The 48637-nt window shown below is 73.1% G+C and carries 41 protein-coding genes (1 of these 41 running past the window's edge); 14 read left to right on the top strand and 27 right to left on the bottom strand.

The annotated features are described in order from the left end of the window. Window positions 1-1680, top strand: the 3' portion of a protein-coding gene (locus tag ACWFR1_RS17385; protein WP_453551888.1) for a bifunctional metallophosphatase/5'-nucleotidase. Its footprint begins 117 nt before the window's first position; 1680 of the gene's 1797 nt are visible here — the last part of the coding sequence; its start codon lies off the left edge, out of view; it ends in the stop codon at window positions 1678-1680. 3 nt (window positions 1681-1683) lie between these two features. Here the strand turns inward: ACWFR1_RS17385 and ACWFR1_RS17390 are convergent, their stop codons facing one another. From ACWFR1_RS17390 to ACWFR1_RS17415, 6 genes are all read right to left on the bottom strand, one after another. Beyond that, entirely contained in the window at window positions 1684-3111 is a 1428-nt protein-coding gene (locus ACWFR1_RS17390; protein WP_453551890.1) for a lysine N(6)-hydroxylase/L-ornithine N(5)-oxygenase family protein, read from the bottom strand. Then, complete coding sequence (locus tag ACWFR1_RS17395; protein WP_453551892.1) at window positions 3108-4505, bottom strand: pyridoxal phosphate-dependent decarboxylase family protein; 1398 nt, start codon at window positions 4503-4505, stop codon at window positions 3108-3110. Before ACWFR1_RS17395 ends, ACWFR1_RS17390 begins: the two co-directional genes overlap by 4 nt. 439 nt (window positions 4506-4944) lie before the next feature. Then, entirely contained in the window at window positions 4945-7431 is a 2487-nt protein-coding gene (gene pepN, locus ACWFR1_RS17400; RefSeq protein WP_453551895.1) for an aminopeptidase N, read from the bottom strand. An 81-nt stretch (window positions 7432-7512) separates the two neighbouring features. Further along, the gene (locus tag ACWFR1_RS17405) at window positions 7513-8499 is read right to left on the bottom strand and encodes an asparaginase (protein ID WP_453551898.1); all 987 of its coding nucleotides are present in this window, start codon (window positions 8497-8499) and stop codon (window positions 7513-7515) included. Then, on the bottom strand, window positions 8499-8840 hold the full coding sequence (locus tag ACWFR1_RS17410) for a chorismate mutase (RefSeq protein WP_453551901.1): 342 nt from the start codon (window positions 8838-8840) through the stop codon (window positions 8499-8501). Before ACWFR1_RS17410 ends, ACWFR1_RS17405 begins: the two co-directional genes overlap by 1 nt. A gap of 11 nt (window positions 8841-8851) precedes the next feature. Next, window positions 8852-9739, bottom strand: a complete 888-nt coding sequence (locus ACWFR1_RS17415; RefSeq protein ID WP_453551903.1) for an AraC family transcriptional regulator — start codon at window positions 9737-9739, stop codon at window positions 8852-8854. A gap of 82 nt (window positions 9740-9821) precedes the next feature. Between ACWFR1_RS17415 and ACWFR1_RS17420 the strand changes: the two genes are divergently transcribed. Further along, window positions 9822-11582 carry a glycoside hydrolase family 35 protein gene (locus ACWFR1_RS17420; protein ID WP_453551906.1) on the top strand — a complete coding sequence of 587 codons (1761 nt, stop codon included), beginning with the start codon at window positions 9822-9824 and terminating at the stop codon, window positions 11580-11582. Between the two features lie 79 nt (window positions 11583-11661). Here ACWFR1_RS17420 and ACWFR1_RS17425 read toward each other — a convergent pair whose 3' ends face one another. After that, the gene (locus tag ACWFR1_RS17425) at window positions 11662-12447 is read right to left on the bottom strand and encodes a S1 family peptidase (RefSeq protein WP_453551908.1); all 786 of its coding nucleotides are present in this window, start codon (window positions 12445-12447) and stop codon (window positions 11662-11664) included. A 161-nt stretch (window positions 12448-12608) separates the two neighbouring features. Here ACWFR1_RS17425 and ACWFR1_RS17430 point away from each other — a divergent pair, with 161 nt between their 5' ends. From ACWFR1_RS17430 to ACWFR1_RS17440, 3 genes are all read left to right on the top strand, one after another. Then, the gene (locus tag ACWFR1_RS17430; RefSeq protein WP_453551910.1) at window positions 12609-13493 is read left to right on the top strand and encodes a hypothetical protein; all 885 of its coding nucleotides are present in this window, start codon (window positions 12609-12611) and stop codon (window positions 13491-13493) included. A 192-nt stretch (window positions 13494-13685) separates the two neighbouring features. Next, window positions 13686-15155, top strand: coding sequence for an ankyrin repeat domain-containing protein (locus ACWFR1_RS17435; RefSeq protein ID WP_453551913.1), 1470 nt, complete (start codon window positions 13686-13688; stop codon window positions 15153-15155). Window positions 15156-15280: 125 nt separating this feature from the next. Next, window positions 15281-16186: a tyrosine-protein phosphatase gene (locus tag ACWFR1_RS17440; protein ID WP_453551916.1), complete on the top strand. Its 906-nt coding sequence runs from the start codon at window positions 15281-15283 to the stop codon at window positions 16184-16186. Here the strand turns inward: ACWFR1_RS17440 and ACWFR1_RS17445 are convergent. From ACWFR1_RS17445 to ACWFR1_RS17470, 6 genes are all read right to left on the bottom strand, one after another. After that, the gene (locus tag ACWFR1_RS17445) at window positions 16111-17853 is read right to left on the bottom strand and encodes a DEAD/DEAH box helicase (RefSeq protein ID WP_453551918.1); all 1743 of its coding nucleotides are present in this window, start codon (window positions 17851-17853) and stop codon (window positions 16111-16113) included. The two genes, ACWFR1_RS17440 and ACWFR1_RS17445, sit on opposite strands and share 76 nt — an antisense overlap. 289 nt (window positions 17854-18142) lie before the next feature. Next, on the bottom strand, window positions 18143-18763 hold the full coding sequence (locus tag ACWFR1_RS17450; protein WP_453551920.1) for a TetR/AcrR family transcriptional regulator: 621 nt from the start codon (window positions 18761-18763) through the stop codon (window positions 18143-18145). Window positions 18764-18806: 43 nt separating this feature from the next. Continuing rightward, complete coding sequence (locus ACWFR1_RS17455; RefSeq protein ID WP_453551923.1) at window positions 18807-19397, bottom strand: pyridoxamine 5'-phosphate oxidase family protein; 591 nt, start codon at window positions 19395-19397, stop codon at window positions 18807-18809. A 91-nt stretch (window positions 19398-19488) separates the two neighbouring features. Next, window positions 19489-19869 carry a VOC family protein gene (locus ACWFR1_RS17460; RefSeq protein ID WP_453551926.1) on the bottom strand — a complete coding sequence of 127 codons (381 nt, stop codon included), beginning with the start codon at window positions 19867-19869 and terminating at the stop codon, window positions 19489-19491. Window positions 19870-19998: 129 nt separating this feature from the next. Beyond that, a complete protein-coding gene (locus ACWFR1_RS17465) occupies window positions 19999-20718 on the bottom strand; it encodes a vWA domain-containing protein (RefSeq protein WP_453551929.1) in 720 nt (239 codons plus the stop codon). After that, a complete protein-coding gene (locus ACWFR1_RS17470; RefSeq protein WP_453551932.1) occupies window positions 20709-21320 on the bottom strand; it encodes a PadR family transcriptional regulator in 612 nt (203 codons plus the stop codon). Before ACWFR1_RS17470 ends, ACWFR1_RS17465 begins: the two co-directional genes overlap by 10 nt. A gap of 118 nt (window positions 21321-21438) precedes the next feature. Here ACWFR1_RS17470 and ACWFR1_RS17475 point away from each other — a divergent pair, with 118 nt between their 5' ends. Beyond that, a complete protein-coding gene (locus tag ACWFR1_RS17475) occupies window positions 21439-22560 on the top strand; it encodes an LLM class flavin-dependent oxidoreductase (protein WP_453551935.1) in 1122 nt (373 codons plus the stop codon). A gap of 120 nt (window positions 22561-22680) precedes the next feature. Here ACWFR1_RS17475 and ACWFR1_RS17480 read toward each other — a convergent pair whose 3' ends face one another. The 3 genes from ACWFR1_RS17480 to ACWFR1_RS17490 all read right to left on the bottom strand — a co-directional run bounded on the left by ACWFR1_RS17480 (window position 22681) and on the right by ACWFR1_RS17490 (window position 29927). Further along, window positions 22681-24141, bottom strand: coding sequence for a glutamate synthase subunit beta (locus ACWFR1_RS17480; RefSeq protein ID WP_453551938.1), 1461 nt, complete (start codon window positions 24139-24141; stop codon window positions 22681-22683). Continuing rightward, window positions 24134-28699: a glutamate synthase large subunit gene (gene gltB / locus ACWFR1_RS17485; protein WP_453551941.1), complete on the bottom strand. Its 4566-nt coding sequence runs from the start codon at window positions 28697-28699 to the stop codon at window positions 24134-24136. Before gltB ends, ACWFR1_RS17480 begins: the two co-directional genes overlap by 8 nt. 499 nt (window positions 28700-29198) lie before the next feature. Continuing rightward, complete coding sequence (locus tag ACWFR1_RS17490) at window positions 29199-29927, bottom strand: VIT1/CCC1 transporter family protein (protein ID WP_453551942.1); 729 nt, start codon at window positions 29925-29927, stop codon at window positions 29199-29201. Window positions 29928-30205: 278 nt separating this feature from the next. Here ACWFR1_RS17490 and ACWFR1_RS17495 point away from each other — a divergent pair, with 278 nt between their 5' ends. From ACWFR1_RS17495 to ACWFR1_RS17525, 7 genes are all read left to right on the top strand, one after another. Continuing rightward, complete coding sequence (locus ACWFR1_RS17495) at window positions 30206-31201, top strand: ADP-ribosylglycohydrolase family protein (protein WP_453551945.1); 996 nt, start codon at window positions 30206-30208, stop codon at window positions 31199-31201. A 392-nt stretch (window positions 31202-31593) separates the two neighbouring features. After that, a complete protein-coding gene (locus ACWFR1_RS17500) occupies window positions 31594-32898 on the top strand; it encodes an ADP-ribosylglycohydrolase family protein (protein ID WP_453551991.1) in 1305 nt (434 codons plus the stop codon). Then, window positions 32864-34030: an ADP-ribosylglycohydrolase family protein gene (locus tag ACWFR1_RS17505; protein ID WP_453551948.1), complete on the top strand. Its 1167-nt coding sequence runs from the start codon at window positions 32864-32866 to the stop codon at window positions 34028-34030. The genes ACWFR1_RS17500 and ACWFR1_RS17505 overlap by 35 nt, the downstream gene beginning before the upstream one ends. After that, a complete protein-coding gene (locus ACWFR1_RS17510) occupies window positions 34027-35433 on the top strand; it encodes an ADP-ribosylglycohydrolase family protein (RefSeq protein WP_453551950.1) in 1407 nt (468 codons plus the stop codon). Before ACWFR1_RS17505 ends, ACWFR1_RS17510 begins: the two co-directional genes overlap by 4 nt. Then, the gene (gene rbsK / locus ACWFR1_RS17515) at window positions 35430-36350 is read left to right on the top strand and encodes a ribokinase (protein ID WP_453551953.1); all 921 of its coding nucleotides are present in this window, start codon (window positions 35430-35432) and stop codon (window positions 36348-36350) included. The genes ACWFR1_RS17510 and rbsK overlap by 4 nt, the downstream gene beginning before the upstream one ends. Further along, a complete protein-coding gene (locus ACWFR1_RS17520; RefSeq protein ID WP_453551956.1) occupies window positions 36347-37579 on the top strand; it encodes a CaiB/BaiF CoA transferase family protein in 1233 nt (410 codons plus the stop codon). The genes rbsK and ACWFR1_RS17520 overlap by 4 nt, the downstream gene beginning before the upstream one ends. 5 nt (window positions 37580-37584) lie before the next feature. Beyond that, on the top strand, window positions 37585-38400 hold the full coding sequence (locus tag ACWFR1_RS17525) for an HpcH/HpaI aldolase/citrate lyase family protein (protein WP_453551959.1): 816 nt from the start codon (window positions 37585-37587) through the stop codon (window positions 38398-38400). A gap of 71 nt (window positions 38401-38471) precedes the next feature. On the opposite strand, the gene lgt is transcribed toward ACWFR1_RS17525, so the two are convergent. From lgt to hisI, 11 genes are all read right to left on the bottom strand, one after another. Further along, window positions 38472-39476, bottom strand: coding sequence for a prolipoprotein diacylglyceryl transferase (gene lgt, locus ACWFR1_RS17530; RefSeq protein ID WP_453551962.1), 1005 nt, complete (start codon window positions 39474-39476; stop codon window positions 38472-38474). A 64-nt stretch (window positions 39477-39540) separates the two neighbouring features. Then, a complete protein-coding gene (locus tag ACWFR1_RS17535; protein ID WP_453551965.1) occupies window positions 39541-40395 on the bottom strand; it encodes a DsbA family protein in 855 nt (284 codons plus the stop codon). A 64-nt stretch (window positions 40396-40459) separates the two neighbouring features. Continuing rightward, complete coding sequence (gene trpA, locus ACWFR1_RS17540) at window positions 40460-41281, bottom strand: tryptophan synthase subunit alpha (protein WP_453551968.1); 822 nt, start codon at window positions 41279-41281, stop codon at window positions 40460-40462. Then, complete coding sequence (gene trpB, locus ACWFR1_RS17545; RefSeq protein WP_453551971.1) at window positions 41278-42516, bottom strand: tryptophan synthase subunit beta; 1239 nt, start codon at window positions 42514-42516, stop codon at window positions 41278-41280. Before trpB ends, trpA begins: the two co-directional genes overlap by 4 nt. Window positions 42517-42929: 413 nt before the next feature. Then, entirely contained in the window at window positions 42930-43199 is a 270-nt protein-coding gene (gene trpM, locus ACWFR1_RS17550) for a tryptophan biosynthesis modulator TrpM (RefSeq protein ID WP_453551974.1), read from the bottom strand. A 7-nt stretch (window positions 43200-43206) separates the two neighbouring features. Then, window positions 43207-44016, bottom strand: coding sequence for an indole-3-glycerol phosphate synthase TrpC (trpC, locus tag ACWFR1_RS17555; protein ID WP_317594268.1), 810 nt, complete (start codon window positions 44014-44016; stop codon window positions 43207-43209). 154 nt (window positions 44017-44170) lie between these two features. Continuing rightward, window positions 44171-44803 carry a DUF2752 domain-containing protein gene (locus ACWFR1_RS17560; RefSeq protein ID WP_453551977.1) on the bottom strand — a complete coding sequence of 211 codons (633 nt, stop codon included), beginning with the start codon at window positions 44801-44803 and terminating at the stop codon, window positions 44171-44173. A 77-nt stretch (window positions 44804-44880) separates the two neighbouring features. Continuing rightward, window positions 44881-45135 (bottom strand): HGxxPAAW family protein, encoded by a 255-nt coding sequence (locus ACWFR1_RS17565; protein WP_453551980.1) that lies wholly within the window; start codon window positions 45133-45135, stop codon window positions 44881-44883. Window positions 45136-45286: 151 nt separating this feature from the next. Continuing rightward, complete coding sequence (locus tag ACWFR1_RS17570; RefSeq protein WP_453551983.1) at window positions 45287-45946, bottom strand: TIGR02234 family membrane protein; 660 nt, start codon at window positions 45944-45946, stop codon at window positions 45287-45289. A 14-nt stretch (window positions 45947-45960) separates the two neighbouring features. Beyond that, on the bottom strand, window positions 45961-47451 hold the full coding sequence (locus ACWFR1_RS17575) for an anthranilate synthase component I (protein ID WP_453551986.1): 1491 nt from the start codon (window positions 47449-47451) through the stop codon (window positions 45961-45963). 11 nt (window positions 47452-47462) lie between these two features. Then, window positions 47463-47813: a phosphoribosyl-AMP cyclohydrolase gene (gene hisI / locus ACWFR1_RS17580; RefSeq protein WP_024757910.1), complete on the bottom strand. Its 351-nt coding sequence runs from the start codon at window positions 47811-47813 to the stop codon at window positions 47463-47465. An 84-nt stretch (window positions 47814-47897) separates the two neighbouring features. On the opposite strand from hisI, the gene ACWFR1_RS17585 reads away from it, so the two are divergent. Next, window positions 47898-48533 (top strand): TIGR03085 family metal-binding protein, encoded by a 636-nt coding sequence (locus tag ACWFR1_RS17585; protein WP_453551989.1) that lies wholly within the window; start codon window positions 47898-47900, stop codon window positions 48531-48533. Window positions 48534-48637 lie beyond the last annotated feature (104 nt).

The following is a 48637-nucleotide window of genomic DNA, read 5'->3' on the forward strand; positions in this document are numbered from 1 at the left end:
AAGCGGTACTCGTTCACCGTGATGGGGACGACCGACCTGCACGGCAACGTCTTCAACTGGGACTACTTCACGGACAAGGAGTTCGACGACAAGGCGCACAACGACATCGGCCTCGCCAAGATCTCCACCCTCGTCGACCAGGTCCGCGCCGCCAAGGGCCGCCGCAACACCCTCCTCATCGACGCGGGCGACACCATCCAGGGCACGCAGCTGTCGTACTACTACGCCAAGGTCGACCCCATCACGAAGGCCGGCGGCCCGGTCCACCCGATGGCCCAGGCCATGAACGCCATCGGCTACGACGCCGCCGCGCTCGGCAACCACGAGTTCAACTACGGCATCCCGGTGCTGCGGAAGTTCGAGGAGCAGTGCGACTTCCCGCTGCTCGGCGCCAACGCGCTCGACGCGAAGACCCTGCGCCCGGCCTTCGCCCCGTACAGCATGCACCGGCTGCGCACCCCGCACGGCAAGGACGTGAAGGTCGCGATACTCGGCCTGACCAACCCGGGCATCGCCATCTGGGACAAGGCGAACGTCAGCGGCCGGATGGTCTTCCCGGGGCTTGAGGAGCAGGCCGCGAAGTGGGTGCCGAAGCTGCGCTCGATGGGCGCGGACGTGGTCGTCGTCTCGGCGCACTCCGGCTCCAGCGGCACCTCCTCGTACGGTGACCAGCTCCCCCACATCGAGAACGCGGCCGGGCTCGTCGCCGAGCAGGTGCCGGGCATCGACGCGATCCTCGTGGGTCACGCGCACACCGAGATCCCGGAGTACCGGGTGAAGAACAAGGAGACCGGCAAGGACGTCGTCCTGTCCGAGCCGCTCAAGTGGGGCCAGCGCCTCACCCTCTTCGACTTCGACCTGGTGTGGGAGCAGGGCCGCTGGGTCGTCGAGAAGGTCGGCGCGCAGGTCCTCAACTCCAACACGGTGGCGGAGGACCCGGAGATCACCGGGCTGCTCGCGGACGAGCACGAGAAGGTCGTCGCGTACGTCAACCAGGTCATCGGCACCTCCACGGCGGCCATGACCACGGCCGACGCGCCGTGGAAGGACGAGCCGATCATCGACCTGATCAACGTGGTCCAGGCCGAGACGGTGAAGGCGGCCCTCGCGGGCGGCGAGCACGCGGCGCTGCCGGTGCTCTCGCAGGCCTCCTGCTTCTCGCGCACGGCCCGGATCCCGGCCGGCCAGGTCACCATCAAGGACGCCGCCGGCCTGTACCCCTTCGAGAACACCCTGGAGGCCCGGCTGATGACGGGCGCCCAGCTGAAGGAGTACCTGGAGTACTCGGCGAAGTACTACGTCCAGACCGCGGCGGGGGCGCCGGTGGACACCGCGCTGCTGACCAACGCGGGCGGGACGCCGGACTACAACTACGACGCCGTGTCGGGTCTGACGTACGAGATCGACATCGCGAAGCCGGCCGGCTCGCGGATCGTGAACCTGTCCTTCGAGGGCAAGCCGCTCGACCCGGCGGCGCGGTTCGTGCTCGCGGTCAACAACTACCGGGCGAGCGGCGGCGGCGCGTTCCCGCACATCGCGAACGCCCAGCAGCTGTGGGCCAACTCTGACGAGATCCGCAACACCATCATCCAGTGGGTGACGGCGAAGGGCACGGTCGACCCGGGTCTGTTCGCTTCGGTGGACTGGAAGCTGACCCGGGACGGCGTGCCGGTGTTCTAGCCGCTAGACGTTCTGTGTGAGAGGCGTCAGCTTCCGGTCCTGGGCCGGGATGCTCGGCGCCTCTCGCGTCTCCAGGCCGAAGCTGGTGAAGGCCGTGCGGCGCGGCAGCGGGTAGGGCTCCTTGCCGGTGATCGCGTTGAGGATGGTCGCGCTGCGCCAGGCGGCGAGGCCGAGGTCGGGGGCGCCGACGCCGTGGGTGTGCTTCTCGGCGTTCTGGACGTAGACGGAGCCGGTGACGGAGGGGTCGAGGACGAGGCGGTAGCGCTCGTCGATGCGGGCGCGGCCGGCGGCGTCGTGGCGGAGGTACGGGTCGAGGCCGGCGAGCATGCGGTCGACGGGGCGTTCGCGGTAACCGGTGGCGAGGACGACGGCGTCGGTGGTGAGCCGGGAACGGGTGCCCTGCTGGAGGTGTTCCAGGTGCAGTTCGACCTGGGTGGTGGCGACGCGTCCGGCGGTGCGGACGCGGACGCCGGGGGTGAGGACGGCCTCGGGCCAGCCGCCGTGGAGGGTGCGGCGGTAGAGCTCGTCGTGGATGGCGGTGATGGTGTCGGCGTCGATGCCCTTGTGGAGCTGCCACTGCCGGGGGACGAGTTCGCCGCGTACGGGCTCGGGGAGGGCGTGGAAGTAGCGGGTGTAGTCGGGGGTGAAGTGCTCCAGGCCGAGCTTGGAGTACTCCATGGGGGCGAAGGCCTCGGTGCGGGCGAGCCAGTGGATCCTCTCGGCGCCGGCGGGGCGGTGGCGGAGGAGGTCGAGGAAGACCTCGGCGCCGGACTGGCCGGAGCCGATGACGGTGACGTGGCCGGCGGCGACGAGCGTCTCGCGGTGGGCGAGGTAGTCGGCGGAGTGGAACACGGGGACGCCGGGGGCGTCGGCGAGCGGGCGGAGGGGCTCGGGGACGTACGGCTCGGTGCCGACGCCGAGGACGACGTTCCGGGTGTAGGCCCGGCCGAGGGCCTCGGCCTCGCCTTCCGGGTCGATCTGCGTGAAGTCGACCTCGAAGAGGTGGCGCTCGGGGTTCCAGCGGACGGAGTCGACCTGGTGGCCGAAGTGGAGGCCGGGGAGCCGCTCGCTGGCCCAGCGGCAGTACGCGTCGTACTCGGCGCGCTGGATGTGGAACTTCTCGGCGAAGTAGAAGGGGAAGAGGCGCTCGCGGCTCTTCAGGTAGTTGAGGAAGGTCCAGGGGCTCGCGGGGTCCGCGAGAGTCACCAGGTCGGCGAGGAAGGGGACCTGGAGGGTGGCGCCCTCGATGAGGAGGCCGGGGTGCCAGTGGAAGGCGGGGCGCTGCTCGTAGAAGGTGGCGGCGAGGCCGCCGGGGACGCCGTGCGCGAGGGCCGCGAGCGAGAGGTTGAACGGGCCGATGCCGACACCCACCAGGTCGTGGGGCCGGTCGAGTTCGTCGTCCTTGGGGGTGCTGCCGGTGCTGCCGGTCATCGGTGCGTGCTGCCTTCCACGAGGGTGATGAGCTGTGCCAGGTCGCCGGGGGTGGCGTGGGGGTTGAGCAGGGTGGCCTTGAGCCAGAGGCGGCCGTCCGCCTCGGCGCGGCCGAGGACCGCGCGGCCCTCGGCGAGGAGGGTGCGGCGGATCGCGGCGACGGTCTCGTCGGTGGCCTCCGCCGGCCGGAAGAGGACGGTGGTGAGGGTGGGCCGGGCACGCAGGTCGAGGCCGGGGGTCTTCTCCACGAGGTCGGCGAGGTCCTGGGCGAGGGTCATGCACGCGTCGACGAGGGCACCGAGGCCGGAGCGGCCGAGGGCGCGGAGGGTGACGGCGGTCTTGAGGACGTCGGGGCGGCGGGTGGTGCGCAGGGAGCGGCCGAGGAGGTCGGGGAGGCCGGCCTCGGTGTCGTCGTCGGCGTTGAGGTAGTCGGCGGTGTGGCCAAGTACGGCGAGGTCGGCGGCGTCGCGGACGGCGAGGAGTCCGGCGGCGGCGGGCTGCCAGCCGAGTTTGTGCAGGTCGACGGTGACGGTACGGGCCCAGTCGAGGCCGTCGAGGAGTCGGCGGTGGGTGGGGCTGAGGAGGACGGGGCCTCCGTAGGCGGCGTCGACGTGGAGCTCGGCGCCGTGGGCCGCGCAGACGTCGGCGAGCTGCGGCAGCGGGTCGATCAGGCCCTCGTCGGTGGTGCCGGCGGTGGCGACGACGAGGACGGGGGCGGCGGTGGGGGTGGCGGTCAGTGCCTCGGCCAGGGCGGCCGGTTCGAGGATGCCGTGCGGGGTGGGGACGGTGACCGGGGCCGGGAGGCCGAGGAGCCAGGCGGCGCGGTGGAAGGAGTGGTGGGCGTTGGCGCCGACGACGGTCCTGACCGGGCCGCCGTGCCCGGCGTGGCGCTCCCTCGCGAGCAGGAGGGCGAGCTGGTTGGACTCGGTGCCGCCGGTGGTGACGAGGGCGTCGGGGGCGCTCGCCGCCGCCGGGTAGACCTCGGCGGCGAGGGCCGCCGTGACCCCGGCCTCCAGGGCGGAGGCGGCGGGGGCCTGGTCCCAGGAGTCCATGGAGGGGTTGAGCGCGGAGGCGGCGAGGTCGGCGGAGGCGGCGAGCGCGAGGGGCGGGGTGTGGAGATGGGCGGCGCAGAGCGGGTGCGCGGGGTCGGCGGCGCCGGCGGCGAGCGCCGTGACCAGGGTGCGGAGGGCCTCGTGGGGGCCGGTGCCGGTCTCGGGGAGTACGGCTCCGAGGGCGGCCACCCGTGCCGCGACGGCCTCCGGCCCGCCGGCCGGGAGGGGGCCGCCTCGCTCCTCCGCGCCGGTACGGAGGGCGTCGAGGACGGTGTCCAGGAGGGGGCGGAGGGCATCGGCGCCGGGGCGGCCTCCGGCGAGGGGTGGGGGTGCGGCACGCATGGACGACAGGGTGCCGGGCCCTGGCGGGGCGTGCGCGGGGAGTCGGCGGTTGTGACCCGAACGGGGGACACGGGCCCGCCCCCGCCTTGCGGGCGGGCCCCATCTGGGGGTCGGCCCCCTGGTCGGGCCCGCACCGCCAGCGCGGCGCACACCGGGTGCGGGTGCAGGCGCGGAAGCCTAGGCCCGGCAAGGGGCGCCGTCCCGTTGTGCCCACCCGTCCCGCCCCAGCGGGACGAATGCCCACAACGGGGGGGGGACAGCGCCCCGTCGGGCGAGGCGCTCAACGGGGGCGGGGTGGGCGGCGCCCCGAAGGGCGCAGGACCACGGGTGGGTGGGAGGCGCCCCGAAGGGCGCAGGACCACGGGTGGGTGGGCAGCGCCCCGTCGGGCGCAGGACCACACGACCGTGGGTGGGCGGCGGACCCCGTCGGGCGGGTGGGTCAGGCCTTGCGGGCTTGCAGGGCTCGGCGGAGGTCGTCGAGTTGGTCGACCAGCTTGCGGCGGAGGGCCGGGATCATCGTGTCGGTGGTCAGGTGGGCCTCGCCGAGGGCCAGGGAGTCGGCGTCGACGGCGTACGACGGGAAGGCGTAGCGACCCGCCGCCTCGGCCATCGCGGCGCCTCGGCGGTTGCCGAGGGCGGTGGCGGCTGCGTAGAAGCGGGGCACGTACTCCCGTACGAGCTCGGCCTGTTCGGGCTGCCAGAAGCCCCGGGCGGTGGCGGTGAAGAGGTAGTTCGACAGGTCGTCCGTGTCGAAGAGGGCCGACCAGGCGGCCGCCTTCGCCGCCGGGTCCGGGAGGGCGGCCCGGCAGAGGGCGGCGCCCTCCTGGCCGGTGGCGCTCCTGTCGCGCGCCAGCTCGACGGCGATCGCCGTCTCGTCGACAGCGCCGAGGACGGCGAGGCGGGAGAGGATCCGCCAGCGCAGCTCGGGGTCGAGCTCGGGGCCGCCGTGGACGGTGCCCTCCGCCAGCCAGGAGGAGATCTGGTCGGGGGTGGTGGCGCTGTCGATGAGCGCGCGCACGGCGGTGAGCCGCAGGCCGGGCGCCTCGCCGTCCTCGGTGCGGCGCAGCAGGGCGCGGGCGATCTCCCGGATCGTGGCCAGGGCGGCGGGGCGCTCGGCCTCGGTGACGTACTGGTCGGCGATCTGGGTGCGGGCGAAGCCGAGAACGCCCTGGACGAGCGCGAGTTCGGTCTCCGCGGTGAGGTGCGCGAGGGCGACCTCCAGGTACTCGGCGGGGGCGAGGTCGCCGTCCCTGACCATGTCCCGCAGCGCGTTCCAGACGACGGCACGGGTCAGCGCGTCGGGGATGCGGGAGAGGCCGCGCAGGGCGGACTCCTCGGAGACCTCGTCGAAGCGGAGCTTGGCGTAGGTGAGGTCCTCGTCGTTGACGACGACGAGGGTGGGGCGGGGGCCGGTCAGTTCGGCGGGCGCCTCCTGCGGGACGTCGATCTCGCGCCGCTCGCGCAGGACGAGGTCGCCCGAGGCGTCCCGGTCGTAGACGCCGACGTCGACGCGGTGCGGCCGGCTGCCCTGCCGGTCGACGGTGAGCCGCCAGCGGCCGCCCTCGCCGTCGAGGCGCGGGGTGAGCGTGTCGACGCCCGTGGTGCGCAGCCACCGCTCGGCCCAGCCGTGGACGTCGCGGTCGGTGGCGGCGGCGAGGTTGTCGATGAAGTCGGCGAGGGTGGCGTTGCCGAACCTGTGCCGCTTGAAGTGGATGTGGATGCCGGCGAGGAAGTCCTTCTCGCCGAGCCAGGCGACGAGCTGGCGGAGCGCGGAGGCGCCCTTGGCGTAGGAGATGCCGTCGAAGTTGAGGAGCGCGGACGCGGTGTCGGGGACGGCTTCCGGGTCCGGGGCGACGGGGTGGGTGGAGGGCCGCTGGTCGGCCTCGTACCCCCAGGCCTTGCGGATGACGCCGAAGTCGACCCAGGTGTCGGGGAAGAGGTCGGCGCAGGCCTCGTTGACGGTCTGGTAGCCCATGTACTCGGCGAAGGACTCGTTCAGCCAGATGTCGTCCCACCAGCGCAGGGTGACGAGGTCGCCGAACCACATGTGGGCCATCTCGTGGGCGATGACCATGGCGCGGGTCTGCCGCTCGGTGACGGTGACGGCGGAGCGGAAGACGAACTCGTCGCGGAAGGTGACGAGTCCGGGGTTCTCCATGGCGCCCGAGTTGAACTCGGGGACGAAGGCCTGGTCGTACGAGTCGAAGGGGTACGGCTCGTCGAACTTCTCGTGGTACCGGTCGTAGCAGGCCTTGGTGACGGCGAGGATCTCGTCGGCGTCGGCGTCGAGGTGGGGGGCGAGGGAGCGACGGCAGTGGATGCCGAAGGGGAGCCCGGCGTGCTCGGTGCGGACCGAGTGCCAGGGTCCTGCGGCGACGCAGACGAAGTAGGTGGAGAGCAGCTGGGTGGGGGCGGCCTTCCACCGGCCGTCGGCCTGCTGCTCGGTGATGCCGTTGGCGAGGACGGTCCAGCCCTCGGGGGCGGTGACGGTCAGCTCGAAGACGGCCTTCAGGTCGGGCTGGTCGAAGGCGGCGAAGACGCGCTGGACGTCCTCCATGAAGAGCTGCGTGTAGACGTACGACTCGCCGTCGGTGGGGTCCGTGAAGCGGTGCATGCCCTCGCCCGTGCGGGAGTACCGCATGGTCGTGGTGAGGCTCAGCTCGTGCTCGCCCTCGGTGAGGCGGAGCGGGAGCCGGTTGCCGGTGAGAGCTGCGGTGTCGAGGGCCTCTCCGTCGAGGGTGGCGGAGTGGAGGGTCTCGGGCTTGAGCTCGACGAAGGTGTTCCCGGCGGCGCGGGCGGTGAATCGGACGGTGCTGGTGGACTCGAAGGTCTCGGCGCCGGTGGTGAGGTCGAGGTCCACCAGATAGCGGTGGACGTCGAGGAGCTGGGCACGGGTCTGCGCTTCGTCGCGCGTCAGTACGGACATGGGGCCCATGCTGCCTGATGGACTTCCTGAGGGGTACAGAGGTAGGCGAAGAGGCGGGGCCTGCCCCCCGCCGCGTACTCCCTAGGCGAGTCCGGAGCCGTCCAGGTGGGCGAAGGCGGCCGTGATACGTGGGCGGTCGTAGCCGGTGGGGCCGGACGCGCCGCTGGAGAGCAGGGCGTGGAGGAGGATCCGGGCCTTGGCGGGGTCGAGGGGGCCGGCCGGGATGAGTCCGTGGTGCAGCAGGTCGTATTCGGAGCCGGGCCCGCGGTAGGTGTGCGAGAGGGTCGTTCCGCCGCCGGTGCGGGAGGCGAGGACGACCGGGACGCGCCGGGCGAGTTCGGCGAGCGGCTCGACGAACCAGGCGGGGACGTGGCCGGCGCCGAAGGCGGCGACGACGAGGCCCTGGAAGCGGTGGTCGACGGCTTCGAGGAGTTCGCCGCGGTCGCCCTGCGAGAGGGTCAGCAGGGCCACCCGTACCGACGGGTCGAAGGTCAGCGGGCAGGCCGCGGCGGGGACGGCGGGGCGGAGCAGGATCCGGGGCTCACCCTCGACGACGGTACCGATGGGGCCCGCGCCGGGCGAGCCGAAGGTGGTGACCGAGGTCGTGTGGGTCTTGCGGGCGAGGCGGGCGGTGTGGATCTCGTCGGCGAGGACGACGAGGACGCCGAGGTTCCGGCAGGCGGGGTCGGCGGCGACGGCGAGCGCGGCGGCGAGGTTGGCGGGGCCGTCGGCGCCGGGCAGGTCGGGGCGGCGCATGGCACCGGTGACGGCGATCGGCTGCTCGGTGGTGCAGAGCAGGTCGAGGAGGAACGCGGTCTCCTCCAGGGTGTCGGTGCCCTGGACGACGACCACGCCGGAGCCGTCGGCGACGGTCGCGCGGACCTCGGCGGCGAGCGCGGCGAGGTCCTCGTGGGTGAGGGAGGAGCTGGGGACCCGCCGGAAGTCGCGGAGGACGACGTCCTCGGGCGCGCCGAGACCGGCCACTACCTCCTGGCCGGTCATACGGGCCGCGTCACCGCCTCGCGCGGAGATGGTCCCTCCGAGGGTGAAGACAGTGACGCGCGCCATCAGCGTGCTCCGTCCGCGATCGTCTCGTGGTGGCGGATGACCTCCGCGATGATGAAGTTCAGGAGCTTCTCCGCGAAGGCCGGGTCCAGTTTCGCGCTCTCGGCCAGTTCCCGCAGGCGGGCGATCTGGCGGGACTCGCGGGCGGGGTCGGCGGGCGGCAGCTTGTGCTCGGCCTTGAGGACGCCGACCTGCTGGGTGCACTTGAAGCGCTCGGCGAGCATGTACACGAGCGCGGCGTCGATGTTGTCGATGCTCTCGCGGAGCCGGGTCAGTTCGGCCCGTACGGAGTCGTCGACCGCGCGGGGCGGGGTGGGCTCGTGGGGGCGGGTGGAGTCGCTCATGATCTGCGAGCTTAGACGGATCTCGGCAGGATCGTGGGCGGGTGTTCGGGATCCGGAACGCGGTTGCTCCAGCCGCCGTGGACGGAGCGGCCCTGCTGCTCGCGGAAGCGGATGGGCGCGGTGCCGACCCGGCGGGTGAAGAGCCGGGAGAAGTAGGCGGGGTCGTCGTATCCGACGCGGCGGGCGACGGCGGCGACGGGCAGCTCGGTGGCGGCGAGGAGCTCCTTGGCGCGGCCGAGGCGGACGGTGAGCAGGTAGTCCTTGGGGCTGCAGCCGGCGGCGCGGCGGACGGCGGTGCGGAGTTCGGCGGCGGTCATGCCGTGCCGGGCGGCGTGTTCGGCGACGGACAGCGGCTGGAAGGCGTCGCGGGCGAGCGCGGCGAGGACGGGGTCGCCGTCGGCGTTGGTGTCGGCGCGGGCCCGGCGCAGGGCGACGAGCAGTTCGTGGACCGCGGCGCCGGTCTCGACCTCCAGGAGGGGGTTGCCGGGGCGGGCGGCGCGGGCGATGCGGCTGATGGCGGCGCGGGCGGGGGCGGCGTCGGAGAGGGGCACGACGGGCCGGTCGGGCTCGATGTAGCCGAGCTCGGTGTATGTGGCGGTGGCGGGGCCCGTGAAGTCGACGAAGGCCTCGTCCCAGCCGGTGCCGGCGTCGGCGGCGTAGTGGTGGGGGGTGCCGGGGGTGAGCCAGATGAGGGCGGGGGCGGTGACGGTGGTGCGGCGCCCGTCGGCCGCCCGGTACCAGCCGCTGCCGGCGGAGACGACGACGGCGACGTGGTGGTCGAGCGTGCGGGGCCCGACGGTGGGCAGGGTGCCGTGCTGGAGCCCCACGCCGAGGCAGACGAGGCCGAGGCGGTGGTGGACGGGGCTCGGCGTGAAGTAGCGCATCCAGGTGTGGTACATGCGGCGGGCCCCTCCGTAACGTCCAAACTTCGACGATCTTTGTCCATGGACCGGCTCACCGCCAGAGGGCAAAAGTGAGGCCATGAGCACGTTCGCTGTGGGTGACGAGGACTTTCTGCTCGAGGGGCGGCCGGTGCGCCTCCTCTCGGGGGCGCTGCACTACTTCCGGGTGCACGAGGCGCAGTGGGGGCACCGGCTCGGGATGCTGCGCGCGATGGGCCTGAACTGTGTCGAGACGTACGTCCCCTGGAACCTGTACGCGCCGGAGCCCGGCCGGTACGGGGACGTGGAGGCGCTCGGCCGGTTCCTGGACGCGGTGGAGCGGGCGGGGATGTGGGCGATCGTGCGCCCGGGGCCGTACATCTGCGCCGAGTGGGAGAACGGCGGGCTTCCGCACTGGCTGACGGGGCCGCTCGGGCGGCGCGTGCGGACCCTCGACCAGGAGTTCCTGGCGGCGGTGGGTACCTGGTTCCGGCGGCTGCTGCCGCAGGTGGTGGAGCGGCAGGTCGACCGGGGCGGCCCGGTGGTCCTGGTCCAGGTGGAGAACGAGTACGGGAGTTACGGCAGCGACCGGGGCTATCTGGAGTGGGTGGCGGAGCTGCTGCGGGACTGCGGAGTGAGCGTGCCGCTCTTCACCTCGGACGGTCCCGAGGACCACATGCTGACGGGCGGTTCGGTGCCGGGGGTGCTCGCGACGGCGAACTTCGGCTCGGGGGCGCGGGAGGGCTTCGCGACGCTGCGGCGCCATCAGCCCTCGGGGCCGCTGATGTGCATGGAGTTCTGGTGCGGCTGGTTCGACCACTGGGGCACGGAGCACGCGGTGCGGGACGCGGCGGACGCGGCGGCGGCGCTGCGGGAGATCCTGGAGTGCGGGGCCTCGGTCAATGTGTACATGGCGCACGGCGGGACCAACTTCGGCGGCTGGGCGGGGGCGAACCGGACGGGCGAGCTGCACGACGGGGTGCTGCGGCCGACGGCGACCTCGTACGACTACGACGCGCCGGTGGACGAGGCGGGGCGGCCGACGGAGAAGTTCTGGCGCTTCCGCGAGGTGCTCGCGGCGTACGCGGACGGGCCGCTGCCCGAGGTCCCCGAGCCGCCGGCGGCGCTCGCCGCCCCGGTGCGGGGCCACCTCGGCGGGTGGGCGCCGCTCGCCGAGGTCCTGGAGGTCCTCGGCGACGAGGAGTCGCGGGCACCGGTGCCGCCGACCTTCGAGGAGCTGGGGGTGGACCGGGGCCTGGTCCGCTACCGGGTGGAGGTCCCGGGGCCCCGGCAGCCGTACCAGCTGGGAGTGACGGGGCTGCGGGACCGGGCGGTGGTGTACGTCGACGGGCTGCCCGCGGGGGTCCTGGACACCCGGGACAGCGAGGACGTGACGCTCGGCCGGCCGGTGGACGGTCCGGCGGTGGTGGACCTGTGGGTGGAGTCGCTCGGCCGGGTCAACTACGGGCCACGCCTGGCGGAGGCGAAGGGGATCACGGGCGGTGTACGGCACGAGCGGCAGTACCTGCACGGGTTCCGGGCCCGGGGGCTGCGCCTGGACGCCTTCGAGGCGGCGGCGGTGGACAAGGTGCGGTTCGAGTCCGTGGCGGACCGGAGCGGACCGGGCCTCTACCGGGGGACGCTGGAGGTGACCGGAGCCGGGGACGCGGTGCTGCGGCTGCCGGGGGCGACCCGGGGCTTCGTGTGGGTGAACGGCTTCTGCCTGGGCCGGTACTGGACGGCCGGCCCGCAGGACTCGCTGTTCGTGCCGGGCCCGGTGCTCCGGGAGGGCGCGAACGACGTGTGGGTCCTCGAAGCGGAGGGGGACGGGGTGCCGGGTGTCGAGCTCGGCGTCCTCTGAGCCTTCGCGCCGGACGGCGGCGGGCAGGACGGTGCCCCGGAGCCGAGGCCGCTCCGGGGCACCTGTTCAGGGGGTACCGCTACAGCGTGGCCGCGGCCGACTTGATCGCGGCGGCGAAGGTCGAGACCTCCGTGTAGACACCGGGGTAGCCGGCCCGGGCGCAGCCCTCGCCCCAGCTCACGATGCCGACCTGGATCCAGGCTCCGGCGTTGTCCTTGCGGAACATCGGGCCGCCGGAGTCACCCTGGCAGGTGTCGACCCCGCCCTCGTCGTACCCGGCGCAGATCTCCTCGCCGGGGACGAGGGAGCTGCCGTACGCGCTCTGGCAGTCGGCGTCCGAGACGAACGGCACGGTCGCCTTGCGCAGGTAGCGCTGCTGCGCGCCGCCCTCGCGGGTGCCGCCCCAGCCGGCCACCGTGAAGACCCCGCTGTTGTACGCGGTCGTCTCGGCGATCTTGAGGGTGGGTACCGAGGTGATGGGCGAGGCGAGCTTGATCAGGGCCCAGTCCTTGCCCGTCCCGTTGTAGCCGGGGGCCTGGAGGACCTTGGTGGACTTGACCTTGATGGCGCTGCTGCTCTGCAGGTCCACGACTCCGACGGTGGCGGTGATGCCGGTGTTGGTGCCGGAACCGCTCACGCAGTGGGCGGCGGTGAGGACGATCTGCGGGGTCAGCATCGAGCCGCCGCAGCCCATCGAGAGCCTGACCATCCAGGGGAACTCGCCCTGGGCGGCGCGTACACCGCCGACGACGGGGGCCGGCGCGGCGGAGGCGGTGCCGGCGGGCTGGAGGCTGACGGCGGCGAGGACGACGGCGCCGGCGGCCGCGAGTTTCTGGAGGGCGCTGACCAGTCGGTTCTTCTTCACGCGTGCTCCTTCGTTCGTGGGGGGGTTGGACCCGAGGGGCGTGACATGAGCCCGTCAAGTCATGTCCGGATTATGGACAGCGCTCAACTGGCGCCACAAGAAAGCCTTTTCGGCCAGAACCGGTGGGGGGACCGTACAGTGGACGGAAGGGGGGATCCGGCATGCCGAACCGCCAGGAGGCCGACCGCGTCGGCCACGGCTTCCCGCACCGCGCCGCGGTCCGGGCCTCGCTCACCGCGCTCTACCGACGCCTCTCCCCCGACGGTGTGCACCGCTTTCCGGTGAGCGTGCCGGCCGCCGACATGGCCATCGGCGACGACGAGGACCTTCATCTGGGCACCCAGCGGGTGGCCCGCGCCCTCGTCCACCACCTGCGGCTCCCCGACGCCCGCATCGTGGCGAGCTTCCGTCCCATGGAGCACGCGGCGACCGTGGAGCTCGCCGCCGGACCCGAGTATTTCGTGGAGCTCAACGACCGCTTCCGGACCCGCCGCAGGGACATCGGCGCGGCCCTCGCCCACGAGATCACCCATGTCCTGCTGCACCGGCTCGGGCTCGGCTTCCCCGGCGCCGCGGAGAACGAGCTCCTCACCGATGTCGTGACCGCCTATCTGGGCGCGGGCTGGCTGCTCCTCGACGCGTACCGCCAGGACGGGGTCGAGAGCCAGAAGCTGGGCTATCTGACGCCGGAGGAGTTCGGCTACGTCCTCGCGAAGCGGGCCGAGGTCTTCGGGGAGGACCCCTCGCCGTGGTTCACCAGCGCGGTGGCGTACGAGGCGTGGGTACGGGGCCGGGCCGAGGCGGAGCGGGAGCGGCGGCGGCCGCCGCTCGCCGGGGCGGGCTGGGCGGAGCGGCGGCGGTACGGCAGGGAGCGGCGTCAGGGCCGGGCGGCGGAGGGAGCCCCGTACGCCTTCGACGGCGGGACGCCGGCGACCGGCGTCTCCTTCGCCTGCCCGGTCTGCCTCCAGCGTCTACGGGTCCCGGCGGGCCGGACCCTGCGGGCGCGGTGCGGGGTGTGCGGCTCGGTCCTGGAGTGCGCGGCCTGACCGGCCGCAGGGGGCGCGGGAGTGTCTGAGCCCGTCGCCGCACGGGGACGCGAAAGCGCCCGGGGCTGCCACCGCACAGGGACGTGGGAACGCCCCGGCCCGCCGCCGCACGGGGAAGGGAGAACGTCCGGGCCTGCCGCCGTACGGGGAATGGATTTGCGCCATGTGCGGACGGCGCGTCAGGGTCGGCGCATGAGTACGTTGTTCGACGCCATCCGAGCCGGGGACGAGAACGGGGCCGTACGGGCCCTGCGGAGCGGGGCGGACCCCGAGGGCCGGGAGGACGGGGAGACCGCGCTGTACCGCGCGGCCGTCGGCGACGAGGCCGGGATCGTCCGGGTGCTGCTCGCCGCCGGGGCCGATCCGGGGCGGCGCAGCGGCGAGGAGGACAGCGACCTGCCGCTGTGCGGGGCGGCCTGCGGCGGGCACGCCGAGGTCGTCCGGGCCCTGCTCGCGGGCGGCGCGCACGCCGACCAGGAGGAGGAGTTCGGCTTCACGGCGCTCGCCTGGGCGCTCCGGCTCGGGCACGCCGACACGGCGCGGGTGCTCCTGGAGCACGGGGCCGACCCGGACCGGCCGGGGCCCGACGGCTTCCTCCCGCTCGTCGCCGCCGCCCGGCGCGGCTCCGCCGCCTGCGTACGGGCGCTGCTCGACCACGACGCGACGGCCCCGGAGGCGGCGCTGCGCGAGGCGCGGCGGTGGATCGGCGCCGACATCGCGGCCGAGCTGCGGCGCGGGCTCGTCGCGGGGAACGACGGCGGACAGACGTACGAGGCGGTCGTGCGCCGGGTCCGGGAGGACGGCGGGGTGACGGTAGTCGTCGAGCTGCTGCGCGAGGACGGCGCGCCCACGCGCGGCGACGAGCGGCAGACCGGCCACGCGGCGATCGCCACCCTCCTGGAGGCGGCGATCGGGCTGCGCACCCCGCACGAGGAGCTCGCGGCGCGGGCGCTGCGCTGCGGGGACCCGGAGCTCGACGCCTGGACGACGGCGGTGGCCGAACTGGCAGGCCGGGCCGACGAGGAGACCTTCGTGGCGGCGGCGGGCTGGTGCGCCTACCGCGATCCGCTGCGCCGGGCGCTCGGTGCGCGGGTGCTCGGCGCGCTCCCGGGCTTCGCGGCGAGCGCGGTGCCGGTGCTGCGGCGGCTGGCAAAGGAGGCCGTGCCCCGGACGCGGGAGCCGCTGTTGTCGACGGTGCTCGCGCTCGGGGAGTGCGGGGACGCGGCGGCGCTGCCCGAGCTGCTCGAGGCGGCCGGACATCCCGAGGCGGCGGTGCGGCGGGCGGCCGCGGGGGCGTTGGCCGGGATCGTGCCGGCGGGGAACCCCGAGGCGCTCGGGGTGCTCCTCGCGCTGAGCCGGGACGGCGACGCCCGGGTGCGGGACTGGGCGACGCTCGCCCTCGCCGAGCTGCCCGACGACACCCCTCTCGTACGGGAGGGGCTCGCGGAGCGGCTCGGCGACGACGACCCGGAGACGGCGGCGGAGGCGGCCCGCGGACTGGCGATCCGTCAGGACCCGCGGGCCGTCGACGCGTTGGCGGCGATCCTCGCGGACGGCGACCCGGACGGCGCGGCGCGCGAGACGGCGCTCGCCGCCCTCGAACACGTCCGGGACGCCCGGGTCAGGACCCGGCTCGAGTGGACGGCCCCGCGCCGCGGCTGACGAACTCGGCAGGCACGACCCTCCCGTACGGCTCCGACGGCTGCTACCTTCCTCCCCAGTCGCCTAACAAACGTTTGGTGGGCCCGTTCGCCCGTCAGCCCGTACGTTCATGAGGGAGTCCGGCCATGCCCCTGTCTCGACGCGCGCTGCTCACCACCACCGGCGCCACCGCCCTGTTCGCGGCCCTGCCGACGAACGCCCAGGCGCACGCACACCCGCGAGCACCCCGGAACGCGATCCGCCAGATCCCGCTCCAGGGCGCGGTCAACGTCCGTGACCTCGGTGGGTACGGCACCTACGACGGCGGACTCGTCCGCCACGGCCTCGCCTACCGGGGCGACCACCTCGGCAAGCTCACCGAGGCCGACCTCGTCACTCTCGCCGGGCTCGGCCTCGGCACGGTCGTCGACCTGCGGATCCCGCTGGAAGTGCAGTACGACGGCACCGACCGGCTGCCGGCCGGTGCGGCCGGGGTCGCGCGGCCCATCACCGACAACGGTCTCTTCGGGCGGCTGATGGCCGCGATCGGCTCCCGCGACCCGGTGCGGCAGGAGGAGATGCTCGGCGGCGGGCGGGCAGCGGCCTTCATGAGCGAGGTGTACCGGACCTTCGTCACCGACGCCGCGAACCGGGCCGCCTTCGCCCAGAACCTGCGGGACCTGGCCGACCCCGCCCGGGGGCCGGTGCTCTTCCACTGCACCTCGGGCAAGGACCGCACCGGCTGGACGAGCTATCTCCTGCTCACCCTGCTCGGCGTGCCGACGGCGGCGGCCCGCGCCGACTACCTGGCCTCGAACACCATCCGCGCCGCCTACGACGCCAAGGTGCGCGAGGGACTCCGGCAGGGCGGGTACATGCAGAACCCGGACCTGATCGTGCCGCTCCAGGAGGTGCGTCCGGAGTACCTCGACACCGCCCTCGACCAGGTCCGGGCCTCGTACGGAAGCCTGTTCCGTTACTGCTCCGTCGGCCTCGGCCTGGAGTTCCGCGACGTGCCGGCACTGCGGGAACGGCTCGTGCTCGGCGCCTGACGTCCGCCGCGGGCCGCTCCCGCTCCGGCGGACGCACCGCGCCCGGCACCCGCGCCGGAGCCGGAGCCCCGGCCCGCGCCGCCGGAGCCGCGTCCGGCACCGGCCGCGGCACGGCCCGTGCCGCCCGCGGAGCGCCCGGAGCCGCTCGCCGAACCGGCACCGCGGCCCGTGGACGTACCGGAGCCGGAGGAACGCCCCGACCCCATCGAGGTGGTCGTGGTCGCACCGCCGCCACCGGTGCCCGCGGGACGGCGACGACGGCCTCGGCCGGCGGCGGCCGAGGAGCCGGCGCCCGCCGCCTTGCGCGGCGGGGTCGGCTGCGGCGTCTCGATGACGATCGGGACGCCGGACGGCTCCTTGGCGCCGGTCAGGTCGCTCAGGTGCTGGTCGCTGGACTTGATCTGCGCCGTACGCGGGCTGATCCCGGCGTTCGACATCAGCTTGCCCATGTCCCGCTTCTGCTCGGGCAGGACGAGGGTGAAGACGCTGCCGGACTCACCGGCGCGGGCGGTCCGGCCGCCGCGGTGCAGGTAGTCCTTGTGGTCCATCGGCGGGTCGACGTTCACGACCATGTCGAGGTCGTCCACGTGGATGCCGCGTGCCGCCACGTTCGTCGCGACGAGCGTGGTGACCTGGCCGGTCTTGAACTGGTCCAGGGTGCGGTTCCGCTGCGGCTGCGAGCGTCCGCCGTGCAGGCCGGAGGCGCGCACACCGTTGGCGAGGAGCCGCTTCACCAGCCGGTCCACGGACCGCTTGGTGTCGAGGAAGAGGATCGTCCGGCCGTCGCGGGCCGCGATCTTCAGCGTGACGGCCTTCTTGTCGGTCTCGTCCATCACGTACAGGACGTGGTGCTCCATGGTGGTCACCGCGCCGGCCGAGGGGTCGACGGAGTGCACGACCGGGTCGTCCAGGAACATCTTGACGAGCTTGTCGATGTTCCGGTCGAGCGTGGCCGAGAAGAGCAGCCGCTGGCCGCCCGGCTCGACCTGCTTGAGCAGCTTGGTGACCTGCGGCAGGAAGCCCATGTCGGCCATCTGGTCGGCCTCGTCGAGGACGGTGACGGCGACCTGGTCGAGACGGCAGTCGCCGCGCTCGATGAGGTCCATGAGCCGGCCGGGGGTGGCGATGAGCACCTCGGCGCCGCGCCGCAGCGCGGAGGACTGCCGGGAGATCGACATGCCGCCGACGACCGTGGTGATCCGCAGACGCAGGGCGCCGGCGTACGGCGTGAGGGCGTCGGTGACCTGCTGCGCGAGCTCGCGGGTGGGCACCAGGACCAGCGCGAGGGGCGCGGTCGGCTCGGCGCGGCGGCCGGCGGTGCGCGCGAGGAGCGCGAGGCCGAAGGCGAGGGTCTTGCCGGAGCCGGTACGGCCACGGCCGAGGACGTCGCGCCCGGCGAGGGAGTTCGGGAGGGTCGCGGCCTGGATCGGGAACGGCTCCGTGACGCCCTGCTCGCCCAGCGTCCGCAGGAGGCCCTGGGGCATGTCCAGGTCGGCGAAGGAGGCCACCGCGGGGAGCGCGGGCGTCACCGTCTCCGGAGGGGTGAACTCGCTCGGCGGCGGGGGCGCGGTGGGACGACGGCCACCGCGGGCGCCCCTCGGCTGCGACGTGGACTTCGCCTGGGCGGTGCGGGGGCTGCGCTTGTTAGGGCGTTCGGAGCGGGTCATGCGTGCCTTCCTGGCCGGTGCTCACGGCACAGCCAGGGCCCGCACCTGCACGGTGCGGGCCCCGGCTGCTCTACCCGGAACACGCGATACGGGCCCCGGCTGATACTCCCGGGAACTCGTGAACGGCCCCGGCTGTCTCTCCCGGAACACGCGATACGCACTCCGGATGTCTCTACAGGAACAATAGTGCGCCCCAGGACCTTCCCGCCCCGCCCGACCGTTTCACGGACGGAACAGCCCAGGCCCGGGCGCCCCCGACGTGGTCGACCTCACAGCCGCGCGGTGATCGTCACGCGCGGACGGCGACGCCGTCCAGGACCATGGACAGGTACTGGCGGGCGATCTCCTCCGGGCTGTGCTGCCCCCCGGGCCGGTACCAGGACGCGGCGACCCAGACGGTGTCGCGCACGAAGCGGTACGTCAGCCGGACGTCGAGGTCGGCGCGGAACACCCCGGCCGCGACCCCGCGCTCCAGCGTGCCGAGCCAGGCCTTCTCGAACCGCTCCTGCGAGTCCACGAGGTAGTGGAAGCGGGGCAGGTCGGTGAGGTGCCGGGACTCCTTCTGGTAGATCGCGACGGCGGCGCGGTGCCGGTCGATCTCCCGGAAGGACTCGGTGACCAGCGCCTCGATGGTCTCGCGGGGCCCGAGCCCGGCGCCGAGGACGGCGTCGTACCCCTCCCACAGCTCGTTCAGGAAGCTGGAGAGGATCTCGTCGAGCATCGACTCCTTGGAATCGAAGTGGTAGTAGAGGCTGCCGGCGAGCATGCCGGCGGCATCCGCGATCTTCCGGACGGTGGTGGCGTTGTACCCCTGGGCGGCGAAGACCTCGGCCGCTGTGTCGAGGAGCTCACGCCGCCGCTCGGGCCCGGCACTCACCTGGGTCTTCTTCTTGCTGACAGTGTTCGGCACGCGTCCATTCTGACCCCCGGCGCCGTCCGGCGGAGCAGGCGTCTCAGGACTCCTCGCGTGGCGGGCTGTCGTCGTTGCCGCGCCGGATCGTCCGCGCGGGGCGTCCCGCGGCCCAGGTGCGCAGGACCATCTCGTCGCCGTCCACCCAGGTGCGGACGACCTCGGTGGGCTCCACGCGGAAGAGGTGGAAGGGCTGCGGCGCGCCCGCCTCGGCGGCGTACCGGGCGACGGTCTCCGGGTCGGTGATCTCGACCGCCCGCCCGGACACGCGGACGTCCCCGCCGCCCATGCCGGTGCCGGAGCCGGGGTTGGCGAGGAGCGCGAAGCGCGGGTCGCGGCGCAGGTCGAGCGCCTTGCGGGAGTTCGGCATCATGCCGAGCCAGAGCTGACCGAAGCGGAAGTCCGCCTCGATGCCGCTGAGGCGGGGCGAGCCGTCCTTCCGCACGGTGGCGAGCGCGTGGTGCGTGTACTGCCCGAAGCGCGCGCGCACGGTCGCGGCCAGCTCGGGTTCGGCGGCCTCGAAGGCCGACCAGGTGGTGCCGGTGTCTCCCGTGCCTTCCCCGCCCTCCGCGCCCTCCGCGCCCTCCGCGCCTTCCGTGTCTGCCGTGTCTGCCCTGTCCTTCGTGTCTCCCATGACTCCAGGAGACACCGGATACCCGACACCTTCTGTCCGGATTACTCCGGACGCTTCCCGGTCCGGACGTTTCCCGGGAAGCGGGGGCGGCTCAGGAGGTGGCTGCCCGCTCCGCCGCGCTGCGCTCGACGCAGAACTCGTTGCCCTCCGGGTCGCCGAGGGTCGCCCAGCCGGTGCCGTCGGCGTTCCGCCGGTCGTCGAGGAGGGTGGCCCCCAGGGCGAGCAGCCGCTCGATCTCCTCGTCGCGGGTGCGGTCCTGCGGCTGGAGGTCGAGGTGGACCCGGTTCTTCACCGACTTCGCCTCGGGGACCTGGATGAAGAGGAGGCTCGCGCCGGGCGACTCGACGGTGGCCTCGGGGTCGCCGGGAAAGTCGTCGGCGGCGAGCCGCGCGTCCAGGGCCATGGCCCAGAAGCTCGCCAGGCCGTAGGCGTCGGCGCAGTCGATGGTCACGTGTCGTACGAGAGAAGTCATGGCGTCATGATTCCCCGGGCGCCCGGGAGTCGGCCACAGGATTACCCCCCTCACCCGGAGAACCCGGGCGCGCTCGGTCTCACGCTCACCGAGGAGCGGTTCGCGCGGCCGGGGAGGGCGGCCGGAGCTTCAGGAGCGGACGATGCCCTGGGCGCGGGCCGCCGCGAGCCAGGCGGGGAAGTCGGCGACGAGCCTGTCGTACAGCTCCGCGTCCGGGATCCTGTTCGGGTCCTGGCCCGCGTGGAAGAAGCCGGCGTTGTCGACGGGCCGCTTGGCCGGCACGGCCAGTTCGTCCAGCTTGCGCAGGAACTCGAACTGGCGGCTGCCGGGGTCGCCGAAGCCGATGAACTGCCAGAAGATCGGCAGCCGGGCCGCCTTGCACACGTACCGCTCGGCGGCCGGTTTGTTGATCGGCCCTCCGTCGGTCTGGAAGACGACGAGCGCGGGCGCGGTGGAGCCGCTGTCCAGGTAGTGGTCGATGACGGCGTCCATGGCCAGGTGGTAGCTGGTCTTGCCCATGTGGCCCAGGCCGGCGACGATCCGGTCGATGCTGCCGGCGTGGTCGTCGAGCCGGATGTCGGTCTCGGCGTCGATGTCGGTGGAGAAGAAGACGACCGGCACGCGGCCGTCGTCGTCGAGGTGCGCGGAGAGCCCGAGGACGCGGTCGGCCAGGGCCTGCACGGTGCCGTTCGCGTAGTACGGCTTCATGGACCCCGAGTAGTCGACGACCAGGTAGACGGCGACGCGCTGCCCGCCCATGCCGTGCCGCTGGAGCGACTCCCCCGCCGTCTTGTAGAGGCTGACCAGCGCGGGCGCGGTCTCCTCGACCTTCCGCAGGCTCATGGCCATGGACGCTCCTCCTCTTTCGTCTTCTCCAGCCGCTCGAGGTCCGCGAGCATGGCGTCGGCCAGGTCGCGCTCGGCGGTGTAGTACCGCTCGGCCCAGGTGAGGGTGAGGCGGGGGTACGTCCAGGCCTCGTCGGACCCGGCGTCCACGACGTCGGCCTCGGCGCGCAGCCGCATGCCCTCGGCGTACTCCCGGTGTCCGGCCAGGATCTCGCGCATCCGGTCGGGTTCGACGAGATGGCCCAGCCAGAGCCTCAGCATCGGCCCGTGCTTGAGGACGGGCGGGTCGAGGGGGGCGGTGCGGGCCCAGGTGCGGACGGCGGCGAGGCCCTCGTCGGTGATCCGGTAGACGCGCTTGTCGCGCGTGCCGGCCTCCGGCGCGACCAGGCGCGAGGTGGCGTAGCCGGTCTTCTCCAGCCTCTTGAGCTCGCTGTAGATCTGGCTGAACGACGGGCTCCAGTAGAAGAGGCGCAGCGACCGGTCCGACCACTTCTTGAGGTCGTAACCGGACAACTCCCGCCCGAAGGAGAGCAGTCCGAGCACGGCCCAGCTGGTCGCGGGAAGCCCGGGCAGTGTCTCCGGGGCGCCCTCCGTCGTCTCGTCCACGGACGGGAGTCTACGACCCTTCCCTCCTCCGCCTATGCCTGCTAGAAGTATTTCGATTAGGCATAAGCGAACGAGGCATCGAGACATACCCGCCGCACCGGTTCGGGAGGAGCTCACGATGAAGTTCTCCATGATCTTCGAAGCACAGCTCGTCGACCCCACCCCCGCCCGTGAACGCGCGGTCATCCACGACTGCGTCGAACAGGCCGTCCTCGCCGAGGAGATGGGCTTCGACCGCGTCTGGGCGGTCGAGCACCACTCCCTCACCCAGTACGCGCACATGAGCGCGTCCGAGATCTTCCTGACCTGGGTCGCCGCCCGCACGCGGACGATCCGCGTCGGCCACGGCGTGGTCACCATGCCCTTCGGCTACCAGCACCCGGTCCGGGTCGCCGAGCGCACCGCCATGCTCGACGTGCTCTCCGGCGGCCGGCTCGACATCGGCGCGGGCCGGGGCGCGACCTGTCAGGAGATGCGCATGTTCGGGGTGGCCCCCGAGGACACCCGGCCGCAGACGGAGGAGGCCCTGCGGATCCTCGCCGCCGCGTGGCGCGAGCCGGAGTTCGAGTGGCACGGCTCCCTCGACATCGGCCCCGGTGCGGTCCTGCCCCGCCCCGTGCAGCACCCGCACCCGCCGCTCTTCATGGCCTGCTCGCAGCACGACTCCCTCCGGCAGGCGGCCGAACTGGGCATCGGGGCGCTGGTGATGGGCTTCGCGGGCGCCGACGACGTCCGCGCGATGCGCGCGGTGTACGACGCGGCCATCGCCGTACGGGACGGTTCACGGTTCGTCTCCACCGAGGTCAACGACCACTTCTCGGCGCTCTGCCCGACGATCGTCCTGGACGACGCCGACCGCGCGCTGCGGCTCGGCACGCGCGGCCAGCGCTTCTTCGCCGAGTCGATCGCGCACTGGTATGGCGGCGCCCCCGCGCCCACCGGTTACGCGGAGGACGAGGACCACGCGGGCGCGCTGGCGGAGGAGCGGCGGAAGCTGGTGGCCCGGCTGCACGAGGCGAGCATCCCGGCCAGGCCGGTCGACACCGGCACGTACAACACGGACCACGCCTACGGGGACTCCGCGACCGCGATCGCGTACGTAAAGCGGCTGCGGGAGATCGGCGTCGACGAGGTGATGTGTCTGATCCAGATGGGCACGGTCCCGCAGGAGGTCTGCCTGGAGACCATCCGCCAGTGGGGCACGAAGGTCATCCCCCACTTCCGGGCGTCGGACAGCTGAGGACCTGTGATGGAAGCACCGCGGCGCCCACCCAGTCGTCCGGTCGGGGACATTCGGGGGGCGCCGCGCTCAGTTCCGTACGTCGTTGTACGGGACGTTCTCAGGGGTGATCCGGCGGGATCAGACCGTCAGGGAACGGTCCGTCGGGCGGATCGGGGCCGGCAGCGAGCTCGCTCCGGTCAGGTAGCGGTCCACGCCACGCGCCGCGGAGCGGCCCTCGGCGATGGCCCACACGATGAGGGACTGGCCGCGGCCGGCGTCGCCGGCGACGTACACGCCATCGACGTTGGTGGCGAAGTCCGCGTCACGGGCGATGTTACCCCGCTCATCGAGGTCCAGACCAAACTGGGCGACCAGACCGTTCTCCACGTCCGTGCCGGTGAAGCCCATCGCGAGCGTGACCAGCTGGGCGGGGATCCTGCGCTCCGTGCCCGGCTTCTGGGTCAGCTTGCCCGCGACGAACTCGACCTCGACGAGGTGGAGGAACTGGACGTTGCCGTCCTCGTCGCCCTCGAAGTGGGTGGTGGAGACGGAGTAGACCCGCTCGCCGCCCTCCTCGTGCGCCGAGGTGACCTTGTACAGCATGGGGAAGGTCGGCCAGGGCTGGCCTGCGTTCCGGTCCTCGCCCGGGCGCGGCATGATCTCCAGCTGCGTGACCGAGGCCGCGCCCTGGCGGTGCGCCGTGCCGACGCAGTCCGCGCCGGTGTCGCCGCCGCCGATGACGACGACGTGCTTGCCCTCGGCGGTGATCGGCGGGGCCACGAAGTCGCCCTCGACGACCTTGTTGGCCAGCGGCAGGTACTCCATGGCCTGGTGGATGCCGGCGAGCTCGCGGCCCGGGACGGGCAGGTCACGCGCGGTGGTGGCACCGGCGGCGATGACGACCGCGTCGAACCGCTTGCGCAGGTCCGTCGACGTCAGGTCGCGGCCGATCTCGATGCCCGTGCGGAACTTGGTGCCCTCCGCGCGCATCTGCTCGATGCGGCGGTTGATGTGCCGCTTCTCCATCTTGAACTCGGGGATGCCGTAGCGCAGCAGGCCGCCGATGCGGTCGGCGCGCTCGTACACGACCACGGTGTGGCCGGCCCGGGTCAGCTGCTGGGCGGCGGCGAGACCCGCCGGGCCCGAGCCGATGACGGCGGCGGTCTTGCCGGACAGGCGCTCGGGCACCTGCGGCTTGACGTCGTTGGCGTCCCAGGCCTTGTCGATGATGGAGACTTCGACGTTCTTGATGGTGACGGCCGGCTGGTTGATGCCGAGCACGCACGCCGACTCGCACGGAGCCGGGCACAGGCGGCCGGTGAACTCCGGGAAGTTGTTGGTGGCGTGCAGGCGCTCCTGCGCCGCCGACCAGTCCTCGCGGTAGGCGAAGTCGTTCCACTCGGGGATCAGGTTCCCGAGGGGGCAGCCGTTGTGGCAGAAGGGGATGCCGCAGTCCATGCATCGGCCGGCCTGCTTGCTGATGATCGGCAGCAGGGAGCCGGGAACGTAGACCTCGTTCCAGTCTCTGACTCGCTCGCCCACCGGCCGGGTCTTGGCGACCTCGCGCCCGGTGGTCAGGAAGCCCTTGGGGTCAGCCATTGGTCGCCGCCTCCATCATCTTCTCGGTGGTCTCGGTCTCGGAGAGACCGGCGAGCTCAGCGGCGTCCTTGGCGGCGAGCACTGCCTTGTACGTGGTGGGGATGATCTTGCTGAACCGGTCCGCGTTCGCGTCCCAGTCGGCGAGGAGCTTCTCGGCGACCGTCGAGCCGGTCTCCTCCTGGTGGCGGCGCACGACATCGTGCAGCCATGCCTTGTCGGAGTCCGAGAGGGTCTCGACCGCGCCCAGGTTGCCGGCGTTGACGTTGTCCCGGTCGAGGTCGATCACGTAGGCGACACCGCCCGACATGCCCGCCGCGAAGTTGCGGCCGGTCTCGCCGAGGACGACCGCCGTACCACCGGTCATGTACTCGCAGCCGTGGTCGCCCACGCCCTCCGAGACGACCAGCGCGCCGGAGTTGCGGACGCAGAAGCGCTCGCCGGTGCGGCCGCGCAGGAACAGCTCGCCGCCGGTGGCGCCGTAACCGATCGTGTTGCCCGCGATGGTCGAGTACTCGGCCAGGTGGTCGGCGCCGCGGTCCGGGCGGACGACGACGCGGCCGCCGGAGAGGCCCTTGCCGACGTAGTCGTTGGCGTCGCCCTCCAGGCGGAGCGTGACACCGCTCGGGAGGAAGGCGCCGAAGGACTGGCCGGCGGAGCCGGTGAAGGTGATGTCGATGGTGTCGGCCGGGAGGCCGGCGCCACCGAACCGCTTCGTCACCTGGTGGCCGAGCATGGTGCCGACCGTGCGGTTGATGTTGCGGATCGCGACCTGGGCGCGGACCGGCTGGGCCTCCTCGGCGGAGGCGGCGTTCAGGGCCTCGGCGGCGAGCTGGATCAGCTCGTTGTCGAGGGCCTTCTCCAGGCCGTGGTCCTGCTCGATCAGGGCGTGGCGGACCGCGCCCTCGGGCAGCTCGGGCACGTGGAAGAGCGGCTCCAGGTCGAGACCCTGCGCCTTCCAGTGCGTGACCGCACGGCTGGTGTCGAGCAGCTCGGCGTGGCCGACGGCCTCTTCGATGGTGCGGAAGCCCAGCTCGGCGAGGAGCTCGCGGACCTCCTCGGCGATGAACTCGAAGAAGTTGACGACGTACTCGGCCTTGCCGGAGAACCGCTCGCGCAGGGCGGGGTTCTGGGTGGCGATGCCGACCGGGCAGGTGTCCAGGTGGCAGACGCGCATCATGACGCAGCCGGAGACGACGAGCGGCGCGGTCGCGAAACCGAACTCCTCGGCGCCGAGCAGCGCGGCGATGACGACGTCGCGGCCGGTCTTGAGCTGGCCGTCGGTCTGGACGACGATGCGGTCGCGCAGGCCGTTGAGCAGCAGGGTCTGCTGGGTCTCGGCGAGGCCGAGCTCCCAGGGGCCGCCCGCGTGCTTCAGCGAGGTCAGCGGGGAGGCGCCCGTTCCGCCGTCGTGGCCGGAGATGAGGACGACGTCCGCGTGGGCCTTGGAGACACCGGCGGCGACCGTGCCGACGCCGACCTCGGAGACCAGCTTCACGTGGATGCGGGCGACCGGGTTGGCGTTCTTGAGGTCGTGGATCAGCTGAGCCAGGTCCTCGATGGAGTAGATGTCGTGGTGCGGCGGCGGCGAGATCAGACCGACGCCCGGCGTCGAGTGACGCGTCTTGGCGACCCACGGGTAGACCTTGTGGCCGGGCAGCTGGCCGCCCTCGCCGGGCTTGGCACCCTGCGCCATCTTGATCTGGATGTCGTCGGCGTTGACCAGGTACTCGCTGGTGACGCCGAAGCGGCCGGACGCGACCTGCTTGATGGACGAGCGGCGCGCCGGGTCGTACAGGCGGTCCGGGTCCTCGCCGCCCTCACCGGTGTTGGACTTGGCGCCCAGCTGGTTCATGGCGATGGCGAGGGTCTCGTGCGCCTCCTTGGAGATGGAGCCGTACGACATGGCGCCCGTCGAGAACCGCTTGACGATCTCGCTGACCGGCTCGACCTCGTCGACGGGGATCGACGGGCGGTCGGCGGTGATGCCGAAGAGACCGCGGAGCGTCATGAGGCGCTCGGACTGCTCGTTCACCCGCTCCGTGTACTGCTTGAAGATGTCGTACCGCTTGTTGCGCGTGGCGTGCTGCAGGCGGAAGACGGTCTCCGGGTCGAACAGGTGCGGCTCGCCCTCGCGGCGCCACTGGTACTCGCCGCCGATCTCCAGGGCGCGGTGCGCCGAGGGGACGCCGGAGACGGGGTACGCCTTGACGTGGCGGGCGGCGACCTCCTTGGCGACGACGTCGAGACCGGCGCCGCCGATCTTGGTGGCCGTGCCGTTGAAGTACGTGGCGACGAAGCCGGCGTCGAGACCGACGGCCTCGAAGACCTGCGCGCCGCGGTAGGACGCGACGGTCGAGATGCCCATCTTCGACATGACCTTGAGGACGCCCTTGCCGAGGGCGTAGATCAGGTTGCGGATGGCCTGCTCGGGCTCCAGGCCCTCGATGAAGGTGCCGGCGCGGACCAGGTCCTCGACGGACTCCATGGCGAGGTACGGGTTGACCGCCGCGGCGCCGTAGCCGATGAGCAGGGCGACGTGGTGGACCTCGCGGACGTCACCGGCCTCGACGAGCAGACCCACCTTGGTGCGCTGCTTGGTGCGGATGAGGTGGTGGTGGACGGCCGAGGTGAGCAGCAGCGACGGGATCGGCGCGTGCTCGGCGTCGGAGTGCCGGTCGGAGAGCACGATCAGGCGGGCGCCGCCCTCGATCGCGGTGTCGGCCTCGGCACAGATCGCCTCGATGCGGGCCGCGAGGGCCTCGCCGCCGCCGGCGACCCGGTAGAGACCGGAGAGGGTCACGGCCTTCATGCCGGGCATGTCGCCGTCGGCGTTGATGTGGATGAGCTTGGCCAGCTCGTCGTTGTCGATCACCGGGAAGGGCAGGGTGACGCTGCGACACGACACGGAGGTCGGTTCGAGGAGGTTGCCCTGGGGGCCCAGCGAGGAGCGGAGGCTCGTCACGAGCTCCTCGCGGATGGCGTCGAGCGGCGGGTTGGTGACCTGAGCGAAGAGCTGGGTGAAGTAGTCGAAGAGCAGCCGCGGGCGGGCGGACAGGGCCGCGATCGGCGAGTCCGTGCCCATGGAGCCGAGCGGCTCGCCGGCGGTGCGGGCCATCGGGGCGAGGATGACGCGGAGCTCTTCCTCGGTGTAGCCGAAGGTCTGCTGGCGGCGGGTGACCGAGGCGTGGGTGTGCACGATGTGCTCGCGCTCGGGGAGGTCGGAGAGCTCGATCTCGCCGGTCTCCAGCCACTCCGCGTACGGGTGCTCGGCGGCGAGACCGGCCTTGATCTCGTCGTCCTCGATGATCCGGTGCTCGGCGGTGTCGACCAGGAACATCTTGCCGGGCTGGAGGCGGCCCTTGCGGACGACCTTCGCGGGGTCGATGTCGAGGACGCCGACCTCGGAGGAGAGGACGACGAGGCCCTCGTCGGTGACCCAGTAGCGGCCGGGGCGCAGACCGTTGCGGTCGAGGACCGCGCCGACCTGGACGCCGTCGGTGAAGGTGACGCAGGCCGGGCCGTCCCAGGGCTCCATCATCGTGGAGTGGTACTGGTAGAAGGCGCGGCGGTCCGGGTCCATGGATTCGTGGTTCTCCCACGCCTCGGGGACCATCATCAGGACCGCGTGCGGCAGGGAGCGGCCGCCGAGGTGGAGCAGCTCCAGGACCTCGTCGAAGGAGGCCGAGTCGGAGGCGTCCGGGGTGCAGACCGGGAAGATCCGGTCCAGTGAGCCCTCGCCGAAGACGTCGGAGTCGAGCTGCGCCTCGCGGGCGGTCATCCAGTTCCGGTTGCCCTTGACGGTGTTGATCTCACCGTTGTGGGCGACGAAGCGGTACGGGTGGGCCAGCGGCCAGCTCGGGAAGGTGTTGGTGGAGAACCGGGAGTGGACCAGGGCCACGGCGGAGGCGCAGCGGCGGTCCGACAGGTCCGGGAAGAAGGGCTCCAGCTGGCCGGTGGTCAGCATGCCCTTGTAGACGATCGTGCGGGCGGAGAGCGACGGGAAGTAGGTCGCGGCCTCGCGCTCGGCGCGCTTGCGCAGGACGAACGCCTTGCGGTCCAGCACGATGCCCGTGGCCGTACCGTCGGCGTCCTTCACGAACACCTGGCGGAAGACCGGCATGGTGGAGCGGGCGGAGGCGCCGAGCAGCTCGGGGGCGACGGGGACCTCGCGCCAGCCGAGGACGGTGAGGCCCTCTTCGGCGGCGATCGTCTCGATCTTCGAGACGGTCTCGTCCGTGCCGTCCTCGGGGAGGAAGGCGATGCCGACGGCGTACGCGCCGGCCTCGGGGAGCTCGAATCCGGTGACCTCGCGGAGGAAGGCGTCCGGGACCTGGAAAAGGATGCCGGCGCCGTCGCCGGAGTCGGGCTCGGAGCCGGTGGCGCCGCGGTGTTCGAGGTTGCGCAGTACGGTCAGCGCCTGCTCGACCAGCGCGTGGCTGGCTACACCGGTGAGGGTGGCCACGAACCCGACACCACAGGCGTCGTGTTCGTTACGGGGGTCGTACATCCCCTGCGGAGCGGGGCGACCGTCCATGGGCGACCAGGCGTCGGAACGCATCGGCTCTCCCGTCGTCGTATTGGCATATGCAAGATGCCGAGGGACGACGTTGGCCCTCCGCGAAATTTCGTGCAGGTTACATGATGGCTGGCTTCTCGCGAAGTGGATAGCTCATTCCAGCATGCGGACACCACCGACACGCAGTGGTGGTGCGTTCTCACCTATGGGATGCGGGAACAGGGGGCTGCTCCGCGAGGACGGACCGGGGGGAGCCGGAGGGATTCCGGACTTCCGGCGGTCCATCACTGGGTGGGCCTCATTGCCCAACGACGCTCATGCCTCATTCCCGTTGGTCACGGGTTCGAAACCGCCGGGTAACCGGCTACTTATGTGGCGTCCTGCATAGTGTCTCATCGCGGCGCCGGATCGAGCCAGGGATATATGTCACAGCCGTTACGGGGCTTTCGCCCGGAAAAGGAGCCCCGAAACGCCGGAAAGGCCCCTTTCGGGGCCCTCCCGGTCTTCTTCGCGCCTACGGAATCCGTTCCGGTATCCGGAGCTAGAGCGCCGCTCCGAAGAGCATCCCGAGCCCGTACGTGACGGCGGCCGCGGCCCCGCCGAGGACGAGCTGGCGCAGCCCGCTGAAGAGCCAGCCGCGGGCGGTCACCCGGGCCACCAGCGCGCCGCAGGCGAAGAGCCCGAGGAGCGCGAGCAGCACGGCGGGCCACAGCGCGGTGGCCCCGAGCAGGAACGGCAGTACGGGGAGCAGCGCGCCGAGCGCGAAGGAGCCGAAGGACGACACGGCGGCGACCATCGGCGACGGCAGGTCGTCCGGGTCGATGCCGAGCTCCTCGCGGGCGTGGATCTCCAGGGCCTGCTCGGGATCGCGGGAGAGCTGCATCGCGACCTCGCGGGCGAGGGCGGGCTCGACGCCCCGGGACACGTACAGCGCGGCCAGCTCCTCCATCTCGTCGACGGGGTGCTTGCGCAACTGGCGGCGCTCGACGTCCAGTTCCGCCTGGACGAGCTCGCGCTGCGAGGCGACGGAGGTGTACTCGCCGGCCGCCATGGAGAAGGCACCGGCGGCGAGTCCCGCGAGACCGGTGATGACCACGGTCTGCGTGGACACCGCGCCGCCGGCGACACCGGTCATCAGGGCGAGGTTGGAGACGAGGCCGTCCATCGCGCCGAAGACCGCGGGACGCAGCCAACCGCCGTTCACGTCGCGGTGCGTGTGGTTGTCGCGGTGGGCCTCGTGCAGTGGCGCCTGAGCTTCGATGATGGACATGGCTCTCCCCCTCGTTCCGGCGGGCCGGGTTGCACCCGCCGCCCCCAACACCCTCGAAAATACGCGCGACGTAAGGGGCCCGCCAGCAAGGCAGGCCGTACTTACTAAGGCCCCCCTTAGACCCTGCCCGGCAGTGCCCCACCGGGTGAACCTGGTTCTGGCGAGGTGTCAGGCGGGTGACAGAGACGTTTCTTCAGCGAGTTCGCGGCGCGCGGTGGCACAGATCCAGGCATCGGGGCGCCGAACTGCGCGCCCCCACCGAGGAAGGGGCCGCGAGAATGACGACCACGGCATGCGACACCCGCGAACGGGCGAGAGGGGCGCTCCTCGGCCTCGCCGTCGGCGACGCCCTCGGAGCCCCCGCGGAGAACATGCGCCCCTCGGAGATCCGCCGCCGATGGGGCCGCATCGAGGGCTTCGTGACGGACCGTCCGGCGGGCACCGACGACACCGAGTACGCGATCTTCTCGGCCCTGCTGCTCGCCCGGCACGGCTCCGCCCTCACCGTCCACCACGTCGAACGGGCCTGGCACCACTGGATCGCCGACCTCGACGAAGGCCCCTTCCGCGGCGCGGGCTTCTCGGAGCGCGGCACGCTGGAGAACCTCCGCCGGGGCCTCGCCGCACCCATCTCCGCCCAGCACCGGCACGCCTGGAGCGACGGGCTCGCCATGCGCGCCGCGCCCTTCGGGGTCTTCGCCGCCGGCCGCCCGGCGGAGGCGGCGCGCCTCGTCGCGATCGACGGCAGCGTCAGCCACGAGGGCGAGGGCATCTACGGCGGCCAGGCCGTCGCGGCGGGAGTCGCGGCGGCGATGGCGGGCGAGACGGTCACGTCCGTGATCGCGGCGGCCCTCTCGGTCGTCCCGATGGACTCCTGGACGGCCCGCTCGCTGCGGCGCGCGGTGGTCGCCGCCCAGCGGGTCCAGCCGGACCCGCTCACCCGGGAACGGCAGGTCCGCTCGGCGGTCGTCATCGGCGGCTACCCGTGGACGGACCTGGCCCCGGAGGCCGTTGGCCTGGCCTTCGGCGCCTTCGCGGCGGCCCGCGGGGACTTCCGTACGGCGGTCCTGACCGCGGTCAACATGGGCCGCGACGCCGACACGACGGCAGCGGTCGCGGGCGCCCTCGCCGGGGCGATGTCGGGCGCGGCGGCGATCCCGGAGGAATGGGCGACAGCCATCGCCCCGGTCACCGGCAGCTGCCTGCCCTCGATGCGCGGCTACCACGTCCTGGACGTAGCGGACCTGCTGACCCCGGAGGAAACCCTGTCATGAGCGCGAACACGACTACGCCCGGCACCGCGGTGGGCGCCACCACCGTGGACCTCGGCACCGCTGCCGTGGGCATCACTGCTGTGGACCTGGCCACCACCACCGTGGGCACCACCGCCGTGGACCTCGCCACCACCGCTGCGGGCACCGCCGCTGCGGACCTGGCCACCACCGCCGTGGACCTCGCCACCACCGCCGTAGGCGCCACCACCCCGGACACCGCCACCACCGCCGTGGACCTCGCCACCACCGCCGTAGGCGCCACCACCCCGGACACCGCCACCACCGCCGTGGACCTCGCCACCGCCGTCGTGGACCTCGCCACCGCCCCTGTCGGCAATCGTCCCGCAGCGCGTGGGGGTCCCCCCTCTGGGGGCGGGTGGGCACAGCCCCCGATGCCGGGTGCCGGCCCTCTGCTCGGTGACCCGCAGGACCCCGACCGCCCGTTGCCGGGCGCCGACCCGCTGCACCCCGCCTCGGTCCGCGGCACCGGTTCGTGGGGCCGCACCCACGAGGCCCCCGAGCCCGAGGCCACCCGCAGGGCCGGCCGCGACGCCGTCGAGGGCCTCCTCATCGGGCTCGCCGCGGGCGACGCCGCCGGCTGGCCCGCCGCCCGCCACCGCGCCGCCCGCATGCCGGAGTGGACCCGCCGCCTCACCCGCGAACTCGACACCTTCGCGGAGCAGAACGCGACGACCACCCTCCCCGTCCCCATCGCCCTCAACCAGCCCCCCGAACCCCTCCGCCTCGGCCCCTCCGACGACGCCGAGTGGGCGGCCTTCACCGCCGAGGCGATCCTCACCGCCTTCGGCCCCGTCTTCGCCGGCCTCCCCCCGGAGCGCCGCCTCCGCGCCGCCGTCGACCTCGCCTGGAACGCCCTCGCCGGCCAGGTCGCCGCCGCCGCCGACCGCGCCCCCGAGGTCGAGTCCGCCGTCCTCCCCCTCCGCGCCCGGATCTCCGTACGCGCCGGGCTCGGCAACCTCGCCACCGGCCTGCGCCCGCCCGCCACCGGCCACGACAACCCGCACTACTTCGACGACGCCGCCTGCGTCCGGGCCGCCGTCCTCGCCGTCGTCCATCCCGGCGACCCGCACGCCGCCGCGGAACTCGCCGAGTTCGACGCCCGGTACACCCAGGACGGGGACGGCGTCCACGGGGCCCGCGCGACGGCGGCGGCCGTCGCCGCGGCCCTCGGCGGGGCGACGGTGGAGGAGGCCGTCGAGGCGGCGCTCGCCGAACTCCCGCCCGCCACCGAGATCGGCCGCAACGCCCGGTACGCCGTAGAGCTCGCCCGAACCGCGGGTTCGGCCTTCGAACTGGTCCCGCTCCTGGAGCACCAGATCGTGGACCACGTCTACAGCTACGGCATCGCCGCCGCCGAGACCGTCCCCGTCGCCCTCGCCCTCGCGCTCGCCGCGCGGGGCGAGATGACGGCGGCGGTCCCGGCCGCCGTCTGCCTCTCCCGGGTCGCGGACTCCGCCCCCGCGCTCGCCGGCGCCCTCACCGGCACCCTGGGCGGCGGCCGTTCGGTCCCGGCGACCTGGCGCGAGGCCTGCCGGACGCTCGCGGGCTGCGCGCTGCCGCGACTCGCGGGAACGGACCTGGTCGAACTCGCCGGGCTGCTAGGAGCCACGGAACCGGCCGCCCCAGGTGGACAATTCCGACATGACACCCACACTGGATGTGCCCAGCCTGGATGACAGGATCACCGGAAGCCTCCTCGGGGCCGCCGTCGGCGACGCGCTCGGCGGCCCCGTCGAGGGCTACACCCCCCAGCAGATCCTGGAACGCCACGGCGGCCGCGTCACCGGGATCGTCGGCCCCTGGAACGGCGAGGACTGGCGCACGGCCCGTCCGATCGCGCCGTACCACAAGGGCGACGGGCACGTCACCGACGACACCTTGATGACCCACGCCCTGATCCGGGTGTACGAGAAGGTCCGCGGCCACCTCGACGCGTACGCGGTCGCGGACTTCCTCGTCCCGGAACTCATGGGCTCCCCCGTCTGGATCCCGGAGCTGGAGGCCGAGGCCCTCCCCCTCCAGCGGATCTTCCTCGCCGAGAAGTGGCTCGTGGCCCGGCTCCACTACGGCCACGTGGACCCGCGCGAGGCCGGCGACGGCAACATCGTCAACTGCGGCGCCGCGATGTACATGGCGCCGGTCGGACTCGTCAACGCCGCCCACCCCGCGGCGGCCTACGCCGAGGCCCTCGACGTCGCGGGAGCGCACCAGTCGTCGTACGGCCGGGAGGCGGCCGGCGTGTTCGCGGCGGCGGTCGCCGCGGCGTGCGCACCGGGCGCGACGCCCCGCACGGTCGTCGACACGGTCCTCTCCCTCGCGAAGGACGGCACCAGGTCGGCGATCGAGGCCGTCGCCGAAGCGGCGGCCCGCCACACGGACTTCGAGTCCGCCCTCGCCCCCCTGCGCGCGGCGGTGGCCCCCTTCGACACGGTCGGCCCCGACTACCGCGCCCCCTCCCTCGGCGCCCGCCGCCCGTCCCGCCTGCACGCGATCGAGGAACTCCCGATCGCCCTCGGCATGCTCCTCGTCGGCCAGGGCGACTACCGCCGTACGGTCCTGGGCTCGGTCAACTACGGCCGTGACTGCGACTCGATCGCCACGATGGCGGGCGCGATCGTGGGCGCCCTGCGGGGAGAGTCCGCCGTCCCCGCCGACTGGGCGAAGCGCGTCGCGGAGGCGAGCCGGCTCGACCTCCACGCCCCGGCGGCCGCGCTGGCCCGGGTGACCCGCGAGGTCTTCGCCCAGGACGAGGAGGCGCGCCGCGCACACGAGTCGGCGTTCGCGACGCTGACGAGCGCGGACCGATGACCCTCCGGCTGACCTGGGTGCAACCGGAGGACCTGGTGGGCCACGAGCTCCGCCAGGCGGAGGAGGACGGCCGCGACGCCCACGCGATCGCCACCCGCTGGTACGCGGCGGGCGGCCCCCCTGCCCCGGCGACGGCCGGCGCCTCCTCCGAGCCCCGCCCGGACCTCCGCCCCCTGGCGGAGGAACTCCTGGACACCCTGGCGTCCCTCCCCACCCCGACGACGCCACACGAACCGACGCCACTGCCCGACATCCAGGCCGTGTCATCCCCGGGGCCCCGGGGGGTCGGGGGCGGAGCCCCCGGTCCCGTCAGGGTTTCGGGGAGGGGCGGGGTGGGGGAAAGCGGCGCTCTGCTCCATCGGCTGCACGCCGCCTGGCTCGGGCGGGCCGTCGGGTGCCTGCTCGGCAAGCCCGTCGAGAAGCTGCCCCTGCCCGCGATCCGCGCCCTCGCCCGCGCCACCGGCAACTGGCCCCTCTCCGGCTGGTTCACCGCCCGTGGCGTGCCGCCGGAGCTGCTCGCCGCGCATCCCTGGAACCGTCGCTCCGCCACCACCTCCCTCGCCGAGAACATCGACGGGATGCCCGAGGACGACGACCTCAACTACCCCCTTCTCAACCTCCTGCTCCTCCAGCGGTACGGCCGCGGCTTCACCACCACCGACGTCGCCCGCCTCTGGCTCGACGAACTCCCCGCCGGCCGCACCTTCACGGCCGAGCGCGTCGCCTACCGCAACCTCCTCGACGGCGTCGAGCCCCCGCTCACCGCCGTCCACCGCAACCCCTTCCGCGAGTGGATCGGCGCCCAGATCCGCGCGGACGTCCACGGCTGGACCCACCCGGGCGACCCCGTCGCCGCCGCGGCGCAGGCGTACCGGGACGCGGCGCTCACCCACACCGCGAACGGCGTCTACGGCGCCATGTTCGTCGCCGCCACCCTCGCCGCCGCCGCGACCGGCACCGCCGACGTCCACCGCTCGCTCGCGACCGGCCTGACCGTGATCCCGCCGCGCTCCCGCCTCGCCCGGGCCGTCCGCCTGGGCATCGCGGCCGCCCGCGAGGAGGGCGACTTCGACACCGTCGTCGACCGCCTGCACGCCGAGCTCGGCGGGTACCACTGGGTCCATGCCGTCCCCAACGCCGCCCTGCTCGCCGCCGCCCTCACCCACGGCGACGGGGACTTCTCCCGCTCCGTCTGCGCGGCGGTCTCGGGCGGCTGGGACACCGACTCCAACGGCGCCACCGCCGGCTCGGTCGCCGGGCTCCTCGCCGGCCACCCCGACCGGCTGCCCGACCGCTGGACCACCCCCCTCAAGAACCGTCTCGCGACCTCGGTCCCGTCCTTCGACGGCATCGGCTTCGACACCCTGGCCGAACTGACACACCTGGAGGCAGTACGCCCATGACCGGCATCGTCGTACTCGGCAGCATGAACATGGACCTCGTCGCCTATGTGTCGAGGGCCCCCGCCCGCGGCGAGACGGTCACCGGCCGCGCGTTCCGCACGATCCCCGGCGGCAAGGGCGCCAACCAGGCCGTCGCCGCCGCCCGCGCCGGCGCCGAGGTGTCGATGATCGGCGCGGTCGGCGCGGACGACTTCGGCGTACGCCTCCGGGCCAACCTGGAGCACTGCTCGGTCGACACCGACCTCCTGCGCACCGCCGAGGGCCCGTCCGGCACCGCCCACATCGTCGTCGACGACGAGGGCGGCAACGCGATCGTCGTCGTCCCCGGAGCCAACGCCACCGTCGTCTCCCTCAGTCATGGCGACGAGGCCCTCATCGGCACCGCCGACGCCCTGCTCCTCCAGCTCGAACTCCCCCTCACCGTCGTCACCGAGGGCGCCGCGACCGCCCGCCGTCTCGGCGTCCGCACCGTCCTCACCCCCGCCCCCGCCCAGCCGCTCCCTCCCGAACTCCTCGCCGTCACGGACCTGCTGGTGCCCAACGAGCACGAGGCCGCCGCGCTCACCGGACTCACCGACCCCCGCGCCGCCGCCCAGGTCCTGCTGCGGGACGTCCCCGAGGTCGTCGTCACCCTGGGCGCGGCCGGCAGCCTGTACGCGGCCCGGGGCGCCGAACCGGTCACCGTGCCCGCCCCCCGCGTCAAGGCCGTCGACACCACCGCCGCCGGCGACACCTTCGTCGGCGCCCTCGCGGTCGCCCTCGGCGAGGGCCGGCCCGTCCCCGAGGCGCTCGCCTGGGCGCAGACCGCCGCCGCGCTCTCCGTCCAGCGCGAGGGCGCGTCGACCTCGATGCCGTACCGGACCGAGATCGAGGCGGCCTTCGGCTCCCTCGGCGACCTGGAGGCCGACCCCGTATGACGACCACCCCGCAGCCCGCAGCCCCGCACTCCCCCGCCCCCGCCGCGCCGCCCCTCCACGGACTGCGCGTCCTGGACCTGGCGACCCTCTTCGCCGGCCCGATCGCGGCCACGATGCTCGGTGACTTCGGCGCCGACGTCATCAAGGTCGAACACCCCCGCAAGCCCGATCCGTCCCGCGGCCACGGCCCCGCCAAGGACGGCGTCGGTCTGTGGTGGAAGGTCCTCGGCCGGAACAAGCGGACGATCACCCTCGATCTCTCCTCACCCGGCGGCCGCGACACCCTCCTCGCCCTCGCCGCCGAAGCGGACGTGATCGTGGAGAACTTCCGCCCCGGCACCCTGGAACGCTGGGGTCTGGGCTGGGAGGAGCTGTCCACCGTCAACCCGCGTCTCGTCCTCGCCCGCGTCACCGGCTTCGGCCAGTTCGGTCCGTACTCCCACCGCCCCGGCTTCGGCACCCTCGCCGAGGCGATGAGCGGCTTCGCCGCCATCACCGGCGAGCCCGAGGGCCCGCCCACCCTGCCCCCCTTCGGCCTCGCCGACTCGATCGCCGCCCTCGCCACCGCGTACGCGGTGATGACCGCGCTCACCGCCAGGACCACGACCGGCCGCGGCCAGGTCGTCGACATGGCGATCATCGAACCGATGCTCTCCGTCATCGGACCCCACCCCCTCTGGTACGACCAGCTCGGATACGTCCAGCCCCGCACCGGCAACCGCTCCCGCAACAACGCCCCGCGCAACACCTACCGGACCTCCGACGACTCCTGGGTCGCCGTCTCCACCTCCGCCCAGTCGATCGCCGAGCGCGTGCTGCGCCTCGTCGGCCGCCCGGAGCTCGTCGACGAGCCGTGGTTCGCCGACGGTGCGGGCCGCGCCGCACACGCGGACGTCCTCGACGAGGCGGTCGGCACCTGGATCGCGCGCCACACCCGCGACGAGGCCATGGACGCCTTCGAGAAGGCCGAGGCCGCCATCGCTCCGGTCTACGACGTCCGGGACGTCCTCGACGATCCGCAGTACCGGGCGCTCGGCACCGTCACCGAGGTGCAGGACCCGGAACTCGGCCCGATCAAGATGCAGAACGTGCTCTTCCGGCTCTCCGAGACCCCGGGCGGAATCCGCTGGCCCGGCCGCCCGCACGGCGCCGACACCACCGACGTCCTCACCGAACTCGGCCTCACCCCCGCCGAGATCGACGCCCTCCGCGCCCAGGGAGCGGTGTGAGCCGGATGAACGGTATGAACCGGCTGCGCACTCCCCTCACCTGGCTGTACGTCCCCGGCGACCGCCCCCGGGTCGTGGAGAAAGCCCTGACCTCCGGCGCCGACGTCGTCATCGTCGACCTGGAGGACGCGGTCGCACCGCACCGCAAGGCGTACGCCCTCGACGCGACGGTGGATCTGCTCGCCGACGCCCACCCCGTCCCGGTGCACGTCCGCGTCCACTCCCCGCACGACATCCCCACCCTGGCCCCCCTCCCCGGCCTCTGCGGACTCCGTGTACCCAAGGTGACACACGCCACTGACATCCACCGGATCGTCGGCCTCGCCCCCGGTCTCCCCCTCTACCCGCTCCTGGAGAACGCCCTCGCCGTGGAGCACGCCTACGCCATCGCCACCGCCCACCCCGCCGTGCGCGGCATCGCGCTCGGCGAGGCCGACCTCCGCGCCGACCTGGGAGTACGGGACGACAGCGGCCTCGACTGGCCGCGCAGCCGCGTGGTGGTCGCGGCCCGCGCGGCCGCCCTGCCACCCCCGGCACAGTCGGTCCACCCCGACATCGGCGACCTCGACGCGCTGGCCGCCGGCTGCGCCCGGGGCCGGGCGATGGGCTTTCTCGGCCGGGCTGCGATCCACCCCCGCCAGCTTCCCGTCATCGAACGCGCCTACCTCCCCACCCCGCAGGAGATCGACGCGGCGCGGGAGGTCGTCGCCGCGGCCGAGACCGAGCGGGGCGCCCTGGCCCTCCCTGACGGCCGCTTCGTCGACGCGGCGATCGTGGAGGGCGCCCACCGGGTCCTCGCCCTCGCCGCCCGCGCGGCCTGATCCCCGTACCCCCGTACACGAAAAGGGCCGCCGGAACCTCTCGGTCCCGACGGCCCTGCGACGAAGGAGGATCAGCTCTTGGCGGCCGACCCGGCACCGTTGTCGGCACCGTGCTCCACGTCCGCGTCCTTGTTCTTGTCGAGGTCGACGGTCCCGTCCGGCGCGGCGTCCGCGACGGCGTCGGAGGGCTCGTCGTCACCGGCGACACCGTCATCGTCGGAGTCGCCGGCCTTGTCGGCCTCCCCGGTCTCCCCGGCCTTCTCGGCCCTGGGCTCCACGATCTCCTCGCGCCCCGGGCGGATCCGCGCCGAGATCACGATGTAGGTCACCGCGAGCAGGAAGACGATGATGGCCGTCCACACGTTCAGCCGCAGGCCGAGCACGTGGTGCGCGTCGTCGATGCGCAGGTACTCGGTCCAGACGCGGCCCGCGCAGTACGCGGCGACGTAGAGCGCGAAGGCGCGCCCGTGGCCCAGCTTGAAGCGGCGGTCGGCCCAGACGACCAGGGCGGCGACGCCGACGCACCAGAGCGACTCGTACAGGAAGGTCGGGTGGTAGAGCCCGGCCTCGCGGTTCGCGCTCTCGGTGATCTTCAGGGCCCAGGGGACGTCGGTCGGCTTTCCGTAGAGCTCCTGGTTGAACCAGTTGCCCCAGCGGCCGATGGCCTGGGCGAGGGCGATGCCGGGCGCGATCGCGTCCGCGTACGCCGGGAGCGGGATGCCCCGTCGACGGCAGCCGATCCAGGCACCCACCGCGCCGAGCGCGACGGCGCCCCAGATACCGAGGCCGCCCTCCCAGATCTTGAAGGCGTCGACCCAGTTCTCACCCTCGCTGAAGTACAGCTGGTAGTCGGTGATCACGTGGTAGAGGCGTCCGCCGACGAGGCCGAAGGGCACCGCCCAGACGGCGATGTCGGCCACGGTGCCGGCGGTGCCGCCCCGGGCGATCCAGCGCTTGTTGCCGTACCAGACGGCGACGAAGACACCGATGATGATGCAGAAGGCATAGCCGCGCAGCGGGATCGGTCCGAGGTTGATCACGCCGGTCGACGGGCTGGGAATATAGGCAAGGTCCATGGCAGGACCGACGCTACCCTGCCGGGCGGGCGCGATGGCAGCCCACCCGGCAACGTATGGGTAACTAACCCGCCGAGGAGGCGGACGGGGAACCGGCCGCGGGCGCCGACGGCGAGGCCGTACCGGGCTTCTTGCCCTTGTTGGCCTCGGCGACCCACTTCTTCAGGTTCTCCGGGGAGATCTGCTCGTCCCCCTTCGTCGGGAAGATCGATTCTCCGTTGAGGAGGACGGTGGGCGTGCCGCGGAAGCCGCCGCTCTGGAAGGCCTCGTTCGACTTCGCGACCCAGCTGTCGTGCGTGCCGTCCTCGACGCAGCCGCGGAAGGCGGGCGTGTCGAGCCCGGGGACCTTCGCAGCCAGTTCGAGCAGTTTGGCGTTCTTCCCGAAGGCGTCGTCCGTCTCCGGCGGCTGGTTGATGTAGAGCGTGTCGTGGTACGCGGTGAACTTCCCCACGTCCTGGGAGCACGCGGCCGCGTTCGCCGCGCGGAGCGAGCCGCTGCCACCCATGTTCCCGTCGATGAGGGTGGCGAGGTGGTACTCGGTCTTGAGCGCTCCGGAGGCCTCCAGCTCGTGGATGGCGTCCCGCATGACGTTCTCGAACTGGGCGCACGCCGGGCAGCGGAAGTCCTCCCAGATCGCGAGTGTCGACGGGGCGTCCGCCTTGCCCGTGGGGATGGCCGGCTTGTCGCCCCCGACGGCCCCCGTCGGCGCGACCACCGGTCCGGCCTTGTCCGAGCCGCCTTCGTCGCCGCTGTTCGCGGCGATCACCCCGACGACCGCGGCCAGGCCGAGGACCCCGACCACCGCCGCCGACACGATGAGGACGCGCCGCTGCTTCTCGCGGGCCCTGTCGCGCTCGCGCTGCTGCTGGAGGCGCTCCCGCGCGCTCCGATTACCGTCACCACGGTTCTTCTCGCTCACGCCCACAGCAACGAACCGGGGAGGCACGTACGTGCCTCCCCGGTTCCAGATCCACCCAAATGGGTTACGAAACGCGCCGCACGCCGGCCGCGAGTTCGCCCGCCAGTTCCCTTACGGCGGCGAGCCCGGCGGCCTCGTCGCCCTCGGCGTCGAGGATCCGCTGGACGAAGGCGGAGCCGACGATGACGCCGTCGGCGAAGCCGGCGACCTCCTTCGCCTGGGTGGCGTTGGAGACGCCGAGCCCGACGCACACCGGCAGTCCGGAGGTGGCGCGGGTGCGGCGGACGAGGTCGGCGGCCTGCTCGCCGACCGACTCACGGGTGCCGGTGACCCCCATGAGCGAGGCGGCGTAGACGAAGCCGGAGCCGGCCGTCGTGATGGTGGCGAGGCGCTCGTCCTTGCTGCTGGGCGCGACGACGAAGACGGTGGCGAGACCGCGTTTGTCGGCGTTCTCGCGCCAGACGGCGGACTCCTGGACCGGCAGGTCGGGCAGGATGCAGCCCGCGCCGCCGGCCGCGGCGAGCTCCTCGGTGAAGCGCTCGATGCCGTACCGGTCGATCGGGTTCCAGTACGTCATGACGAGGACGGGCTTTCCGGTGGCCTCGTGGGCCTCCTTGACCGTCCGCATGACGTCGGCGATCTTGACGCCGCCACGCAGGGCGATGTCGTCGGCCGTCTGGATGACCGGGCCGTCGAGGACCGGGTCGCTGTGCGGCAGACCGACCTCGACGACGTCAGCGCCGCCGTCGAAAGCGGCCTTGACGGCCGCGATGCCGCCGTCGACGGTCGGGAAGCCGGCCGGCAGGTAGGCGATGAGCGCCGCCCTGTTGTCGGCCTTGGCCTTGGCGAGGGTGTCGCTCAGGAGCTGGATGTTTCCGGTCGTCACTTGGAGCCCTCCCCGTCGTACAGGCCGAAGTAGCGGGCGGCCGTGTCCATGTCCTTGTCGCCGCGCCCCGAGAGGTTGACGAGGAGCAACGCGTCCTTGCCGAGCTCCTTGCCGACCTCCAGGGCGCCGGCGAGGGCGTGCGCCGACTCGATGGCCGGGATGATGCCCTCGGTGCGGGAGAGCAGGCGCAGTGCCTGCATGGCCGCGTCGTCGGTGACGGCGCGGTACTCGCCGCGCCCGCTGTCCTTGAGGTACGCGTGCTCGGGGCCGATGCCGGGGTAATCGAGGCCCGCGGAGATCGAGTACGGCTCGGTGATCTGGCCCTCCTCGTCCTGGAGGACGTACGAGCGCGAGCCGTGCAGGATGCCGGGCTCGCCGGCGGTGAGGGTGGCCGCGTGCTCGCCGGTCTCGACGCCGTGGCCGGCCGGCTCGCAGCCGATCAGGCGCACGTCCGCGTCCGGGACGAAGGCGTGGAAGAGGCCGATGGCGTTGGAGCCGCCGCCGACGCACGCGATCGCCGCGTCGGGGAGGCGGCCGGCGCGCTCCAGGAGCTGGCGGCGGGCCTCGACGCCGATGACGCGGTGGAAGTCGCGGACCATGGCGGGGAAGGGGTGCGGGCCGGCGACGGTGCCGAACAGGTAGTGGGTCCTGTCGACGTTGGCGACCCAGTCGCGGAACGCCTCGTTGATGGCGTCCTTGAGGGTGCGGCTGCCGGACTTCACGGCGACGACCTCGGCGCCGAGGATCCGCATCCGGGCCACGTTGAGGGCCTGGCGCTGGGTGTCGATCTCGCCCATGTAGATGGTGCACTCGAGCCCGAAGAGGGCGCAGGCGGTGGCGGTGGCCACGCCGTGCTGACCGGCGCCGGTCTCGGCGATGACCCGCGTCTTGCCCATGCGCTTGGTCAGCAGGGCCTGACCCAGCACGTTGTTGATCTTGTGCGAGCCGGTGTGGTTGAGGTCCTCGCGCTTGAGGAAGATCCGGGCACCGCCGGCGTGCTCGGCGAACCGGGGGACCTCGGTGAGGGCGCTCGGGCGGCCGGTGTAGTTGACCATGAGGTCGTTGAGCTCACGGGCGAACTCGGGGTCGGACTTGGCCTTGTCGTACTCGACGGCGACCTCGTCCACGGCGGCGACGAGGGCCTCCGGGATGAACTTGCCGCCGTAGGCGCCGAAGTAGCCCTCGGCGGTGGGGATCTGACCCTCCGGGTCCGGAATGAAGAACTCGCTGGACATGCGGATGCTCCTCGCGGGGCGGGTGCCCCGGATCGCGTGCGGTAGATGGTCACGGTATGCGCGCGAACCCATCACGTACGTCACCACGCCGCACCGTTGCGGACCACGGCCGCCCGTTGCCGGCTACGACCCCGCCCGTTGTGGGCAGTCGTTCCGCTGGGCTGGGGGTCCCCCTCTGGGGGAGGGTGGGCACAACGGGACGGCGCCCCTTGCCGGGCCTGGGCTTCCGCGCCCTGACCCGCACCCCGGTGTGCGCCTCGCTGGTGGCGCGGGCAGGCACTGGGAGCGGAGGCGCCCGCGAAAGGGCGCCGTCCCGTGTGCCCACCCTCCCCCAGAGGGGGGACCCCCAGGCCAGCGGGACGATTGCCCACACGGGGGTGGTGGTGGCGGGGGCACAGCCCGCACGGAGGGGGCTAGGCGGTGGTGGTGTTCGTGAGGGTGCGCGCGAGGCGCGGGCGCCATCGCATGCCGTTGACCTGGCCGGGCTCGTCGCCGATCACGTACCGGACCCGGCGGCCGTGGACACGGCGGGCGGGTGCGCGGCAGCCACGCGGTCGGCAGCCCCTGGCCAGCGGGGCGTGCGGGGCGGGTACGGAGGTACGCAGTCCGCCGGCCGCCGACGGCACGCCGACGGCCCCCCGGGCGGTGCCCGGAGGGGTCGGCGTGGCGCGGACGGCGGTCATGTCAGGGTCAGCTCCGGCCGTGGCGGAGCGCCGGGTGGGCGCCGGCGGCGACCAGGTCGGCGACGGCTGCCTTCGGGTCGCGGCCGGTGACGAGGGACTCGCCGACCAGGACCGCGTCGGCGCCCGCGTTGGCGTAGGCGATGAGGTCGTGCGGGCCCCGGACACCGGACTCGGCGATCTTGACGATGTGCGCCGGGATCTCGGGGGCGACGCGCTCGAAGGTCGTGCGGTCGACCTTGAGGGTCTTGAGGTCGCGGGCGTTGACGCCGATGATCCGGGCGCCCGCGTCGACCGCGCGCTCGACCTCGTCCTCGTCGTGGACCTCGACCAGCGGGGTCAGCCCGATGGACTCGGCACGCTCGATGAGGGAGACCAGCGCCTCCTGCTCCAGGGCGGAGACGATGAGGAGCGCGAGATCCGCTCCGTACGCCCGGGCTTCCCAGAGCTGGTACGCGGTGACGATGAAGTCCTTGCGCAGGACGGGGATGTCGACCCGGGCGCGCACGGCCTCCAGGTCGGCGAGGGAGCCGCCGAAGCGGCGCTCTTCCGTGAGGACGGAGATGACGGCCGCGCCGCCCGCCTCGTAGTCCGCGGCGAGCCCCGCGGGGTCGGCGATCGCGGCGAGCGCGCCCTTGGACGGGCTGGAGCGCTTGACCTCGCAGATCACCTTGACGCCGTCGCCGCGCAGTGCGGCGACGCCGTCCTTGGCCTGCGGCGCCTTGGCGGCGCGCTCCTTGAGCTCGTCGAGGGTGACCCGCGCCTGCCGCTCTGCGAGGTCGGCGCGTACGCCTTCGATGATCTCGTCGAGCACACTCACGCGAGGGGCCCCCTTCCGGGACGGTGATGGTGATGAGGAACCAGGTTCAGCCACATCGATCCTATCCGCAGGACGGCCCCGGACTCGCATCGGCCGGAGTGGCGTCCCACCTGCTGGGACTCCCGTAGGGGTTCGTCGGGGAGCGCGCGGGCCCTCACGGGGCCAGCGCGGAGCCGAAGGGAAGGTTCCGGACCAGGGTGAAGAGAGCGAGTACGGCCCCGACCCCCCACCACCAGACCGGGGAGATCGCGAGGCGCATCGGCACCCCGCGGACGGCGCGAATCAGCCACAGGACCATGACGACGGCGAAGAGGCCGTAGCCGATGACGGCGAGGGCGTTGGCACCCAGGGCGGCCGGGAGGTCGCCGTGGGCGAAGGCGTGGGCGCTGCGGAGTCCGCCGCACCCGGGGCAGTAGAGGCCGGTGAAGCGGAGCAGCGGACAGACCGGGTAGTGCCCGGGTTCGTTGGGGTCGACGGTCCCGACGTACGCGAAGGCGGCGGCGACCCCGGCGAGGGTGGCGACCGGCGCGAGCAGCCGCCGGGTGAGCGGTCGTGGCCTCGGAGGGAAGGCCGGGGGGAAGGCCGGGGGGAAGGGTGGTGCGGCGGGTCCGGCGAGCGCGGCCGGGACGGGTCCGGGCGGTACGTCGGGTCCCGGAGGTACGGCGGGTCCGGGAGATACCGAGGGTCCGGGGGGTGCGGCCGGGGCCGGGGCGTGCGCCCGGACGGATTCACCCGGTCGGGCGAGGGAATCGTCGGTCTCGGCTTCGGCCGTCGGCTGCGGGTCCACCCGGTGATTCTCGCCCGTGACGCGCGAGAGCGCAGCCCGGCACGGCCGGACTGCGCTCTCGGGTACGTCGTGTCGCGTCAGGAACGGGCCTGCGCGGTCGCGGTCGCGGCCTCGCGGGCGGCGGCGACGGCCGCCGACTCCTTCGGCATGCCGAGGCCCGCCGCCTTCATCGCGAGTCCGACGATGCCGCCGAGCACGATGACACCCATGCCGGCCCAGAATCCGGGCTGGTTGGCGGCCACCATGAAGACGCCGGCGATGCAGAAGCCGATGAAGGAGATGATGACACCGGTCCAGGCGGCCGGGGTGTGTCCGTGGGCGCTGCCCGCCATGAGTTGCTCCTCGTTGCTGTTGCTCGGTGGTGAGGTCCCGCGTGCGCGGACACTCGGTGCCCATTGTCCCGCACGCGGGCGCGCGAGGATGAATCGGGGGTGCCCGGACGATCACGCGTCGCGGTCGGCCCGCCGGATCACCTCCGTCACCTCACTCGCCGCGGGTGGGATCCTCGCCGCGGTCCAGGGCCTTCCAGAGGTCCTCGGGGCGGTCCGGGTCGACCGCGGGGGCCTTGCGTCCGGTGCGCGGGGCGCCCGACCGCTCGTAGCGGCCGCCCATCGCCGGCCAGGTCGTGCCGAAGCGCAGGGCGAGGAGCCCGGCGAGCAGGATGAGGACGGCGCCGGCGGCCGTGACGTACGGCCAGGCGGTGTGGGTCAGACCGGCGACGGCGGCGGCCGTGTCGCCGCTGATCCGGGCGGCCTCGGCGTTCAGGGCGGAGCTGTCGGAGGCGCCGAGGACCGCGGCGAGCGCGGCGCCCGCGCCGCTCAGCGCGAGGAGCGCGGCGACGAGGGTGCGGCCGGTGCGGCGGACGGCGAAGACGGCGAAGAGCGCGGCGAGACCGACGATCGCGAGGGCGGTCGGCACACCGGTGACGGCGCCGCCGTCGGCCTCGACGGGGACGGTGCCGCCGCCGACGGACGCGACGCCCTCCGCCCAGATCTGGCCGGCCGAGAGGAGGACGACGGTGGCGCCGAGGGCGCCGAGCAGGAGGGCCGCGGCCAGGCTGCGACGGCCGCCGCCGGTGGGGGCGGCCACACGGGCTGCCCGGGGCTGGGGTACGGGTACGGGTACGGCACTCACGTACCCCACTATCCCCTACGTGGTCAGGAGCCGTTCATCCGGTTGGCGGTGTGTACGGCGCGGAGGACGGCCGCGGCCTTGTTGCGGCACTCGTTGTCCTCGGCGACCGGATCGGAATCCGCGACGACACCCGCTCCGGCCTGCACGTACGCGGTTCCGTCGCGCAGCAGGGCGGTGCGGATGGCGATGGCCGTGTCGGCGTCGCCGGCGAAATCGAGATAACCGACACATCCGCCGTACAGGCCGCGCCGGGAGGGTTCGAGCTCCTCGATGATCTGCATGGCGCGGGGCTTGGGCGCCCCGGAGAGCGTGCCGGCCGGGAAGCAGGCGGTGAGGACGTCGAAGGCGGTCCGGCCCTCGGCGACCCTGCCGGTCACGGTGGAGACGATGTGCATGACGTGCGAGTAGCGCTCGACGGACATGAAGTCGACGACCTCCACCGAGCCGGGCGCGCAGACCCGGCCGAGGTCGTTGCGGCCGAGGTCGACGAGCATGAGGTGCTCGGCGCGCTCCTTGGGGTCGGCGAGCAGCTCCTCGGCGAGGTCGTGGTCCTCCTGCGGGGTGGCGCCGCGGTGCCGGGTGCCGGCGATGGGGTGGAGCATCGCGTGCCCGTCCTCGACCTTGACGAGGGCCTCGGGGCTGGATCCGACGACGTCGAAGCCGTTCTCGAAGCGGAAGAGGTACATGTACGGGGACGGGTTGGTGGCCCGCAGGACCCGGTAGACGTCGAGCGCGGAGGCGGCGCACGGGGTCTCGAAGCGCTGGGAGGGGACGACCTGGAAGGCCTCGCCGGCCCGGATGCGCTCCTTGATGTCCTCGACGGCGTCCTGGTAGGCGGCGCCGCCCCAGAGGGCCGTGAACCCGGGGAGCTCGGAGGCCGGGAGGGTGGCGGGGGCGGTGGCGACCGGGCGGGCCAGGTCGGCCTCCATGGCGTCGAGGCGGGCGACGGCGTTCGCGTACGCCTCGTCGACGCCGGTCTCCAGGTCGTTGTGGTTGATCGCGTTGGCGATCAGCAGGACCGTGCCGTCCCAGTGGTCGAGGACCGCGAGGTCGCTGGTGAGGAGCATCGTGAGCTCGGGGAGCTCCAGGTCGTCGCGGGTGGAGTCCCCGATCTTCTCCAGGCGGCGGACGATGTCGTAGCCGAGGTAGCCGACCATGCCGCCGGTGAACGGGGGCAGGCCGGGCTCGGGGCCGCGCGGGGTGTGGAGGGTCTCGACGGTGGCGCGCAGGGCCTGGAGCGGGTCGCCGTCCGTGGGGACGCCGACGGGCGGGGTGCCGAGCCAGTGGGCCTCGCCGTCCCGGACGGTGAGGGTGGCGTCGCTGCGGACCCCGATGAAGGAGTAGCGGGACCAGCTGCGGCCGTTCTCCGCGGATTCGAGGAGGAAGGTGCCGGGGCGTTCGGCGGCGAGCTTGCGGTAGAGCCCGACCGGGGTGTCGCCGTCCGCGAGGAGCCTGCGGCTGACGGGGATGACGCGGCGGTCGGCCGCCAGCTTGCGGAAGGTCTCGAGATCCATGGCGCCAGACCTTACTGGGAGAGCGGGAGCACGTCGGCGTCGAAGCAGGTGCGGTCGCCGGTGTGGCAGGCGGCTCCGACCTGGTCGACCTTGACGAGGACGGTGTCGGCGTCGCAGTCGAGGGCGACGGACTTGACGTGCTGGACGTGCCCTGAGGTGTCGCCCTTGACCCAGTACTCGTTGCGGCTGCGGGACCAGTAGGTGCAACGGCCGGTGGTGAGGGTGCGGTGGAGGGCCTCGTCGTCCATCCAGCCGAGCATCAGCACCTCGCCGGTGTCGTACTGCTGGGCGATGGCGGGCACGAGCCCGTCGGGGCTGCGCTTGAGGCGGGCGGCGATGGCCGGGTCGAGATTGCTGCTCATGGCGCCATTGTGCCGCGCCCGGGGGTGGTGTCCGGCGCGATGTCCACTGGGCGGACCGGTGGCCCCGGTCGTACGCTGGCGGGCATGTCGACGCATGCGAAACGTGAACGGCTTCTGCTCGCCGATCTGTTGGAGGCGGCGGGCCCGGACGCGCCCACGCTCTGCGAGGGGTGGCGGACCCGGGACCTGGCCGCCCATGTGGTGGTGCGGGAGCGGCGGCCGGACGCGGCGGCGGGTGCGGTCGTGCCGGCGCTGAAGGAGCGGATGGACCGGGTGACGGCGGAGTTCGCCGAGAAGCCGTACGAGGAACTGATCCAGCTCATCCGTACGGGTCCGCCGCGGTTCTCGCCCTTCACGATCAAGCAGGTGGACGAGGGGGCGAACGTCGTCGAGTTCTACGTCCACGCCGAGGACGTACGCCGCGCCCAGCCGGACTGGTCGGCGCGGGAGCTCGATCCGGTCTTCGCGAACGTCCTCTGGTCGCGTCTGGAGAAGGCGGCCCGGCTGCTCGGCCGGAAGGCGCCGGTCGGTCTGGTGCTGCGCCGCCCGAACGGCCAGACGGCGGTGGCGCACAAGGGCACTCCGGTGGTGACGGCCTCCGGGGAGCCGGGTGAGCTGATGATGTACCTGTACGGGCGGCAGGACGTGGCGAAGGTGGCGCTGGACGGCGAGCCGGAGGCGATCGAGCGGCTGCGGGAGACGAGGCAGCTGGGGTTTTAGGGCGTGTTGCGAAAGTAGCGTCGTCTGCCCGAAGGGCAGGCCGGGCGGCGTCTGGTGCGTGCGATCGCAAGGCGGAGGGTCGTCCCGATACTGGTGTATCGCTG

This window comes from Streptomyces sp. NPDC055103 (assembly GCF_053607625.1).

What these genes read in the sequence shown, in the direction of transcription:
- ACWFR1_RS17390 (WP_453551890.1), bottom strand. Translation starts at nt 3,111, where the DNA reads ATGACCGGCAGCACCGGCAGCACCCCCAAGGACGACGAACTCGACCGG.
- ACWFR1_RS17495 (WP_453551945.1), top strand. Translation starts at nt 30,206, where the DNA reads ATGACGACCACGGCATGCGACACCCGCGAACGGGCGAGAGGGGCGCTC.
- ACWFR1_RS17415 (WP_453551903.1), bottom strand. Translation starts at nt 9,739, where the DNA reads ATGTACCACACCTGGATGCGCTACTTCACGCCGAGCCCCGTCCACCAC.
- ACWFR1_RS17510 (WP_453551950.1), top strand. Translation starts at nt 34,027, where the DNA reads ATGACCCTCCGGCTGACCTGGGTGCAACCGGAGGACCTGGTGGGCCAC.
- ACWFR1_RS17525 (WP_453551959.1), top strand. Translation starts at nt 37,585, where the DNA reads ATGAACGGTATGAACCGGCTGCGCACTCCCCTCACCTGGCTGTACGTC.
- trpB (WP_453551971.1), bottom strand. Translation starts at nt 42,516, where the DNA reads ATGTCCAGCGAGTTCTTCATTCCGGACCCGGAGGGTCAGATCCCCACC.
- ACWFR1_RS17490 (WP_453551942.1), bottom strand. Translation starts at nt 29,927, where the DNA reads ATGTCCATCATCGAAGCTCAGGCGCCACTGCACGAGGCCCACCGCGAC.
- ACWFR1_RS17565 (WP_453551980.1), bottom strand. Translation starts at nt 45,135, where the DNA reads ATGGCGGGCAGCGCCCACGGACACACCCCGGCCGCCTGGACCGGTGTC.
- ACWFR1_RS17505 (WP_453551948.1), top strand. Translation starts at nt 32,864, where the DNA reads ATGACACCCACACTGGATGTGCCCAGCCTGGATGACAGGATCACCGGA.
- ACWFR1_RS17440 (WP_453551916.1), top strand. Translation starts at nt 15,281, where the DNA reads ATGCCCCTGTCTCGACGCGCGCTGCTCACCACCACCGGCGCCACCGCC.
- ACWFR1_RS17585 (WP_453551989.1), top strand. Translation starts at nt 47,898, where the DNA reads ATGTCGACGCATGCGAAACGTGAACGGCTTCTGCTCGCCGATCTGTTG.
- ACWFR1_RS17460 (WP_453551926.1), bottom strand. Translation starts at nt 19,869, where the DNA reads ATGACTTCTCTCGTACGACACGTGACCATCGACTGCGCCGACGCCTAC.
- trpM (WP_453551974.1), bottom strand. Translation starts at nt 43,199, where the DNA reads ATGACCGCCGTCCGCGCCACGCCGACCCCTCCGGGCACCGCCCGGGGG.
- lgt (WP_453551962.1), bottom strand. Translation starts at nt 39,476, where the DNA reads ATGGACCTTGCCTATATTCCCAGCCCGTCGACCGGCGTGATCAACCTC.
- ACWFR1_RS17500 (WP_453551991.1), top strand. Translation starts at nt 31,594, where the DNA reads ATGCCGGGTGCCGGCCCTCTGCTCGGTGACCCGCAGGACCCCGACCGC.
- ACWFR1_RS17465 (WP_453551929.1), bottom strand. Translation starts at nt 20,718, where the DNA reads ATGGCCATGAGCCTGCGGAAGGTCGAGGAGACCGCGCCCGCGCTGGTC.
- rbsK (WP_453551953.1), top strand. Translation starts at nt 35,430, where the DNA reads ATGACCGGCATCGTCGTACTCGGCAGCATGAACATGGACCTCGTCGCC.
- ACWFR1_RS17520 (WP_453551956.1), top strand. Translation starts at nt 36,347, where the DNA reads ATGACGACCACCCCGCAGCCCGCAGCCCCGCACTCCCCCGCCCCCGCC.
- ACWFR1_RS17445 (WP_453551918.1), bottom strand. Translation starts at nt 17,853, where the DNA reads ATGACCCGCTCCGAACGCCCTAACAAGCGCAGCCCCCGCACCGCCCAG.
- gltB (WP_453551941.1), bottom strand. Translation starts at nt 28,699, where the DNA reads ATGCGTTCCGACGCCTGGTCGCCCATGGACGGTCGCCCCGCTCCGCAG.
- ACWFR1_RS17405 (WP_453551898.1), bottom strand. Translation starts at nt 8,499, where the DNA reads ATGGCGCGCGTCACTGTCTTCACCCTCGGAGGGACCATCTCCGCGCGA.
- ACWFR1_RS17430 (WP_453551910.1), top strand. Translation starts at nt 12,609, where the DNA reads ATGCCGAACCGCCAGGAGGCCGACCGCGTCGGCCACGGCTTCCCGCAC.
- ACWFR1_RS17435 (WP_453551913.1), top strand. Translation starts at nt 13,686, where the DNA reads ATGAGTACGTTGTTCGACGCCATCCGAGCCGGGGACGAGAACGGGGCC.
- ACWFR1_RS17455 (WP_453551923.1), bottom strand. Translation starts at nt 19,397, where the DNA reads ATGGGAGACACGAAGGACAGGGCAGACACGGCAGACACGGAAGGCGCG.
- ACWFR1_RS17395 (WP_453551892.1), bottom strand. Translation starts at nt 4,505, where the DNA reads ATGCGTGCCGCACCCCCACCCCTCGCCGGAGGCCGCCCCGGCGCCGAT.
- ACWFR1_RS17575 (WP_453551986.1), bottom strand. Translation starts at nt 47,451, where the DNA reads ATGGATCTCGAGACCTTCCGCAAGCTGGCGGCCGACCGCCGCGTCATC.
- ACWFR1_RS17420 (WP_453551906.1), top strand. Translation starts at nt 9,822, where the DNA reads ATGAGCACGTTCGCTGTGGGTGACGAGGACTTTCTGCTCGAGGGGCGG.
- pepN (WP_453551895.1), bottom strand. Translation starts at nt 7,431, where the DNA reads ATGTCCGTACTGACGCGCGACGAAGCGCAGACCCGTGCCCAGCTCCTC.
- hisI (WP_024757910.1), bottom strand. Translation starts at nt 47,813, where the DNA reads ATGAGCAGCAATCTCGACCCGGCCATCGCCGCCCGCCTCAAGCGCAGC.
- ACWFR1_RS17480 (WP_453551938.1), bottom strand. Translation starts at nt 24,141, where the DNA reads ATGGCTGACCCCAAGGGCTTCCTGACCACCGGGCGCGAGGTCGCCAAG.
- ACWFR1_RS17410 (WP_453551901.1), bottom strand. Translation starts at nt 8,840, where the DNA reads ATGAGCGACTCCACCCGCCCCCACGAGCCCACCCCGCCCCGCGCGGTC.
- ACWFR1_RS17475 (WP_453551935.1), top strand. Translation starts at nt 21,439, where the DNA reads ATGAAGTTCTCCATGATCTTCGAAGCACAGCTCGTCGACCCCACCCCC.